The sequence below is a fragment of the Pseudomonas sp. 14P5.3.2 genome, from assembly GCF_057799175.1.
In genome coordinates this window covers 57672-110692 of the sequence record NZ_JBYOKU010000020.1, presented here as the reverse complement: position 1 = coordinate 110692, position 53021 = coordinate 57672, and the positions used below count along the sequence as shown (strand labels likewise).

The following is a 53021-nucleotide window of genomic DNA, read 5'->3' as shown; positions in this document are numbered from 1 at the left end:
GGTTTTGCATCTGCCCTGTTGATCATCGACAAATCCCCCGCTTTCCCGAGTCTGTATACTGCGCCCTCGTCTTGAACACTGAGGTCGCTGCATGCCATCCGTTATTTCCACCGACGTTCTGATTGTCGGCGCTGGTGTCGCCGGCCTCTGGCTGAATGCGCGTCTGCGCCGCCAGGGTTTTTCGACCGTGCTGGTGGAAAGCGCCAGCCTCGGCGGCGGGCAGAGTGTGAAGTCCCAGGGCATCATCCACGGCGGCGCCAAGTATGCGTTGCACGGTGCGCTGACCGGTGCCTCGGAAGCCATCGCCGACATGCCGCGCCGCTGGCGTGAAGCGCTGGCCGGCAACGGCGAGCTGGATCTGTCCGGCGTGCGCCTGCTGTCCGAAGCGCATTACCTGTGGTCGCCCGGCACCCTCGCCGGCAACCTCACCAGTTTCTTCGCGAGCAAAGCCGTGCGTGGCCGGGTCGATCAGGTCAAGGGCGAGCAACTGCCGCCGGCCCTGCAAGACAAACGCTTCAAGGGCAAGGTCTACCGCCTCGCCGAGTTGGTGGTCGACGTGCCAAGCCTGATTCAGCGCCTGGCCGATCTGGCCGGTGACGGTCTGCTCGCCGGACAAACCATCGAGCCGCTGCTGGAAGCGGGTGTACTGGTCGGCCTGAAGGTCGACGGCCGCGAGATTCGCGCCCAGCGCATCGTCCTCAGTGCCGGTGCCGGTACCGCCCGATTGCTGGAAGACCTGGGCCTGAGCCAACCGGCGATGCAACGTCGGCCGCTGCACATGATCATCGCCAAGGGCCCGAGCCTGAAGCCGCTGTACGCCCATTGCCTGGGCGGTGGCACCAAGCCGCGCATCACCGTCACCACTCACCCGGCTGCTGATGGCAACTGGGTCTGGTACCTGGGCGGCGACATTGCCGAAAGCGATGGCGTGGCCCGCGAGCCGGCCGAGCAGATCGCCACCGCGCAGAAAGAACTCGGCCAGTTGCTGCCATGGATCGACCTGAGCCAGGTGCAATGGGCGACCTTGCGCGTGGATCGCGCCGAGCCGCTGCAAACTGGCTTGAGCCGTCCGGACAACGCCTTCCTCGCCGAGCAGGGTCGCCTGCTGGTGGGCTGGCCGACCAAACTGGCACTGGCGCCAGACTTCGCCGACCGCGTTATTGCCTCACTGCAGCGCGACGGCATCCAGCCGCAACCGACCGAGCCGTTGCCGGCATTGCCAAAACCACCGATGGGCGTACCGGCCTGGGAGCAATTGTTGCCATGAGCATCGCGACCCTGCACGAACTGCATCGTCCACTGGGCAGCACCGGTCTGATGGTTTCACCGCTGGGCCTGGGCACGGTCAAGCTTGGCCGCGACCAGGGTGTGAAATACCCCAACGGCTTTCAGATCCCCGACGATGACGCGGCACGCATGCTGCTCAATCAGGCCAAAGGGCTGGGCATCAACCTGATCGACACCGCGCCGGCCTACGGGCGCAGCGAAGAACGCCTCGGCCCGCTGTTGCGCGGCCAACGGCAGGACTGGGTGATCGTCAGCAAGGTCGGCGAAGAGTTTGCCGACGGCCTGTCGCGCCATGACTTCAGCGCCGCACACACACGGATGTCGGTCGAGCGCAGCCTGCAACGTCTTGAAACCGATTTTATCGACCTGGTGCTGGTGCACTCCGACGGCAACGACATGGCCATCCTTGAGCACGAAGAGGTCTACGCCACCCTCGCCGCACTCAAGGCCGAGGGCAAGATTCGCGGCTTCGGCTTCTCCGGCAAAACGGTCGAGGGCGGCCTCAAGGCGCTGGAGCAAGGGGACTGCGCGATGGTCACCTACAATCTGAACGAACAGAACGAGAAGGCAGTCATTGACTATGCTGCTGCCCACGGCAAAGCCATTCTGGTGAAAAAAGCCCTGGCCAGCGGCCATGTGTGCCTGAGTCCGGGCGTGGATCCGGTGCGCGCCAGCTTCGAGTTGTTGTTCCAACAGCCCGGCGTGGCCAGTGCTATTGTCGGCACGATCAATCCGCTGCACCTCGCCCATAACGTTGCGACCGTTGCCCAGGTCCTTCGTGGTCACTGACGCCGCCCCGCGGCCTTAAGCAGGAGCCGACATGCCGCGCACGCTCATCAGAAAGAACCCGAGCAACTTCAAGACACTGCCGCTGTTCGTCGAGGCCACGCCCGAAGGCCTGACGTATCAGAGCGTCGGCATGCCGCTGAATTTCGCCCAGACCCTGCAACGGCGCAAACCGGTGAGCGTGGCGGATGCCGAGCGCTTCGCGGTGGAGCTGGCCAACCTCGGGGTCTCGGTGCGCCTGACCCTGCATTGGCAGAATCGCGATTACTGGGTGCTGGTGCGCCAGCGTCGGCAGGATCGTGGCGATGTGGTGCTCAAGCTGATTTCCGGTTACGTGCCCGCTCAAGAACTGAACATCCCGTTGCACACGGCGATTCAGGAAATCGCCGAAGAGTGTCTGCTGGAAACCCCGGAAGGCTGGCTCGGCGGACGCTTCAACGACACCTGGTTACCCGCGCCCTACTCGTCCGCCCTGCATTACCGCGAGGCCCTGCCGTTTCGCCTGACGCCGCAATCCGGTTCGGCGCGGCCGGTGCGCTGCGCCAATCTGCAATTGCTCGAACGGCCACGGGCCTACGTGCATCTGCCGACCGCATCGCTGCAACTGATCTATGACTTGCGCCTGGAGGTGCCCAAGGAAGTCAAATCCTTGAGCCTGTTTCACGTCGATGAGCGACTGGAAGGCGATCAGCTTGTCGCGCGACTGGACCGCAAGCGCCCCGATCTGTACCTGATGCCGTTGCAGGACGGCGAACCGCTGGCCGAGCTGTATACCTTGAAGAAAGGTCAGCTGTCTCCGGCAGGCACACGCGGTCTGTATCTGGCCGAAAGCTTCGCCAGACAGGATGGCTGGCTGGTGCGTGACGAGCGGATTCGCTGGAAGGACTGGTTACGCCAACAAGGCCTGACACCGCCGGAGAAACCCACGGGACTGGCGCGGTTGCGCGGCAAGGCCAGGCAATTGCTGAAGAAGATCGTACCGCGCAAGAAAGTCAGTTCCTGAAAAGCAAAAGATCGCCGCCTGCGGCAGCTCCTACAGGGAAACGCATTCCAATGTAGCAGCTGTCGCAGGCGGCGATCTTTTTAGCTTGAATCAGTTACCGCGGATTTTTTCCACGATCGCTGTGGTCGAGCTGTTTTCCACCAGACCCAGCACTTTCACCGTACCGCCGTAAGCCTTGACGATATCGGCGCCGACCACCTGGTCGATACCGTAATCACCGCCCTTGACCAGCACATCCGGCTTGACCTCGCGCAACAGGTTTTCCGGGGTGCCTTCCGGGAAGCTGATCACCCAGTCCACCGCACCGAGGCCGGCGAGTACCGCCATGCGCCGGTCGACACTGTTGATCGGGCGTCCCGGCCCTTTCAGACGGCTGACCGAGGCGTCATCGTTGATCGCCACGATCAGACGGTCGCCCTGAGCGCGCGCCTGTTCGAGGTAGGTCACGTGACCGGCATGCAGAATGTCGAAGCAGCCGTTGGTGAAGACGATGCGCTCGTTATGCGCACGGGCATCGGCCACTGCCAGCACCAGTTGCTCCAGCCCCAGAACACCACGCTCCGAACCTTCTTCACGCTGAATCGCGCGGCGCAGTTCCGGGGCGCTGATCGCTGCAGTACCGAGCTTGCCGACCACGATGCCGGCCGCCAGGTTGGCCAGCGCCACCGCGTGCGGCAATTCTTCACCGGCAGCAATCGCCGCCGCCAGGGTCGAAATCACTGTGTCGCCAGCACCGGTCACGTCGAACACTTCACGGGCGCGGGCCGGCAAGTGCAGCGCCGGATGCTCCGGGCGCAGCAGGGTCATGCCGTGTTCACCACGGGTGACCAGCAGCGCGCCGAGCTCGAGATCGTGCATCAGGGTCGCGCCCTTGCTCACCAGTTCGTGCTCATCGGCGCAACCGCCGACGATGGCTTCGAATTCGCTAAGGTTCGGCGTGATCAGACTGGCGCCACGGTAGATCGAAAAATCCTTGCCCTTGGGATCGGCCAGCACCGGAATGCCTTTGGCACGAGCCGCCTGAATCAAGGCCTGATGATTCTTCAGCGCGCCTTTGCCGTAGTCCGACAGCACCAGCACCTTGATGCCTTCGAGCAGATCATCGACCTGCGAGGCCAGGGCCAGCGCATCGGTGGCAAACGGTTCTTCGAAATCGATACGCAGCAATTGCTGGTGCCGGCTCATGACCCGCAGCTTGACGATGGTCGGCTGATGCGCAATGCGCTGGAACAGGGCACGCACACCCGCGCCTTTGAGACTGTTGCTCAGGCTGTCGGCGGCTTCGTCATCACCGGTCACACCGACCAGCGACGCCGGCGCGCCCAGCGCGGCAATGTTCAAGGCAACGTTGGCAGCACCGCCCGGGCGGTCTTCGATTTGCTCGACTTTTACAACCGGAACCGGTGCCTCAGGGGAAATCCGTGAGGTTCCACCATGCCAGTAACGGTCGAGCATGACATCGCCGACCACCAAGACTGGGGCTTGATCGAATCGCGGCATGGACAACTTCATGGAGCAACCCACATACAAAATGAACAGGGGCGCGATATTAACACAGGGTTGGCGCAGGCTTGAGTGCAGCCTGCAACAGGATGAAACAGCTATTTAATTTGCTTGTTTTTTGACCACAAGAGCAGCCAATTGCCGGCAGGCGGCGGATAACTCGATATCTTCGGTGTCGATTCGACACTCGGCGGCATGAGGGGCTTCGTAAGGGCTGTCGATCCCCGTGAAGTTCGAGATTCGCCCTTCGCGCGCGGCCCGGTACAGACCCTTCGGGTCGCGACGGGCACAGACGTCGAACGAAGTACTGACATGCACCTCGATAAAGTCCCCCTCGGCGAACAGTGCGCGTGCCGCTTCTCGCTCCGCGCGAAACGGCGAGATCGCCGCCACGATCACAACCAACCCGGCGTCGACCATCAAGCGCGCCACTTCTGCCATGCGGCGGATATTTTCCCGACGGCACGCATCACCCATCCCCAGATCCCGACACAAGCCGTTGCGCACGTTATCGCCGTCAAGCAAAAAGGTATGCAGCCCGAGCGGGTGCAAGGATAACTCCAGCGCATTGGCCAGCGTCGATTTTCCCGCACCGGACAAACCGGTCAGCCACAGGCAAAGGGGCCTTTGGCCCTTGAGCATGGCGCGAGCCTGGTTGGAGAGCGCCAGGCCATAGGGACTGATGGCCGAAGCCGACAGCGATGCATGCAATGCTTCATTCATAACCGAGCAACTCATAGTCACGCTGATAAGCCCGTCGAACCAGTCGCCGGGTCCGTAGAGAACAGAAGTCCCGGGCAGGCGTCGACTGACGCTGCCGGGAACAGTTGACGCGGGACAGTTGCCCGCCAATCCCCAATCGCTCGCAGACCAGTTGAAAGTCCCGCTCCAGGTGCTCCTGATAACCGACGAAATCCAGTGCCAGACGGCCCAGCGAATCAGTCAGGAAGTCCGTCTGTGCGGCGAAGTGCAATTGGCGGGTGATTGTTTCGGGATGTAGCCAGCGTGCAACAAAATCATCGAAATCCCGGTACTGCCTGACCAGTTGCTGTGCCTGCTGATCACGCCTGCCCAACTCGTTCCCGCGCAAAAAAGCGTAGGCCGAATAGGCGCGCTCCAGCGGATCTCGAACAAACGCGAATTTGAACGCAGCGGCAAACTGCTCGGGGAATTGCTCTTCGTACCAATACAACGGCAGGTGTCCTGGCCGCCAACCATCGAACATGGCTTCGCACACGCTGCTGCCAGCACATTTGGGGACATGGATAAACAGGCAGGAACGTTGCTCGAAAGCCTTTGGAAAAGTCAGGTTGGCCGACATCGACTTGTTTACCACTTGCCGATCGACCACCGACAAACGCGCGAGCAGAAAGGACCGTTGCGACTTGGGCAGCAGTTTCCACAAAAAGCGTTGGAGCATGAAAGTACCCGCGCGACGGGGATAGCCCCCTCGATGGAAGTCAAAGTTCGTTGAGGAACCTTAACAAGCGCGGTGCCCGGATTTATTCCGGTTTGGTCAAGAAGAGTAAAGTTCTGGATACATATGACTGAGGGAGCGAATCCGCCCCCTCAGGGCAAGGCCAGGAATCAGGCGATGTCTTCGGCCGGGGCATCGAGGCCCATGGCGTTGAGGCGCGCGTAGTAGCCGTTTTGCGCCAGCAACTGTTCATGGGTGCCGCGCTCGACGATGCGGCCCTGATCCATGACCAGAATCAGGTCGGCCTTCTCGATGGTCGACAGACGGTGGGCAATCACCAGTGTGGTGCGCCCCTTCATGACCTGATCCAGCGCAGCCTGAATGTGCCGTTCGGATTCAGTGTCGAGCGCCGAGGTGGCCTCGTCGAGAATCAGCACCGGTGCGTTCTTGAGCAGCGCACGGGCAATCGCCAGACGCTGACGCTGACCGCCGGAGAGCAGCACGCCGTTCTCGCCGACCTGGGTGTCGAGGCCTTCAGGCAACTGCGAGATGAAGTCCATCGCGTAGGCATCACGCGCAGCCTTCTCGATGTCCTCACGCGGCGCACCGGCCAGATCGCCATAGGCAATGTTGTTGGCCACGGTGTCGCTGAACAGGGTCACGTGCTGGGTCACCTGAGCGATATGCCGCCGCAGATTGAGCAACTTGTACTGTTCGATTTCTACACCATCGATCAGGATTTCGCCCTTGTCGTGGTGATAGAAACGTGGAATCAGGTTGGCCAGCGTCGACTTGCCGCTGCCCGAACGACCGACCAGCGCCACCATCTGCCCTGGCTGGACCGAGAAGCTGATGTCGTCGAGCACCTGACGTTCGGTGCCAGGATAGGTGAAGCTCAGATTGCGCACATCCAGGCGACCAGTGACCGAGTCGCGCTCGACGGTACCGGTATCGACTTCCGGCTCGACATCCAGTTGCTCGAAGATGCTCTCGGCACCGGCCACGCCTTTCTGGATGGTCGAGCTGACTTCGGACAATTGACGAATCGGCTTGGGCAACAGGCCTGCGAGGGTGATGTAGGCAACCATGTCACCGGCCGAAGCATCGCCGCGCAGATACAGCACGAGGAACATCAACACGGCCATCGCGGTGTAGATCACCAGTTGCAGCATCGGCGTGTAGATGGCACCGGTGCGGGTCATGCGCAGTTGCTTGTCGGTGTTGCTCTGGCTGGCCTTGAGGAAGCGTTTTTCCTCGTAGACTTCGCCGCCGAAGCTGCGGACCACACGATAACCCTGGATGGTTTCCGAGGCCACGTGCGTGACGTCACCCATCGCCAGCTGGATTTTCTTGCTCTGCTTGCGGAATTTCTTGCTCGCAGTGCGCACCATCACGGCGATCAGCGGCAGGATCGCCACCATCACCAGGGTCAGTTTCCAGTTCATGAACAGCAGCGAGGCAAACAGGAAGATCACCGTCATGCCTTCACGGATTACGACCTTGATCGCATCTGTTGCCGCCCCCGTGACCATGGTCACGTTGAAGGTAATGCGCGAAATCAGGTGGCCGGAGTTATGCTTGTCGAAATAGCGGTTCGGCAGCACCAGCAGATTGTTGAACAACTGCACGCGCAGATCGTGAACCAAGCCAAGAGAAACCTTGGCCAGAAAATAGTTGCCCAGATAAGATCCCAGACCCTGCCACGCCGCGATCAGAATGATCAGCAGCGGCACGGCCTGCAGCAGTTGCAGGTCACGCAGGTAAGGCACGCTTGGAAACAGTACCGCTTCAGGATTGGACAGACCGTCAACGAAATACTTGAGGATGTAGCCGAGCATCGGCTGGGTCGAAGCGAAAATCAGAAAACCGACGATGCTGATCAGAAACAGACTGATGTACGGCCGGACGTAGCCGAGCAGGCGGAAGTAGATTTTCAAGCTCGAAGGGCTTGCGGCGGGACTGGAGTCGGTCATATCACGCGAAAGTCGATAAAAAGGACGCTGACTTTAGCACAGCTTCTCAAGGGTTCTGGCAATCGGCGAAAGGCTGCTATTGTTAGTCATCTTTTTCAGCATCAAATAGCCATCACTCGAATGGTCGATCAACTTCAGGATTGAATCTCACAGCATGCAACTTCGCGGCTTCAGCACTACGTCCAATCGAGTTTTCGATTTCATTAGCCTGTGGATACTTCCCGCCGGTTACTTTCTGCTCTTGTGCGCGCTGTTTTTCCTGCCGGGACGAAGTCTGCATCACAAGCTTTTCTACGGGTTGTTCAGCATCCCGACATTAATAGCACTGTGCCTGCGTCCGCGCGAACTCAAGGAGTTGCTGCAAGAACCCATCATTGTTGCGCTTCTGTTGTTCATAGCCTGGGCCTTGTTGAGCCTTTGCTGGGGACCACACAACGAGCCGGTCGGTGGCATGCTCAAACCACCGCTGCATACCTTTTTACTGTTCGCCGGGTGTTACCTGCTGGTGCGTTACCGCGGCGACATACTCGCGCCGCTGATGTTTGCCGCGGCCCTGGTGGCCCTGATCGCCACGACTGGCTTTCTGTTCAAGTTCGCCCGCAGCTATGAACCGGGCATGCGCCTGATTGGCGGTGGCGCGTTCGACAATCCGCTGCTCAGTTCACACCTGTTCGGTTTTTTCAGCGCTTACTGGCTGAGCGTGACCATGACCTGCAAACGCCGCCGGATGATGTGGCTCAGCGTGCCAGCGATGGCGATCATGTTCATGGCGGTCATCGGCACCGGCTCAAGGACTCCGCTGGTGGCACTGACCATGGCGGCTCTGTGGCTGTGCTTCATCTGCTGGAACCGGCGCTCGCTGGGCCTGCTGATTGCTCTGGCACTCAGCGGCGTGGCAGTGGTCAGTCTGTTCTCGAAAATGATCATGGAACGTGGCGATTCGTACCGGCTGGAAATCTGGCAGAAGGTTCTGCACATGATTGCCGAACATCCATGGATCGGCCATAGCTACAGCGCTGACTTCAGTGTCGACCCTGGCATCGGCATCAACTTTCAAGAGCCACACAGTTTCGTCCTGGGTGTTCTTTATTACGTCGGCATTTTCGGCTTGCTGCCCTGGTTGTTCTTCCTCCTCTGGGGACTGGCGAGCAGTTGGCGTCAGCGGGTACAACCGCTGCTGATCGTAGCGTCGACCCTGTTGATATTCGGCATCGGTGCCGGGCTGACGGAAGGCGGCGGGATCATCTCGCGACCGAAGGAGCACTGGTTCCTGCTGTGGATCCCGCTGGCACTTATCGCCGCCCTGAGCATCAATCAGCGCGCACGGCGCCTGCTGACGATGCCCGTGCAAAAAATGTCGATGACTGACCTCGATCACCTGAGCGTCGACGCTCAGGTGATCGAGGAGGACGGCCTGGGCCCTAAAGTCCTGCGCCTGAGCGATGGCAGCTTTCTCAAGCTGTTCCGTCGCCGCCGCTGGTACACCTCCGGCAGCTTCAATCCGTACTCCGAACGCTTTGCCGTCAACAGCGAACAGTTGCGTCAGATGGGCATCCCCACTCCGCAGGTACTCAATCTGTATCGCCTCGACGACGGCAGCAGCGCCGTGCATTACGCGCCATTGCCAGGACACACCCTGCGCCAGGTGCTGCAGAGCATCACCGCGCCAGCGGTGCGTCAGGCCTTGGTGGAGCGCTTTGGCAAGTTCATGGCGCAACTGCACGAGAAGGGCGTGTACTTTCGTTCTCTGCACCTGGGCAATGTGCTGGTGCTGGAGGACGGTGAATTCGGCCTGATTGATCTGGCCGATCTGCGGGTCTACCCTACGCCGCTCAGTGTTTCACTGCGTCAGCGCAATTTGCGCCACATGCAGCGCTACACCGTCGACAAGCGCTGGCTGTTCGAAGACCACTTCGATGCGCTGCTTCAGGGGTACGCCACGATGGCGTCCAAATCCGCTGTTGATAATCTGCACAGGCAAGTGCTTGCCGGCAACGCTGATGCTCCGGCCCGGGTTCACTGATGAACGTAACCAATCCACTCATTGCGCTGGCCGCCTATCTGCTAGCCATCGTATCGGCCGCACTGTTGCTGCGCGCCGTTCCGAAGATCAGCCGCCACCTGCAGCACTCGGGCGAAAGCCGCTACGCGAGTATCGATGGACTGCGTGGCTATCTGGCGTTTGGTGTATTCGTGCACCACTCGATCATTACCTGGATTTTCCTGCGCACCGGGGTGTTCGACTTTCCGCCGAGCAACTTCTACTCGATGCTGGGTCAGGGCAGCGTCGCGCTGTTTTTCATGATCACCGGGTTCCTGTTCTGGAGCCGCCTGCTGGCTCAGGGGCGACAGCACGACTGGCAGGCGTTCGCGATCTCGCGGGTGTTCCGCTTGTACCCGCTGTACCTGCCACTGATGCTGATCGTATTCGTCACGGTGTTTTATCTGCAGAACTGGCAACTCAAGGAACCCGTCACCGAACTGCTCCAGCAGACTCTGGGATGGCTGACCTTCGACCGACCGAATATCAACCAGTATCCGCACTCCGGCATGCTGATATCCAATGTCACGTGGACGCTGGCCTACGAAGTGTTCTTCTACCTGGCGTTGCCGCTGGCGGCACTGGTCTTCATCTATCGTGGCAGCTGGCTGCAAGTGCTGCTGTGCCTGATCGGCATTTACGCGCTTTATCAGGTGGTCGGTTGGGAGCACTCGCTGAAGAAGCACTTTCTGGCGAGCTTCCTTGGCGGCATTGCGGCAGCGTATTGGGTGCGCCGACCACAGCTGGTGGCCTGGAGCCGCACCCGTTTGGCGAGCGTCATCGCCCTGCTGGCGCTGGTGATCGCCTTCACCGCGTTCAGCCGTGCGTTCAAGACCGCCCCGTTGTTCTTGCTGTCACTGTTCTTCGTGATCGTGGCGTCCGGCAATAATCTGTTCGGTGCACTGAAACCACGCAGCATCCGCTGGCTGGGTGAAATCAGCTACAGCACCTATCTACTGCACGGCTTCGTGCTTTGGCTGTTGGTGCAACGCCTGCCGCTGATGTTGCATGTGGATGCCCGCGAAGCCTGGGTCTATCTGCCGCTGCTCGCCGTCTGCACCTGCCTGCTGATTCTCATCAGCAGCACCACATTCCTCTACATCGAAATGCCGGGGATGGCCGCCGGCAAGAAACTTGTGCAGTGGTTGCGTCAGCGTCAGAAGGGTGACAAGGCTCTGGCCGAGAAAGCCGCTCGCTGAACACGAACGGCTAGCGGCTCAGTCTTTTTCGAGGGGTGAAAACAGCAATCGCCCCAGCCCCCGCCAGGTCTTCTTGTTCCACGCCTTGAACGGAATCTGCGCCAGCAGCTCGCGCGCCAGTTTGCGGTCGCGGTTGGCGGTCTTGAGGAACATCGAGTTCAGCGACTTGTAGCGCACTTCGTCGTACAGCGGATGATCACTGAACAACGCGTACGTGCGCAGGATGTTCTCGATCATGAAGCGATGGTTCTTGTACGAGTTGGTGGCGTGCTTGCGGTAGCGCGCCATCACCACGTTCAGGCCGTCGATGAAGTAACCGGCGCGGGTCACCTTCAGCTCGATGTACAGGTCTTCAAGACGAATCGTCGGATCGAACCCACCCACCTTGTCCAGCGCTTCGCGGCGGATCATCAGGGTCGGTGCCGGCGGATACGGCTTGCGCTCCAGGAACATGTCATCGAAATCGAGGCGCCGGAACGGCACATCACGGCGCTGGCGTTTTTCCGGGTAGAGGCTGCCATCGGCATGCATCAGTTCGATGTTGCCGGCGCAGATGCCGACCTCGGGTTTGCCATCCATGTACGCGACCTGGGTGGCGATACGCTCCGGGTACATGATGTCGTCGGAGCCGAACGGCACGATCAGGCTGCCCTTCGAACGGGCGATGGCGCCGTTTAGGGTGTTGGTCAGGCCCTGATTCTGCTGCACGCGAAAATCGAAGCCGTACTGCGCCTGCAACGCGTTGATCCGCTCGACGCTGTCATCCTTCGAGCCGTCATCGACCACCAGCAACTCGATGTTCTTGTAGCTCTGGTTGAGGACGCTGAGGATGCTTTCCTCAATGTACGGACCATGGTTGTACGAGGCGATGATCACGGTGACGAGAGCGTTGGCTTCGCTCATGACTCTTTCTTCGCTCAAGGCTTTCTCTACGCTCACGGCTGTTCCTTGCGGGCCTGTTCGAGGCCAGAGTCGATCAGGTCCAGGTATTCCTGACGGAACACCTCGATGTCGTGTTGTTCCTGCAGATAGCGGTAGGCCTGTTCGCCCTTGGCCTTGAGTTCATCGTCCGACAGCGCGAGATAGTTATCCAGCGCGGCGACCAGACTCGGTACATCCTTGGGCGTGATCGCCAGACCACCGGCACCTTCGATCAGCGGCAACATCGCCGGCACGTTCGAGGCAATCACCGGCAGGTGCCCGCTCATGCCTTCAAGCAACGCCAGGCCCAGACCTTCAGCCAGCGACGGCATGGTCCAGATGTCGAACGCACGCACGTATTGCAGAGCGTTTTCCTTGAAACCCAGCAGGTGCGCACGGCCGCTCAGGCCCAGTTGCTCGATCTCGGCCGCCAGCGGCGCTTGCAGGCGTCCGGCACCGATGATTGCCAGTTGAGTGTTCGGGTATTTGTCCTTCAGTGCGGCGAAGGCCTGCAACAGATAGGTGTGCCCCTTGACCGACACCAGCCGCCCCAATGCGCCGATCAATCGGACATTCGGGTCGAGCCCCAACAACTCGCGAGCTTTTTCGCGGCTGTGTTGCAAGCCCTCGGCCTGCTCGATATCAATCGCGTTGGTAATGGCGTAAGTGTTCTGGTCGGTGAAGCCGCAGTCGCAATCGAGCAGGTACTGTTTGACCGCCGGCGACACGCCGACGAAGCGCCAGTGCCGATCGATCAGACGCTGGGTCTGCCGACGCCGGTAGAAGCGATCGTATTCGCCGAAACCGTGGGAGATGCCAATGCACAGCGGCACCTTCAACCAGCGGTTGAGCGCGAGCATCATGTTCACTGGTTTGAAGCGATTGCAGATCACCACGTCGAACTTTTCCCGGCGACAGAACTTGTACAACTGCCACATCGCCCGCAGGCGCATGCCCTTGAGCGACTTGTCGGAAAACTCGAAGTACACCGAATGGTCGGCGCGGCTCACCGGCTCGCCCGGCCCCGGTTTGCCGCGCAGGAAAGCGGCGGTGATCTCATAGCGCTCGCTCGGCAATGCCTTGACGATCTGCTCGGCGAGGTCGGCAAAGTCATGGGCTTTGACGTTGTAGTCGGGTTGCAGCTGCAACACCTTGAACCGTTGACTCATGACTCTCCCCGCTGGACGCCTGTCTCACCGTGCTTCAGTAGCCAGAACAACTCCTGGCGCCTGACGGCTTTTCGAAAAAATTCGTTTTCGCCGTATACCGACGCGGCCCGACCGGCTAACACGCGCTGGATCACCCGGCGCAGGCGACGCTTGAACGGTGCCGGCGGCTGCAAGTCATGCATCATGCCCAGCGCCATGGCCTTGTCGCGTTGCAACTCGATGGACAGCGGCAGGCACAGCGGCTGCATCGGCACTGCCGAATCGAAGGCCGGCGGCAAAGCGATGCCCTGCCCGGTGCTGCCCATCGGCCAACGGTCGTTGTCATGCAGATGGTTGGCGTAGCCGAGCAGCGTCGGCTGCCAGTCGAGACCGTGCAGCGCCTGCAACACCGCTTGCTGGGCGCAGAGGTGATCGGGATGCGGATCGAGGGTCGGGTGCGGCAGCACGATCACCTCCGGACGTGCGCGCAGCAGCACTTCACGCAGGTCGGCCAGCAGGTTGTTCCAGGTCGGCGCGCCATCGGCATCGCCGGGCAAGGTGAACGGATTCAACTGGCGAAACAGTCGCGTGTCGCTCAAGTCCGCTTCGCGCGAAGCCACCACCTGATTCGGCGCAGCCTGCATCGCTGCCAGTTGCAGACAGAAGTAACCGAGCTGCACGCAGTGCTCCTGCGGTACACCGGCCCAACGCGGTACGGCGAGGCTGTCCCAGGCGCGCAACCGGCCCTTGAGCCGTGCCGCCTCGACCTTGCTCATGCCCATCTGTTGATAGTGTTCGGCTTCGATCTCGCCAGCGGTCAGGGTGACGATCCAGGCTTCGTCGGCCTGGCTGTACAAGCCATAAGCCGCCAGTTCGGCATCGTCGGCGTGCGGGGCAATCACCATCACCCGCTGACGGCGGTAATCCGGCTGCTCCAGCGCCCACAGCACCGGCTCGCCGAACACCCGGCAGAAGCGCCCGCGCACGCGCAACTGACCTTGCGCCAAGGCTTGGGCCTGACCGCTGAGGTTCAGGTAACGCAGGCCATTGACCCCGCGCTCGAAGGTTTGTGCATCAGGACGCGCCCCGCCAAGCAGTTCGACGCGTGGATCGAGAAAACGTCCCAGCCAAGTGCTTTTGACCTTTATCGCGAGGATCAACGTCGCGTCGTCGACCAGCATCACGCCCTCGTCCAGACGCAATTGCTCGCCGCTCAAATGCACCTTCGGCTGCGGTGTGAACGGCGGAAAGCTGTATTGGTAATCGTCTTTCGGCGAGTAGAACAGGTGATCGGCAAACCACGCCTCATGGGCGACCCAGCCAATTACCGCGAGCACCAGCGGCAACCACCACTTCACCAGCACGCCAAGCGCGATCAACACGACCAGGGCGATCAGCAAGGTGATGCGTTTATTGCGACGATGACGCTTGAGCAGTTGCTGTTTGCGGCTCATGGGCTGACTCATACGGTGAACACCGGCACAGGATTGCACCAGCGATCCTTGTATTCACGGTCGGCGCGACCGAAGGAAAACCGCAGTGGCTTGTCCAGTGCCCGCGCATGCTCCCAGGCGCTTTGCGTATTGAGAAAGCTCAACACGCTGCCCGGACTGAATTCGCGGGTCTCGGGGTCAACGCCGCCGTTGATGTATTCGACGCTGATCCACTCCGGCGCTTCGACGCGGTACACCAGTTGAATGGCGATCGGTGCATCGTTGAGGAAAATCACCGAGCCGATCAACAGTTCGCGCAGCAGCTCGATGACTTCGGCCATGCGCGCCGCACCGGTGGCCGGGAAGCCCCAGCGACGCTGGAACAGATCGCAGTAGATTGCGGCGAGTTCGACACTGGAAAATTCACTGACCGGACGCACCACACCACCCGCCTCTTCCAGCAGGCGCAGTTCGCGGCGCTGGTTGTAGCGAAACTTCTTCGACAGTTCTTCGGGGGTGCGGGCCATGGCCAGTTGCTCGGTCTGCAACTTCATGCCGCTGAAACGGCTTTCGTTGAGCGCCGACAGATAGCGTGCGCGATGGCGCAACGGCGCCTGGGCATCGGCGGCGGCGGGCAGGATCAGCTCGGCATTGCCGAGGTCGAACAGGCCTTTCTTGCCGTTACGCTTGAGCACGTCTTTGGACAGCGCCAGATCGCGGCCCCAGGTCGGGATCGCCGCTTTGACGTCACCGCCCTGCTCCCAGGCCAGATAGCGCACCGGGATGCCGGCCAGATCGGCCAGACGCTCGACCACCATAGGATGCGTCGCGACGCTGCCGCCAAAACGCTGCCAGGCGGTGGCATAGGTGGAGGCGTCAACGGGCGACCAGCCACGTTCGCGCCAGCCTTGAAATCGGTTGAGCATCAGCCCCTCGGTGCCAGATCGGTAACTTGCGGCAGACGCCAGAAGGTGTCGCGCACCGCACGGTCGGAGAAACGCTCACGCAGTCGATCGAGCATCAGCTCGGCACACTGCCGGCGCTGCTGATCATCCATACCGGCCAAATGTTGCAGGCCTTGTGCAAGGTGCTCGGCATCGCCCAGCGGGAACAGAATGCCCACACCTTCGACCACTTCCTTCGCCCCGCCACACGCAGTGGCGAGCAACGGTACGCCGGCGGCCATGGCCTCCAGCAGCACCATGCCGAACGGTTCGTGATCGGAGCTCAGCGCAAACACATCGAAGGCACGGAAGTAATTGCGCGCGTCCGGCACCTGACCGAGAAACAGCACGCGATCACCGATACCCAGCTCGCGGGCCAGTTCCTTGAGGTCCTGTTCCAGACGCCCCTTGCCGAGAATCACCAATTGACTGTTGCCCGGCAGACCGGGCAACGCCGCGGCAAAACCGTGCAGCAACGTCGCCTGATCCTTGTCCGGGTGCAGCCGCCCGACGTTGCCGACAATGAACGCATCCGCCGCCAGCCCGAGGGTCTCGCGCGCTTCGCGGGCCGATACCTGACTGGCCTGCAAGGCTTGCACATCGATGCGGTTGTACAGGGTCTGAATGCGAGTGGACGGCCATTTCGGCAGGCAACGACGCATGTCGTCGCGCACCGCATCGGACACGCCGAGCAGGCTCAGGCGCTTGCGGAAAATATGCGCGAACAGCTTGCGCGTGCCGCGTTTGTAATCGTCAAACGCGTGGTGCACGCCAATCACCGGCAGCGAAGTGCCAAGCAAGGCGATGTAGATCGGCTTGAAGCGATGGGCGATGCAGAAACTGAAATTGCGTGAAGCGGCGATCTTGCGCAGATCGCCGATGGCGCCCAGCTTCAGGCCACGAATGGCCTTGGAGCTGTATTCCATGAACAACACTTCATCGGAAGCACACGCGGCGGCCACCTCGCTATCGGCGGCCCCGGTCAGAAAGACCGTGGTCACCCGATAACCGGTGCCCGCGAACAGGCTGGCGTACTGCCGTGCGCAGTCGAGGAACGGCCCGTCATAGCCGTGACAGAACTGCAGCACATGGCGTTCAGCCGAGCGTGTCATAAGCGTTTGCGCCCTCTTTGACCACCAGAATATCTTCCATGATCAGATACTGTAGATCCGAACCGAAGAACATGTTCAGGGCGTCGGTCGGCGAGCAGATCATCGGTTCACCGCGACGGTTCAGCGAGGTGTTCAGCGACACGCCGTTGCCGGTGAGGTTTTCCAGCGCCTTCATCATGTCGTAGTAGCGCGGATTGTATTCGCGCTTCAGCACCTGGGCACGGGAAGTGCCGTCTTCGTGAACGACTTCCGGCACGCGGGTCTTCCACTCTTCCGCCACTTCGAAGGTGAAGGTCATGAACGGCGCCGGGTGATCGATCTTGATCATCTGTGGCGCAACGGTGTCGAGCATCGACGGGCAGAAAGGCCTCCAGCGCTCGCGGAACTTGATCTGGTGGTTGATGCGGTCAGCCACACCGGCCACGCTCGGGCAACCGATGATCGAACGACCACCGAGCGCACGCGGGCCGAACTCCATGCGGCCCTGGAACCAGGCCACCGGGTTGCCATCGACCATGATTTTGGCGATCTGCTCCGGCATGTTGTCGAGCTTGCGCCAGGTCGGCTTGTTCTCGTGACGGGCGCACGCGGCGATCACGTCTTCGTTGCTGTACGACGGGCCGAGGTAGACGTGTTCCATCTTCTCGACCGGCACGCCACGGGCGTGAGACACATAGGCCGCTGCGCCCACCGCGGTGCCGGCATCGCCGGACGCCGGTTGCACGAACAGTTCCTTGATGTCATCGCGGGCGATGATTTTCTGGTTCAGCTTGACGTTCAGCGCACAGCCACCGGCGAAAGCCAGTTTGCCGGTTTCCTTGAGCACGTCGCCCAGGTAGTAGTCGATCATCTGCAACGCCAGTTTCTCGAACAGCGCTTGCATGCTCGCGGCGTAGTGGATGTACGGCTCGTCGGCGATGTCGCCTTCGCGCTTCGGACCCAGCCACTCGATCAGCTTCGGCGAGAAGTAGAAGCCCTTGCCCTTCTCCTTGTAGCGACGCAGGCCGATCACGTTGGCGTAGTCGGTGTTGATCACCAGCTCGCCGTTCTCGAACGAGGCCAGGCGCGAGAAGTCGTATTTGCTGGCGTCGCCGTACGGCGCCATGCCCATGACCTTGAACTCGCCGTCGAGCATCTCGAAACCGAGGAACTCGGTGATCGCGCCGTACAGGCCGCCGAGGGAGTCCGGATCGAAGAATTCCTTGATCTTGTGGATCTTGCCGTTTTCGCCGTAACCGAAGAAGGTCGTGGCGTACTCGCCTTTGCCGTCGATACCAAGGATCGCGGTTTTCTCTTTGAAACCCGAGCAGTGGTAGGCGCTGGAAGCGTGAGCCAGGTGATGCTCGACCGGCTCGATCTTGATCTTCTTCGGATCAAAACCCAGCTGCTCCAGGCACCAGACGATCTTGTTGCGATAGCGCTTGTAGCGACGGTTGCCCATCAGGATCGCATCGAGGGCGCGATCCGGCGCGTACCAGTAGCGCTTGGCGTAGTGCCAGCGGGCCTTGCCGAACAGGCTGATCGGGGCGAACGGAATTGCCACCACGTCAACGTCGGACGGCTTGATACCGGCCTGTTCCAGGCAGAACTTCGCCGATTCGTAGGGCATGCGGTTCTTTGCATGCTTATCGCGGACGAAGCGCTCTTCTTCAGCCGCCGCCACCAGCTTGCCGTCGATGTACAAGGCGGCTGAAGGGTCATGGCTAAGGGCGCCGGACAGGCCAAGAATCGTCAATGCCACAGGGTCTAGCCTCTTTAGTCTGCATTCAGGCGCGATGCGCCTTGAAAATTGATGTGCCCTCGCACCGGGCGAGAGACAGCTAAAGGGCGGGATTATAGCGTAAACGTGGCGGGAATGACCCTGTGCGAATTGCCCCAGGTGAATCGGCCAGGTGAAACCTTGCTTTCACACTCAATAACCGCCCGCGCGCCAATAGATACCGAGACTGCCGTCACTGGCTTGACGGTAAATCGTATACGGCAACACCACCGTATCCAGCACCCCGGACAACGGCAGGTCCAGCAGCACGAACGGCACCAGGACGCCGGAGGGGTCTGGGGGCGCGTGGAGTACGCAGAAGTCGAACGCCAGACCGCTGTAGATTCGCGGAATCGATTGGCAGTAGGTTTTCTGTTTGCGCATGTCGCGGGCGACGTCGGCGTCCATTTGCATTACCGAGGCGGCGGTGCCGCAGCCGGATAAAAGCCATGCGCAGGTGCTCAGTGTTAAGGCGTTTTTGATGGTCAAGGTTTGCCCTCCGAAGTGGTCAGGGCAAGCTAGCATCGGGGCTGGAGCGGGCACAGTTCATGGCTTCTGGAGAAGCTGTAGGACAAGTCAGTGGAGTTTGTCCGTCATTGCTCAAGGGCAGTTTTTTGAGGTTTTAAAGCCTTATCGCGAGCAGGCTCACTCCTACAAGGGAATGCATTTCCATGTGGGAGTGAGCTTGCTGGCGAAGGCGGCTCAGGCCGCGCTGGAGATGTCCTTGGGCAACCGCTGATCGATCACCCGATACAACGCGCTGCTCTCGGGCCAGTTGCGCATGAACCGCGCCCGATCCCGCGCATAGGCCGGCGCGAAACTGCTGGCAGAGGTGTGCTGACACATTGAGTCCAGATCGATCAACGCCCAGCGATCCTCCTGCCAGAACAGGTTATGCCCCTTGAAGTCGCCATGACTGATGCGTTCGGCGAGCAACCGTGCGAACAGTTGATCCAGGGCCTGCAACTCGGACTCCGGCGCCGCACCGCTTTCAACATATGGCGCGAAGCGCTCGATGATGTCCGGGCCCGGCAGAAACTCGGTCACCAGGTAGGCACGGCTGCGCAGCCACAGAAAACGCCTTTCCAGCACCGCCAGCGGCTTCGGCGTAGCGATGCCGAGGAACGCCAGGCGATTGCCTTCGCGCCATGAATGCCAGGCGCGGCTCGGGCGCCAGAAACGCTTGAGCCAGTGCGCAAAGCCCTTGATGTTGTAGCGTTTGATCACCAGCGTGCGCCCGGCCACCTCGACCTTGCCGACGCTTGCCGCACCACCGGTCTTGTACAGATGCCCCTGATCAAGCAGCTCATCAGCCTGCTCCAGCACCGGCAGCATCGCCGCCTCTTCCTCGCGACGAATAGCCCGCAGGCCAAATGCTCCGCGCTGCACACTGAACAACGTGCACTCGCGGCCTACCTTGATCAGGTAATCCTTCAGGCGCCAGGCGCGCACCTTGGCGATCTGTTTCTGCAGGGCTTCCAGCGGCAACGCATGCTCGCTGTTGCTCAGCAGGTAATACACCAGCAATTCTTCGGTGAACGGCTCCAGTGACTTGGGCAACTGGGCGAAAAACACCCCGAGGTTTTCCAGCACTTTCTGCCGCGACAACGGCTGGCCCGCGGTCTCGGCGCAGATCCCGGCGCCATCGATCAAGTACAGCTGACTGCCATGGCGCAGCAGGTTGTCCAGGTGCAGGTCTTCCTGCCACAGGCCTTTGCCATGCAGTTGACCGATAGCGCCCAGCGCTTCGGCCAGAACCGCCGATTGCTCGTCCGCCAGCAGCGGCAGCGATTCGACTTGCTGCCAGGCATCACCGAGGCTTACGGCGCCTTCGAGGAATTCGAACAGCAGCCAGCCGCCCTCGCCGTCCTTCAGCCCATCGGCCAGCAGCAGCGGCGTGGTCAGGCCCTGTTCGGCGAGCAACTTGACGCCCGCCAGCTCGCGCTGAAAATGCCGTGCAGCCTTGCTGCCCACCAGCAATTTGGCCAGCACCGGCCGGCCGCGCCACACCCCGGCACCGACATAGCGCTGCCCGGGCAAAACCCGCAGCAGGCTCAGCAACTGCAAATCTGCAGGACCGGCGGCATCGGCCAGCGTGATCGTCAGCGGCAGACTCGGCGTGCGCCCGGCATTTTTCAGTTCGGACAACTGCATCAACGGGCCTCCTTGCGACTGCGCCGCGCGGTCAGTCGCGAAACCCAGCTGTCGACCAGAGAACTGTCCAGCGGCTGATCGAGATACGCCGCGAGCAACTCGCGCAGTTGCGCCTCGCTCCATTCAGGCGCACGACGCAGCAGCGGCTCAAGATCCTTGACCCGATCACGCATGCCGAACAGCAGTGGCCGGGTCTTTTCCAGGTCGATCAACTGCGCCCGATAGGCGCCGCCATCAGCCTGCAAAAAAATGTGTTTTGGATAAAAGCAGCCGTGCACCTGACGCACGCCGTGCAGGCGGCGCGCCAGTTGTCCGCAAGCCTTGAGAATCGCTGATTGCTGCACGCTGGTCAGTTCCGACCAGCGTTGCAATAGCGAGTCGAGATCGTCCCAGCCATCGAGGGCACGGGTCAGCAGGATCGCCTGAACATCGCCCTTGACCTTGCGCTCACCGAAAAACGCCGCTTGCAGCGCCGGAATCCCCAGCTTGTTGTAGCGGCTGATATTGCGGAACTCGCGGGCGAAACTCGGCTCGCCGAACGGCGCGTGCAAGGTGCGGGTCAGGTAGTTGCTCTGGCGCTTGAGGTAGTAAGCCTGCCCTTCCAGCTCCAGACGAAACACGCTGCTCCAGCCACCGCCATCGGTGTTGGGTTCGTCCACGGCTTCGAGCTGTTTGGCCCAGAGCGCGTCGAAAGTGCCGAGGCCATGACGCTCAAGCAGCGCCCGGTCTTCAGCGGCCAGGAAATCAGTCATTCACGTCCCTCGAAAAATCTCACCACGTGGCGAATCCGTTTCTTGTCGGCAGCATTGAGCCGATCACGTCCGCGGTATTGCAGGTAGAAACGCAGGCGCTGGGTATTCGACAGGTGATACTTGGCCACCTTGTCGAGGCAGGCCAGATCCTTGGTGATCCGGTATTTAAGCCAGAAGCCGCGCCAGAAATCGCCGTTCGGGCAGTCGATCAGAAACACCTGTTCCTGATCGTCGATCAGCAGGTTGCGCCACTTCAGGTCGTTGTGGGTAAAACGGTGATCGTGCATGGTCCTGGTGTAACCGGCCAGTTGCCGGCTGATGCCATCCACCCACAGGCGATCCTTGAGTTTCGGATCGTTGCGCTCGGCCAGCGCCGAGAGGTCTTCGGTGTGCGGCAGCTCGCGGGTGATCATCGCGCCACGGGCATAGGCCGCGCCACGTCGCTCCAGGCCCCAGGCCACCACTTCGGCGGTGGGAATGCCCCACTTGGCGAAGCGCTTGAGGTTCTGCCACTCCATCTTCACCCGTGGCTTGCCCAGGTAACGGCGCAAGCCTTTGCCGGCGCCGACGTAGCGTTTGACGTAGTAGTTGACGCCGTTGCGTTGCACGCGAATGACTTCGGACAGCGGATCACGGGTCAGGCGCTCGCCCTGCAGGGCAAACACCGCTTCGAGGCTGCCGAAATCTTCAGTCAGTTCGCCGTATTGCGGTTCAAGCGTCCAACCCGCCATCAGAGCGCATCCCCGTAACGCTGTTTGCGCGCATAGAGCTTGTTGGCCTTGCCTTCGAGCCAGCTCAGCAACGGCGCTTCTTCCGCCAGGATCTGCCGCAGCGGTTGCTGGAAGTAGCCTTTGAGGAAGCGCAGCTTGTCACGACGGGTCAGGCTGATGTCCAGTGCCGAAAAATACAGCGCGGCCAAATCCTTGTTGCGCCAGCGCTGAGTAATTCTGGGGCGGGTCTGGGCGCGGTGCAGATCGATCACCGAGAGTTTGAAATCATCCGGGGTGATCGGCTTGTCGGTGTGCAGCAGAAAGTGGCAGATGTAGCAGTCGCGGTGGTTGACCCCGGCGCGGTGCATCATGCCGGTCATGCGTGCCACTTCAGCGATCAGCGCGCGCTTGAGTTTCGGCTGCGGCGGGTTCTTGACCCAATCGATGCTGAAATCTTCGAGGCTGATGGTCGGCGCCAGTTCTTCGGTGACGATGAACGAATGCTGATCCGCCGGGTTGCTGCCCTTCTCGCCGTAAGCCACGGCGGTCATGGTCGGCACTCCGACTTCCTGCAGACGCTGGATTGCCTGCCACTCCTGACCCGCGCCGAGCACCGGCAGCTTGGCGGTCAGCAGGTTCTTGAAGATCTCGCCCCAGCCGATGCCCCGGTGGATCTTGACGAAAAATCCGTTGCCGTCGACTTCCGTGCGCAGCGTGCGGCGAGCTTCCAGCTCGCGGTAGACCTCGCCCTGCAAGCCTTCGACTTCGGCGAACGGGTCGCGCCCGGCCCAAAGGCTCTTGAACGGTTCAGCCAGCATCAACTTCATTTAAGCGTGCTCCGCCAGAATCACATCGGCCGCGTGCTGCGGCATGCTGTAGAGGTCGGCCGTCTCGGCGAAGGCCAGACCATTGCGGCTCCAGGCCGCGCGTGCAGAGGCGTCGCCCAACATCTCAGTCAGGTATTGCGTCAGTTGCGCCTGATCGAACGGCTCGTCCAGTACTCGCCCGGCATCTGCCTCGGCAATGTAATGGGCGTAACCGCAGACCGCGCTGACCAGCGCCGGCAAACCGGCGACCAGCGCTTCGAGCAGCACCGTACCGGTGTTTTCGTTGTACGCCGGGTGGATCAACAGGTCGGCGCCGAGCAGGAACCGCGGAATATCGCTGCGGCCCTTGAGGAACGTCACGTTGTCGCCCAGGCCCAAAGTGGCACTCTGCATCTGGAACAATTTGGGGTCATCCTGGCCGATTACAAACAGCCGGGTGCGCTTCTTCAGCTCGGCGGGCAGTGCGGCCAGCGCCTTGAGGCTGCGATCGACGCCCTTGGTCTTGAACCCGGAGCCGATCTGCACCAGCAGCAATTCGTCGTCCGTGAGGTTGAATTCGGCGCGGAAACCGGCGCGAATCTCGTCGGCATCCGCCGGTCGACGACGATCCTGGGCGATGCCCGGCGGCAGCAGGTGGAAGCGTTCAAGCGGCGTGCCGTAGTGCTTGATGAACAGCGGCTGCTGCACTTCGGAAATCATCAACACTTCGGTTTTCGCATCTTTGGCGAACACCGCGCGCTCGTACTCGGCGAAGTGCCGGTAGCGGCCCCAGCGGCGGTACAGCGAATGGCGCAGATTTTGCGCCTTGTCTTCGAAGCAGCCGTCGGCGGCGTAGTAGACGTCCAGCCCCGGCATCTTGTTGAAGCCGATCAGGCGGTCCACCGGACGCTTGGCCAGATCCGCCTCCATCCACGCGCTGAGTTTCTCGTTGCGCCGATGGTTGAAGAACGCCTTGACCGGCGCCACCAGCACTTCGAAACCCGGCGGCACGTCACCTTCCCAGATCAGGGTGTAGACACGAATCTGGTGGCCGCGCTTCTGGCATTCGAGGGCGATGCGCATGAAGTCGCGCTGCAAGCCTCCGAACGGAAAATATTTGTACAGGACAAAAGCCAATTGCATCAGCGCAGCTCCTCAGCCATTAACAACGTGCTCAGTCGGCTGGCGACACGCTCGGGATTCAGACGCGTGAAGCACAGGGGCTGCTCGCGTTTCAGGTCAAACTGACGGGCATCCTGCGCGGTCGGTTGATACGTACATTTCTTTTGCAGGCAAGGGGCGCAGGGGAAATCACTGGCCATGTGAATCTGCACCTTGCCGTAGGCGCCGGTCAGGCCCGGATTGGTCGGGCCGAACAGCGAAATCGTTGGCACATCCAGCGCGGCTGCGAGGTGACCGAGACCGGTGTCCACCGCCACGCAGGCCTGGGCGCCGGCCAGCACTTTGCCGACCCCGGCCAGATTCAGCTTTGGCAACACTTCGGCGTGCTTGAAGCCAGCGGCGATGCGCTCGGCGCGGGCCTTCTCCAGCGGGTTGCCCCACGGCAGTTTGACCCCGACGCCCAGATAGCCGACGCGTTCGGTCAGCTCGCGCCAGTAGGCTTCCGGCCAGTGCTTGGTGTCCCACGTGGTGCCGTGCAGGAACACCACGAAGGCGCTCTTGCGCGGCAATTCCACCAGTCGCTCGACGTTGAGGCCGTAATCGCCCAGACCTTTGGGCAGGTCATAACCGAGGGCGATAGCGAACAACTGGCGCACCCGCTCAACGGCATGCTGCCCACGGGCCACCGCCAGTTTGCGGTCGTAGAAACGTGCGGCGATCGGCTCGCGCGCCGAGCCTTTGTCGAGGCCGGCCACCGGGGCTTTGACGTAGCGCGTCAGCCAGGCACTTTTCAGCAGGCCCTGAGCGTCGATCACCAGATCGTATTTATGGGCGCGCACGCTTTGCTTGAAGCGCTTCCACTCGCCGCTCTTGATCGTCTGCCAGAGGTTCTTGCGCCAGCGGCGGATCGCCACCGGAATCACCTTGCCGACGGCCGGGTGCCAGGTCGGAATCTCGGCGAAGCCCTCTTCCACCACCCAGTCGAACTTGATCCCGGGAATGGCCCGGGCTGCGTCGGTCAGCGCCGGCAACGCGTGAATCACGTCGCCCAGCGATGAAGTCTTGATCAGCAATACCCGCAACTTAATGAACCTCGACCACGGAGCCCTGCAGTTTCTGCAAGGCATCGTTGACCGCGTCCGGCATCAGCTGGCGCAGGCAGTTGTAATGGCCGAACCGGCAGGTACGGTCGAAGCACGGGCTGCAATCGAGACCCAACCGAACGATTTCGACATGCTCGGCCAGCGGTGGGGTGAAACCCGGCGAAGTCGAGCCGTAGACCGCCACCAGTGGACGGTTCAGTGCTGCCGCTACGTGCATCAGGCCGGAGTCGTTGGACACCACCGAATCGGCGCAGGACAGCAGGTCGATGGCCTCGGCCAGCGAGGTGCCGCCGCTGAGGTTGACCGACTCTTCACGCAGGCCGGGAATCAGCCGTGCGCGGATGTCTTCGCCCACCGCGTGGTCGTTTTTCGAGCCGAACAGCCACACCTGCCAGCCTTCGCGAATCCGCGCTTCGGCGACCTTGGCGTAATGCTCGGACGGCCAGCGCTTGGATTCGCCGAACTCGGCGCCCGGGCACAGGGCCAACACCGGGCGGTCGAGGGTCAGGCCGAATTTGGCCAGCGCCGCTTCGCGGGTCACCGGATCGATTTGCAGGCTCGGACGCGGATAAGGTTTCGGCAGCTCGGCGTTCGGCTCGTAAGCCAGGGCCATGAAGCGCTCGATCATCAGCGGATAACGTTCTTTATCCAGCGTGCGCACGTCATTGAGCAGGCCGTAACGGAATTCGCCACGCCAGCCGGTGCGCTGCTTGATGCCGGCAAAAAACGGCACCAGCGCCGACTTCAGCGAGTTCGGCAGCAGGATCGCCTGATCGTACTGACCGGCCAGGGACTTGCCGATCCGCCGGCGTGTGGCCAATTCCAGCACGCCATGGCCGAGCGGAAAGCTCAAGGCCTTGCGCACTTCGGGCATGCGCTCAAGGATCGGCCGGCTCCACTCGGGGGCCAGCACGTCGATTTCGCATTGCGGGTGGCGCTGCTTGAGACACTGAAACAGTGTCTGCGCCATCACCATGTCACCGACCCAACTGGGCCCAACGATCAGAATATTCATGTGGTTTCCATAAACGAACCGGGGAGGCATTTACGCCTCCCCGCCTCGAGAATTCTACAAACACTGTAGATCTGCTGTGGGAGCGGGCTTGCTCGCGAAAGGGTCTTCACATCCAACATTATTGTCGTCTGATACTCCGCTATCGCGAGCAGGCTCGCTCCCACAGGGTTTCGCATCCGGCCCTGCATCTGCCATTCAACGCAGATCCACTGTGGGAGCGGGCTTGCTCGCGAAGGGGCCGTCACATCCTGCATCGGTGGTGACTGACACTGCGCTTTCGCGAGCAAGCCCGCTCCCACAGGGGCCATCAGGTGTTTCAAATATCCGGTTTCAGCTTAGCCCCAACTCTTTCCAGATCCGCAATACCTGCCGGCGCTCCTCGACAAACTGGTCGCCTGCAATCACCCCGCCATCCTTCTGCAAGGCCTGTCGGTGAGCGGCGGAGCGGTAGGCTTTATAGGCCTCACGCAGCAGGCTGGCATCTTCGGCAGGCATCAGCCCTTCGTGCTCCAGCTCTTCCAGAATGCGGATGTTATCGGTCCAGCGCAGCAATGGCGGGTGGCTGTGCGACCACGCCAGGGCCGCGTATTGCACCATAAATTCAATATCGACGATACCTCCGGCGTCCTGCTTGAGGTCGAACGGCGCTGTGGCCTCGAAGGCATTTGCCGCCGTGCCGGCCGCTGTGCTCTTGCTGCCGAGGTTATCGCGCATCTTGGCGCGCATCTCGCTGACTTCCTGCTGCAGCTTCGCCAGATCCCGCGCCTTGCCCAAAACCTGCGCGCGGACTTTCTCGAAGGCCTGACCGACATCCTGACTGCCGACCAGCACCCGCGCCCGCACCAGCGCCTGATGTTCCCAGGTCCAGGCTTCATTTTCCTGATAGCGCTCGAAAGCACCGAGCGAACTGACCAACAGCCCCGACGCGCCGGACGGCCGCAAACGCATGTCCACTTCATACAGCTGACCGGAGTTGGTCTGCGCCGTCAGCAAGTGAATGATCCGCTGCCCCAGCCGGGTGAAGAACTGCGCGCCATCGATTGGCTTCGGCCCATCGGTTTCCGCCTGCGGATCGCCGTCATGGATGAACACCAGATCCAGATCCGAACCATGCCCCAGTTCCAGCCCGCCGACTTTCCCGTAACCGACAATGATGAAGCCGGGATCGCACAGGGTGCCATCAGTGCGCAGCGGCGTGCCGTACTTGGCCACCGTCTGACGCCAGGCCAACGCCAGCACTTGCTCAAGAATCGCCTCGGCCAGCCAGGTCAGGTAATCGCTGACTTTCATCAACGGCAGACTGCCGGCGATTTCCGAGGCAGCGACGCGCAAGCGGTGCGCCAGTTTGAAGTGACGCAGGGCTTCCATCTGCTGTTCGAGGTCATCTTCGGGGATCCGCGTCAGGCGCTCGCGCAACTCGGCGGCCAGTTCCGGCGCCAAGGGCGGCTTGAACAGCCGGCCTTCATTGAGTAATTCGTCGAGCAGCAGCGGGAAACGGGTGATCTGTTCGGCGATCCACGGGCTGGCCGCGCACAGCGTCAGCAAGCGTCGCAGGGCACCGGGGTTTTCCGTGAGCAACACCAGATAGGCCGAACGTCGGGCGACCGCTTCGACCAACGGCAGCACCCGCTCCAGCACCAGATCCGGGTTGTCATGCTCCACCGCCTGGGCCAGCAGGCGCGGGATAAACGCATCAAGACGCTCGCGACCCAGCCGCTGCATCGCGCGCAATTGCGGACTGCCACGCAGGCTCGCCAGCGCTTTCAGGGCCTTGGTCGCATCGGCGAAACCGCCCTCTTCGAGCTGCCGGCAAGCGGCCTCTTCATCCTGCGCCTCTTCCCACAGCGGCAACCACTCACCGCCGACCACCACTTCGCAGTCGGCGCCCTCTTCTTCATCGGGATCGGCGATCACCTGCGCGAAGTGCCAGGCCACGCGACCGCGCCAGAACATCAGTTTTTCGTGGAAAGCTGCCCAATCGGCAAAACCGAGCATGAACGCGATCCGCGCCTGATCCTGAGCGCCGTCCGGCAACATCTGGGTCTGGCGGTCGGCAATCGCCTGGATCGCGTGTTCGGTGTAGCGCAGGAATTCATAGCCTTCGCGCAGTTCGCCGATCACCGCCGGCGGCAGGTAACCCTGCCCTTCCAGCGTGCTCAGCACCTTTAATAGAGGACGCTGTTGCAGGCTCAAATCGCGCCCGCCGTGGATCAACTGAAAGGCCTGAGCGATGAACTCGACTTCACGAATACCGCCGGAGCCGAGCTTGATGTTGTCGGCCATGCCCTTGCGCCGCACTTCCTGCTGGATCAGCTGCTTCATGGTGCGCAGCGCTTCGATCGCCGAGAAATCCAGATAACGCCGGTAGACGAACGGCCGCAGCATATCGAGCAACTGCGCGCCGGCCGCTTGATCGCCGGCCACCACCCGCGCCTTGATCATCGCGTAGCGTTCCCAGTCGCGGCCCTGATCCTGGTAATACTGCTCCAGCGCATTGAAGCTCAGCACCAGCGCGCCGGACGAACCGTACGGGCGCAGGCGCATGTCGACGCGGAACACGAACCCGTCAACCGTCATCGGGTCGAGGGCCTTGATCAGGCGCTGGCCGAGACGGATGAAGAATTCCTGATTATCCAGCGCGCGTTTCACGCCGACGGTTTCGCCGCCCTCGGGGTAGGCGAAGATCAGGTCGATGTCCGACGACAGGTTCAGCTCGACCGCGCCGAGCTTGCCCATGCCGAGGATGACCATCTGCTGCGGCAGACCGCTGCGCCGACCGGTCGGCGTACCGAACTGCTGGCAATGGCGGCTGTACAGCCATTGATAAGCCTGGTCGATGGTGGCGTCGGCCATGTCCGACAGGTCGCGGCAGGTCTGTACCAGATCAGCCTGGCGGTTCAGGTCACGCCAGATGATCCGCACTTGATGGCGGGCACGCTGGCGACGCAGGACGCGACCGAGTTCGTCTTCGCTTTGCGCGGCAGCCACCGCTGCGGCAATCTGCGCGCAGAGTTCACCCGGCGCGAACGGTCGGTCGAGTTCGCCGGACTGCACCAGCGACAGCAACATCAAAGGGTCACGAACGCTCTGTTCAATGACGAAATCGCTGGCGGCACTGACGCGGGCGAATTGCGCCCAGCGTTCCGGCGTCCAGTTGGAGAAGCCGTGATCGTCTTCCAGCGCGGCGACGGCCGTACGGAACGACTGCTCGGATCGAGTGACCAACGGCAGGAGAATGGCGGGCAGTTCGGCAAGCACAGGCAGGGTCATGGTCTATCCTTGATCGGCGTGTAAATGGCCGCTTGTAGTGTTTGATGAAAACCCGCTACGCGAAGGACTGTCGAACAAAAGTTAGAAATAGCTGAAATTTCTTCTTCTTTGGCATCCAGCATCAAACTTTCACCTTTTTCGGATGGTAATCGACCAACCTTAACGATTATTCTCACAACGCAGTCGGAGGCCACAAGCCTTTCCTCTGTAGTTTTACTACTCGTCTATACAGGCGAAAGGCTGAAATGCTCAAAGATTTGTAGTAAAACTACACGCCGCCGGAACAACCTGTCGGCAATCCAAGAATTTTAAATCGTCTGCCCACAAGGCCAGTCGCAAACTCAGGCAACCGATTCTGGAAGCCTTTCCGCCCTGGAGCAAGCCATGCAAGACCTCGATCCCGTCGAAACCCAGGAATGGCTGGACGCCCTGGAATCGGTTCTCGACAAAGAAGGCGAAGACCGTGCTCACTATCTGATGACCCGTATGGGTGAACTGGCGACCCGCAGCGGTTCGCAGCTCCCTTACGCCATCACCACGCCTTACCGCAACACCATCCCGGTAACCCACGAAGCACGCATGCCTGGCGACCTGTTCATGGAACGCCGCATTCGCTCGCTGGTGCGCTGGAACGCGATGGCCATGGTAATGCGTACGAACCTGAAAGATTCTGACCTGGGTGGTCACATCTCCAGCTTCGCTTCCAGCGCGACCCTGTATGACATCGGCTTCAACTACTTCTTCCAGGCCCCGACCGACGAACACGGCGGCGACCTGATCTACTTCCAGGGCCACACCTCGCCAGGCGTTTACGCCCGTGCGTTCATGGAAGGCCGCATCACCGAAGACCAGATGAACAACTTCCGCCAGGAAGTCGACGGTCAGGGCCTGTCGTCCTATCCGCACCCTTGGCTGATGCCTGACTTCTGGCAGTTCCCGACCGTATCCATGGGTCTGGGTCCGATCCAGGCGATCTACCAGGCACGCTTCATGAAGTACCTGGAACACCGCGGTTTCATCCAGCCGGGCAAACAGAAAGTCTGGTGCTTCCTGGGCGACGGCGAGTGCGACGAGCCGGAATCCCTGGGCGCGATCTCCCTGGCCGGCCGCGAGAAGCTGGACAACCTGATCTTCGTCATCAACTGCAACCTGCAGCGCCTCGACGGCCCGGTTCGCGGCAACGGCAAGATCATCCAGGAACTCGAAGGCGTGTTCCGCGGTGCTCAGTGGAACGTGACCAAAGTCATCTGGGGCCGTTTCTGGGACCCACTGCTGGCCAAGGACGTCGACGGCATCCTGCAACGTCGCATGGACGAAGTCATCGACGGCGAGTACCAGAACTACAAAGCCAAAGACGGCGCGTTCGTTCGCGAGCACTTCTTCAACACGCCTGAACTCAAGGCGATGGTTGCCGATCTGTCCGACGACGAGATCTGGAAACTCAACCGTGGCGGCCACGACCCGTACAAGGTCTATGCGGCGTACCACGAAGCGGTCAACCACAAAGAACAACCAACCGTCATCCTGGCCAAGACCATCAAGGGTTATGGCACCGGTGCCGGCGAAGCGAAAAACACTGCGCACAACACCAAGAAAGTCGACGTCGACAGCCTGAAGTTGTTCCGCGACCGCTTCGACATCCCGGTCAAGGACGAAGAGCTGGAGAACCTGCCGTTCTTCAAGCCAGAGCCAAACAGCGCCGAAGCCCGCTACCTGAGCGAGCGCCGTGCTGCACTGGGCGGTTTCGTACCGCAGCGCCGCGCGCAGAGCTTCAGCGTACCGACGCCGGACCTGGACACCCTGAAAGCCATCCTCGATGGTTCGGGCGACCGTGAAATTTCCACCACCATGGCTTTCGTGCGGATCCTCGCGCAACTGGTCAAGGACAAGGAAATCGGCCCGCGCATCGTGCCGATCATCCCGGACGAAGCCCGTACCTTCGGTATGGAAGGCATGTTCCGTCAGCTGGGCATCTACTCCTCCGTCGGCCAGCTCTACGAGCCAGTCGATAAAGACCAGGTGATGTTCTACAAGGAAGACCAGAAAGGTCAGATCCTTGAAGAAGGCATCAACGAAGCGGGCGCCATGAGTTCCTTCATCGCCGCCGGTACTTCGTACTCCAGCCACAACCAGCCGATGCTGCCGTTCTACATCTTCTACTCGATGTTCGGCTTCCAGCGTATCGGTGACCTGGCCTGGGCCGCCGGCGACAGCCGTACCCGTGGCTTCCTGATCGGCGGCACCGCCGGCCGTACCACCCTGAACGGTGAAGGCCTGCAGCACGAAGACGGTCACAGCCACCTGCTGGCCGCGACCATCCCGAACTGCCGCACCTACGATCCAACCTACGGCTACGAGCTGGCGGTGATCATTCAGGACGGCATGAAGAAGATGACCGAAGAGCAACAGGACATCTTCTACTACATCACCGTGATGAACGAGTCGTACCAGCAGCCAGCCATGCCGGCCGGTGCCGAAGAAGGCATCAAGAAAGGCATGTACCTGCTCGAAGAAGACACCCGCGATGCGGCGCATCACGTACAGCTGATGGGCTCCGGCACCATCCTGCGTGAAGTGCGTGAAGCGGCGAAGATTCTGCGTGAAGAGTTCAACATCGGCGCTGACGTATGGAGCGTCACCAGCTTCAACGAACTGCGTCGCGACGGCCTGGCCGTAGAGCGCAGCAACCGTCTGAAGCCTGGCCAGAAGCCTAAGCAGAGCTACGTTGAAGAGTGCCTGAGCGGCCGTAAGGGTCCGGTCATCGCTTCTACCGACTACATGAAGCTGTTCGCCGAGCAGATCCGTCAGTGGGTACCGTCCAAGGAATTCAAAGTCCTGGGCACCGACGGTTTCGGCCGCAGCGACAGCCGCAAGAAACTGCGTCATTTCTTCGAAGTCGACCGTCATTTCGTGGTGTTGGCAGCCCTGGAAGCACTGGCTGACCGTGGTGATATCGAACCTAAAGTCGTGGCTGAGGCCATCGTCAAGTTCGGCATCGACCCGGAAAAACGCAACCCACTGGACTGCTGAGGAGACATTTTGTGAGCGAACTCATTCGCGTACCTGACATCGGCAGCGGTGAAGGTGAAGTAATTGAACTGTTTGTGAAGGTCGGCGACCGTATCGAAGCCGACCAGAGCATCCTGACCCTGGAATCGGACAAGGCCAGCATGGAAGTGCCGGCCCCGAAAGCCGGCGTCATCAAAAGCCTGAAAGTGAAGCTGGGCGACCGTCTGAAAGAAGGCGACGAACTGCTCGAGCTGGAAGTCGAGGGCGCCGCTGCTGCGGCCCCTGCGCCTGCTGCTGCCCCGGCTGCAAAAGCTGAAGCCAAACCGGCTGCCGCCCCTGCTGCTGCCGCGCCAGCCGCTGCGCCTGCTGCCGCTTCGGTGCAGCAAGTGCACGTGCCGGACATCGGTTCGTCGGGCAAGGCCCAGATCATCGAGATCCAGGTCAAGGTCGGCGACAAGGTCGAGGCTGATCAATCGCTGATCACCCTCGAATCCGACAAGGCGAGCATGGAAATCCCGTCGCCTGCCGCAGGCGTGGTCAAGGCCATCAGCGTCAAGCTCAATGACGAAGTCGGCACTGGCGACCTGATCCTCGACCTTGAAGTGGCGGGTGCTGCGGCCCCTGCTGCGGCCGCTCCGGCTCAGGCTGCTGCGCCAGCCGCTGCTGCTGCGCCTGCTCCGGCTGCCGCCCCGGCTGCTCCAGTGGCTGACAGCGTTCAGGACATCCACGTTCCGGACATTGGTTCGGCCGGCAAGGCCAAGATCATCGAAGTCCTGGTCAAGGCTGGTGACAGCGTTGAAGCCGACCAGTCGCTGATCACTCTCGAATCCGACAAGGCAAGCATGGAAATCCCATCGCCTGCCGCTGGCGTGGTGGAAAGCATTTCCATCAAGCTGGACGACGAAGTCGGCACCGGCGACCTGATCCTCAAGCTGAAAGTCAAAGGCGCGGCCCCTGCTGCTGCCCCGGCTCCAGCTGCCGCTGCTGCAAGTGCTCCGGCACCTGCCGCTGCTGCTCCGGCTGCCGCTGCACCTGCGGCTGCCGCTCCGGCTGCTGCTCCGGCCAAGCCTGGTGCCAAAGTTCACGCCGGCCCGGCCGTGCGTCAACTGGCCCGTGAGTTCGGCGTCGAGCTGAGCGCTGTAGGCGCCAGCGGTCCGCACGGTCGCATCCTCAAGGAAGACGTGCAGGTTTACGTCAAGGCGATGATGCAGAAGGCCAAAGAAGCGCCGGCTGCTGGCGGCGCAACCGGTGGCGCGGGCATCCCGCCGATCCCGGTCGTGGACTTCAGCCGCTTCGGTGAAATCGAAGAAGTGCCGATGACCCGCCTGATGCAGGTCGGCGCTGCCAACCTGCACCGCAGCTGGCTGAACGTGCCGCACGTGACGCAATTCGACTCGGCGGATATCACCGAGCTGGAAGCGTTCCGCGTTGCGCAGAAAGCCGTCGCAGAGAAGGCCGGCGTCAAGCTGACCATCCTGCCGCTGCTGCTCAAGACCTGTGCGCACCTGCTCAAGGAACTGCCGGACTTCAACAGTTCGCTGGCGCCAAGCGGCAAGGCGATCATTCGCAAGAAGTACGTCAACATCGGTTTCGCGGTCGACACTCCAGATGGCCTGCTGGTACCGGTCATCAAGAACGTCGACCAGAAGAGCCTGCTGCAACTGGCTGCAGAAGCTGCTTCGCTGGCTGAAAAAGCCCGCACCAAGAAGCTCTCTTCGGACGAGATGCAAGGCGCCTGCTTCACCATTTCCAGCCTCGGCCACATTGGCGGCACCGGCTTCACGCCGATCGTCAACGCGCCGGAAGTGGCGATCCTCGGTGTTTCCAAGGCAACCATCCAGCCAGTCTGGGACGGCAAAGCCTTCCAGCCGAAACTGATGCTGCCACTGTCGCTGTCCTACGATCACCGTGTGATCAACGGCGCCGCTGCTGCACGCTTCACCCAGCGTCTGGGCAGCCTGTTGGGCGACATCCGCACCATCCTGCTGTAAAGCGTTCGGCCCTCCGGCAACGGAGGGCCGATTGCGTTTCACGTTTTCGAGCGCCACACGCTCGTACCTCAACCCCGTCAGTTTGACGGGGCTTTTTTTGCCCAGAGAAAAGTACAGCGCCTCTTCCTACAAGTTCGGTTTACTTGAACTACGAACGCAGTCCACTTCGCCTCGATATTTTTCGTCGACCGCCAACTAATCTTTGCCTCCCGATCAAATAAGCAACTTCCTGCGTTATTTATCAAAACCAGACTTACTCGAATGGATTCGAATATGTTCAAACCAACTATCGGCCCGATTATCGGCCACACCACAACTAATCATGCCCGCATTTTCATGCGCGCAGACAATCAAGGCAACGCACCGGTATTTGCCGCCATTCGCCATCGGACTGCAGGAACACAACAGTGGTCAGCAGGCACTTTCGCCGAACCCAGCGCACTGCGCGACATGACCGAAGTGTTCACCCTCAATAACTTGAGCAGCGACACCGAATATGAATACCAGACCGGCTGGTTCAGCCCGATGAATCCGGTACATACCGTGGACAGTGTCGCCGAACTGCCGCTGCAGTGGCCCCGGGAAATCTATCGATTACGCACCCGCTCCAGCAAAGCCCTGCAGCCAAGGGCCTATATCGTCGGCTCCTGCCGTTACTTGCGCATGACCGCCGGCATCCCGTCGCTGCCGCACCTGGGTGACCGGATCTTTGCTTCCATCAACCAGCTGATCGAAGGCGCGCAACCACCGATCAGTGCCACGTTAATGACGGGCGATCAGATTTATGTCGACGACCTCAATCTGTTCGCACCCGATCGTGAATATAAGGAAATCCTCAGCAAGTACCGTGCGGCATTCTCTCAACCCAACATTCAGCGTTTGATGTCTTGCACATCGACTTACATGATCCTGGATGATCACGAAATCGAAGACAACTGGCCGGCGAACGCCAGCAAGTCAGATCAAGTGTTATATCGCAATGCCATGGCCGCCTATGAAATCTATCAAGCCAGCCACGGCCCTGCGCATGAACTTACAACTAACAAAGAGGTGAATCGCGTAAAGCTCGAGCACTACTGGTATCAATTCAGTGACGGTGACATCGAATGGTTCGTGACGGACAGCCGCACTCGACGCAACTTGTCAGCCGATGATCGCCGCATACTGGATGAGGCGCAGGAACAGGCGCTGCTCAAGTGGCTGATCAACAGCCCGGCGCGAGTGAAATTCGTGGTGACCAGCGTGATGTTTTACCCGGATCGCAAACTGCATGGTGACGATGCCTGGAAAGCCTTCCCGGAGCAGCGCTTGCGGCTGCTGGAAACCATCCGCACCCGACGCATCAAGAATGTCGTGTTTGTCTCGGGCGACGTGCATGGCTCACTGACCTCGCGCCTGACCCACAGCGAAGACCCGGACTTCGAAGTGCACACCATCGTTTCCTCGCCGTTTTGCAACAGCAAGCTGCTGCCCTATGCCAAGGCGTCGACGTTCATCCTCGATCAACCGCTGGCGCGCACGGCAGCAGGCGATTATCAACATGAATTGACCAGCACAGTGGTCAGCGAAGACAACTTCGCCCATGTGGTGGTTGAGGCCGGAAAAATTCAGGTCAATTACCATGATCGCGACGGCAAACGCCTGCAATCGATCGAAATCAACCTGCGCTGAAGCCCTGAACAAAATGCCGTTCCCGCGCGCGAAGCGCTCTGGAACGGCACTCGCGGCGCACATCCGTATTACTTTTTGCCGCGCGCTGGAGAAATGCCCTGCGCGGCCGACATATTCTTATAGCACTTGGCCTTCATCTCTCTTGTCAGTCGGTGCCGCAATGATGCAACCTTGCCGCAGGCAACAGTAAAGAGGGCGCGAGCCCGGCGCGTTCAGCATATTTCCAAGCGAGTTCCTTCATGAAGAGCCAACCCGATGCCGCCAGCCGTATGGCGGTCGAGGTAGTGACGCAGCTGCCTGTGCCCTCGCGGCTCGGCATGCTGCGTTTCGAGCGCTTGAATGAAGCGAGCTGGGCGATGCTGTTTCTCGACCCCAACTGCGAACGCCAGTTCGGCCAGCCGGCCGTCGAATTGTGTGCGTTGGTCGGCTCGCCTTACGCCAGCCTGATGGAACCCGAAGCGCGCTATCAGCTGCACGACACCATTCAGCAACAACTGCGCGACAGCCCGCATTATCTGGTGCGCTACACCCTGCACACCGCCGCTGGTGCGCTGAGCATCCTTGAGCTGGGCGAGGCCTATAAGCAGCACAATCGGCACTTGCTGCGCGGTTATCTGCTGGCGGTCGATGATGTGTTCGACGGCGCGCCAGCGGTGCCCTGCGTCGACCTCGAAACCCAGAATTCGCGCCTGCAGATCGCTTTGGAACTGAACCAGCGCGCCCAGCAGGAACAACTGCAGCACCTGGAGCGGGTACGCGCCCAGCAGGATCTGATTCTGCTGCTGGCTCGCCAGCGCTACAGCAGCCACAACTCGCTGCAGGAAGCCGCCGAGCTGATCACCCGCAGCGCCTGTGATATCTATGAGATCGACTGTGCCAGCCTGTGGAACCTCGAAGGCAGCCTGCTGGTGCCGATTTCGGCGTATCACCGCGCGACGCAGGAATACATCCTGCCGGAGGTGATCGACATCAGCGGCTTCCCCGACTACATGGAAGCCCTGCACGGCAGCCGCGCCATCGACGCGCACAATGCGATGCGCGACCCGCGTACCCGCGAGATGGCCGAAGCCCTGCGCCCGCGCGACGTCAACGCCATGCTCGACGCCAGCATCCGGGTCGATGGCCAAGTGGTCGGCGTGCTCTGTCTGGAGCAGACCGGCGTCACCCGCGCCTGGCAGTCCGACGAAATCGCCTTTGCCGGTGAACTGGCCGACCAGTTTGCCCAGGTCATCAACAACCATAACCGGCGTACCGCCACCAGCGCTCTGCACCTGTTCCAGCGCGCAGTCGAACAAAGTGCCAACGCCTTTCTGCTGGTCAATTGCGACGGCGTGGTCGAGTACGTCAACCCGAGCTTCACCGCGATCACCCAGTACTCCACCGAAGAAGTTCACGGCCAGCGCCTGTCGGAGCTGCCGGCGCTGGAAAACCTCAGTGAACTGCTGTTCGACGCGCCCTCGGCGCTGGCCAAGAGCAACAGCTGGCAGGGCGAATTCAAGAGCCGGCGCAAGAACCTCGAACCGTACTGGGGCCAGTTGTCGATCTCCAAAGTGTATGGCGACAACCGCGAACTGACGCACTACATCGGCATCTACGAAGACATTACCCAGACCAAACTGGCGCAGCAGCGCATCGAACGTCTGGCGTACACCGACAACCTGACCAACCTCGGCAACCGCCCGGCGTTTATCCGCAATCTGGATGAACGCTTCGCCCGCGATAGCGATACCCCGATCAGCCTGTTGCTGGTGGACATCGACAACTTCAAGCGGATCAACGACAGCCTCGGTCACCAGACCGGCGACAAGTTGCTGATCAGCCTCGCCCGGCGCTTGCGCAACAGCCTGAGCCCGAGCGGCAGCCTCGCGCGGTTCGCCAGTAACGAATTTGCGGTGCTGCTCGACGACACCGACCTCGCCACCGGCCAGCAGATCGCCAACCAGTTGCTGGCGACCCTCGACAAGCCGATGTTCGTCGACAACCAGTTGATCAGCGTCACCGGCTCCGTGGGCCTGGCCTGCGCGCCGCTGCATGGCCGCGATCCGCAAACCCTGATGCGCAACGCCGGCCTCGCCCTGCACAAGGCCAAGGCCAATGGCAAACACCAGGTTCAGGTGTTCACCGAAGCGCTGAACGCCGAAGCCAGTTACAAACTGTTCGTCGAGAACAACCTGCGCCGCGCCCTGACCCAGAACGAGCTAGACGTGTTCTACCAGCCCAAACTGTGCCTGCGCAGCGGTCGCCTGCTGGGCATGGAAGCGCTGCTGCGCTGGAATCACCCGGAGCGCGGCATGATCCGCCCGGACCAGTTCATCAGCGTCGCCGAAGAAACCGGCCTGATCATCCCGATCGGCAAGTGGATCGCCCGCCAGGCCTGCCGCATGAGCAAGGCACTGACCGCCGCTGGCCTGGGCAATCTGCAAGTGGCGATCAACCTCTCGCCGAAACAGTTCTCCGATCCGGATCTGGTCGCGTCCATCGCCAACATCCTCAAGGAAGAAGCGCTGCCGGCCAATCTGCTCGAACTGGAGCTGACCGAAGGCCTGTTGCTGGAAGCCACCGAAGACACTCACTTGCAGCTCGATCAGCTCAAGCGTCTGGGCCTGACCCTGGCCATGGACGACTTCGGCACCGGTTACTCGTCGCTCAGCTACCTGAAGAAATTCCCGATCGACATCATCAAGATCGATCGCAGCTTCATCCACGAAATCCCCGACAACCAGGACGACATGGAAATCACCTCCGCGGTGATCGCCATGGCCCACAACCTGAAGCTCAAAGTCGTGGCCGAAGGCATCGAGACCGCCGAACAACTGGCGTTCCTGCGTCGCCACCGCTGCGACGTCGGCCAAGGCTACCTGTTCGACCGGCCGATCCCCGGCGGTGAGCTGATTCAGGCGCTCAAGCGCTACCCGCGCGGCCCACTCTGCCTCTAGCCCCCACCGATACCCCTGTCGATGAATTCCACTTGTGGGAGCGGGCTTGCTCGCGAATGCAGTTTGTCAGGCAATGTTGATGTCGACTGACACACCGCATTCGCGAGCAAGCCCGCTCCCACATTTGAATAGTGCGAAATCCGGCATCATTCGGCACACTGACGGTCTGACTTTTTACATCCCATCCTGACTGAGAGGAACGATCATGGTTCTGCGCTCGGAAATTCTGGTGAACAAAAACGTGCTACCGACCAAAGAACAAGCGCTGCCCGGCCGCGAAACCGCGATGACCCTGCCTGAAAAGCATTTCGTCTTCGAAGAAACTCCCTTGCTCGGCCCATTCTTTCAGGACGTCGACTTTGCGATCTTCGGTCTGGGTTGCTTCTGGGGGGCGGAGCGCCGCTTCTGGCAGCGCGAAGGCGTGGTCAGCACCGTGGTTGGCTACGCCGGCGGCTACACGCCGAACCCGACCTACGAAGAAGTCTGCTCGGGCCTGACCGGCCACGCCGAAGTGGTACTGGTGGTGTATGACAAGGCCAAAGTCAGCTACGAAGAGCTGCTGGCGATGTTCTGGGAACTGCATAACCCGACGCAGGGCATGCGTCAGGGCAACGACATCGGCACCCAGTACCGCTCGGTGATCTACGCGACCTCGCCCGAGCAACTGGACGCGGCGCTGAAGAGCAAAGCGGTGTATCAGGCTGAACTGTCGAAGGCTGGCCTGGGCGAAATCAGCACCGAGATCGAGCAGGCGCCGACCGTGTACTTCGCCGAGGCGTATCACCAGCAATATCTGGCGAAGAACCCTGAGGGCTATTGCGGGATTGGCGGCACCGGCGTGTGCATGCCACCGAGCCTGGCGGGTAACTAAACCCCAAAGCATCGCGGGCAAGCCCGCTCCCACAGGTTTAGCGCCGACTTCAAAATGGCGCAGTACTTTGTGGGAGCGGGCTTGCCCGCGAAGGCGTCCGTTCAGACACCGCTAAAACAGTTGATCAGCTTTCAGCAATCAACCAATCCATCTGCCACCCACCCTGAGTCTGCCCAAGCTTCTTCGACAACCACGGCAGCAGCTCACGCAATTCTTCCTCCAGCCCCCACGGCGGATTGGCAATCGCCATCCCCGAGCCGTTGAGGCTGTTCGGCGTATCCAGCGGATGCACCAGCAGTTCCACACGCAGCAACTTCGGCGCGCCGGTACCGGCCAGATCCTGATAGAAACGGCGCAACGCACGCTGATCCTTCACCGGATACCAGATCGCCGCCACGGTTTGGCGCATCCGGCCAATCGCTTCTTTCAGCGACGCCGCACACTTTTGCATCTCGTCGAGCTGTTCGAACGGCGGATCAATCAACATCACCGCGCGTTTCTCCTGCACCGGCAACATCGCCCGCGCCACATGCCAGCCCTCGCCCAGATGCACCTTGACCCGACGGTCGCCGGCCATGTTCTCTTTGAGCTGCACGCCATCTTCCGGGTGCTTCTCGTTGAGCATCACCCGATCCTGCGGCCGGGTCAGACGCCGCGCCAGCTCCGGCGAACCCGGGTAGTAGCGCAACTGGCCATCCGGGTTCATCTCGTGCAGCACCTTCATGTAGTCGGCGGTCAGCGCCGGCAGATCCGGCTGATCCCACAAACGCGCGATGCCTTCCAGGTACTCGCCGGTACGGTTGGCCTGATCACCCTGCAGGTCATACAGACCGATGCCGGCGTGCGTATCGAGATAGGCAAACGGCTGCTCCTTGCGCGACATCAGCGCGATGAGGCGGGTCAAGGTCAGGTGTTTGAACACATCGGCGTGATTGCCGGCATGGAAGGCGTGACGATAATTCATGGCTGCTCCTGCGAAGGGCCGTGAAGTTTACCTTTTACCGGGCGGCAAGTCAGGGGTTGGCGGCCGAGCGGCCTCTCACACGTTAAGAATCGGACCCAATATCCGTGGCGAGGGGATTTATCCCCGATGGGCTGCGCAGCAGCCCCCTATTCCGTCAACACGTTGTATTTGATGCTCCGCGATGACAGGTCTTGGGGCCGCTTCGCTGCCCATCGGAGATAAATCCCCTCGCCACAGGTCTGATATCTCGCTCAACTGGCAGTTAATAGCCGACAGGAAATCAAACCCATGCGTCACCTACTTGTTTTCTCTCTGTGCCTGATCAGCTCAATGCACGCCGTGGCGGGCGAAAACCACATTGCGCAGGCTCGCCAAATGCTCAAGAACTACGGTCTGAGCCAATGCATCCTGGAGCCATTCAACGAACGCTCCGCACTCGAAAAAGATATCGAACTGTCCGCCGATGCCTATTCGTTCATGGGCAACGGCATGCACGCCATCCGGCAGAATGAAGACACGCTGCAAGTCCTCCACGACCAGTACAAAGCAACTCGAGACTATGTATTCGCAGCCTATGAAAAGACACCTTCGAACAGCAAACACTCGAGCAGAAAAGTCGTTTTTTATGGATGCCTGGCGGTCTACAACTCCGAGGCGTTCGACAGCTTTATCAAAACTCAGGATGCGTATATCGCAGATTGAGTCAAAGTCCAAAGATCGCAGCCTTTGTGGCGAGGGAGCTTGCTCCCGCCGGGTTGCGAAGCGACCCAAGACCTCAATCCGGATTCTGTCTGACACCGCGACTACCTGGTTACGGCTGCTACGCAGCCGAGCGGGAGCAAGCTCCCTCGCCACAAAAACTGTCTCAGGCTTACAGGGATAGGTTGCCGAGACGTTTGCCGATGACATCCAGCACATCGCAACCGTCACGCAGTGGAATGGCGCAGAGCATGGCGAAGTCGCTGAGGATGATCGAGTCGCACTCGACCGAGCCGCGCATGCACATGTTTTCCAGCACCTGGATCACGGCGCGGATGCGGTAGTTGGCGGCGTCCATAAGGATGTCGAGGGGGACGTGGGTATCGACGAACAGGGTGGGCATGTCGCTGCAGTTGCCGGTCAGGGCCATGAAGCGGTTGTCGGGATGGGGGATGATTTTTTCGTAGGGTGGGTCGGGTTTAAGCATCGTCATATTTTCTACCATGGATGTGAAAATGAACTGCCTCGCTCCTTCCTACGGGATCGGGTGGCAGCTGTGAACGGGAGTAGGAACCGACCCATGGAATTCGGCCACGCCAAAGCGTGCCCCGCACACAGCCGCCGCTAAAGATATTGCTGGCACAAGTTACATGTCGCAATTAAATCAACAGCGCTGATGCACCATAGGTAACGGGTTCCTACACCCTGTCACCACTCTCGCGGTGACAACGAAAAGACTATCCCTGCTACCCAACGCCCACCAGTTCATGAAATCCGCCGCAACTCGCGGGAAATTTCCGAAGCCTTCGCCCAGAAATTTCACTCTGCTTCGTCTTGCAAATACGCCAATAACGCCGATTGCGACGATTCTTCCGACGCTGAAACCTGAAAAAACTGCCGAACCTTGCAGCGCAACACAGCCTCGGGAAACGCCTCATGCAGCGCCGGATGCTCCTCGCTCAGCCACTGCAGCGCATTGCCGATCCGTACTGCATTCCCTGCTGAAGCCAGTACAGACTCAGGCACCTTCCACCAGGGAAACACCCGCCCCGAAACCTGCGCCCTGCCCCCGATATCCACGGCCTGTCCATTGATCAAGCCGCGCGAGATCACCGGTATCAACTGCGCAGATTGCACTTCGTCGGACTGCAGGATCGGCAACAAAAACCGCCCATCCCAGAAGCGAAAAAACACCGCTTTGCCGTCCGGCATCAGCACCTGAGTCAGGCTGCAAAAATGCTCGACCAGCACTTCCAGGCTCGCGGAAGAAACCGCCAGCCACCCCCAGTCGCGAGACTCGGTAGAGGCTACCCAATCGAGAAACTCACTGTCCGCCGCGACAATTCCCACGAAGGGCATCACCGTATCCCACTCGGCATAAATCGTGTCCGCCCAGATCGGGTTGGGTCCGACCAACGGAGGCCTGGCGTCGCTGGCGTTACTCAAGACCGCGAACAGTTGTTCCGAAGATTTCAGCGGTTCACGCGCCAGCCACGCTGAAGGCGTGAGGCACTCAGGCAGCACAGACACCGTCCTTGCAGCGTTCGCACTCTTCGCAGAATGGCGCATCACCTTTGAAGCTCATGATTTGTGCGGCGGTGAGCATGGCCGCCGGTGCCGCTGCAAGTTTTGCCGGCAGCCCCGGCACACTCGGTGCCGCGCTCATCGCGGCCATCGGCGCGCCACCGACCTGGATGGGTACGCTACTGAAAATCCCGCCGGGGCCGATGCTGATCCACTGCCCGCCCGCCTGAATCGTCGCGCTCGCGCCGCCGTCGATCACCACTTGCTGGCCGGCGCTGAGGTGGACTTGTCCGCTGGCACTGGTGGCCTGATTGCTCACGCGAATATGCCGGTCGCCGACCACCGTCAGGTGATCATCCTGTTTCACTTCGGTCTGGCGCTGACCGTGGGTAATGCGCTGCTCGTCAGCCTTGAGTTCATGGCTGGCAAGTCCGGTGACGACGATGCTGCGCTGGTTGTCGACCTGAACCTGTTGGTCGTGCAGTACATGCTGAGTCCAGTTGCGCTGGGCGCGCAGGTAGATTTCTTCGGCGCCCTTTTTGTCCTCGATGCGCAGCTCGTTGTAACCGCCGCCACCGGGGCTGCTCTGGCTGCGGAAGATGCTGCGGGTCTGGTCGGCGGGCAAGTCCAGCGGCAGCGGAGTTGCCGCGTTTGGCAGGCAACCCATCACCAACGGTTTGTCGGCATCAGCGTCGATGAAACCGACCAGCACTTCCATGCCGACCCTTGGGATCAGCACGCTGCCGTAATGGTCATGCGCCCAACCCGTGGCGACGCGCAGCCAGCAACTGGAATGCTCGTTGAGCTCGCCGTCACGATCCCAGGCCAGTTGCACCTTGACCCGGCCGTACTCGTCGCAGTGGATTTCCGTGTCTTGCGGCCCGGTGACCACGGCCGGTTGATAGCCGGGCATGCGCGGTTTTTCCGGCCCCAACGCCGGGCGAAAGAATACCTCCCACGGCGTGGCAAGAAAGGTATTACGGTAACCCTGGAATGTTTCCCCATCGCTGGTCACCGATTCCTCCAGCACTTGCGGCTGTCGGCCGTGGTGCTCGATGGCGGTGAGCAGCCACAGGTCATTCCAGTCCTGGCGCGGATGCTCGCTCAGTTGCAGGAAATGTCCGCAAACCAGTGCGAATACGTCGCTGATGCCCTCAGCCTGACGGTAGTCGGCGACATGCCTTTCCAGCGTACGTTGCGCCAGTTGCCTGCCGGTTTCTCGATCGTTGAATTGGCCGGGAAAGTGATAGTCCTCGAGCACCGGGCGCTGCTCACTGTCGCTGCGGCTTTGCAGTTGCAGTCGCGGCTTTTCGAAGTTGTAGTCGCGCCGGGTGACCACGCTGGTGCGAGTCTCCACCCGGACGTTGAAGCGCTTGATGGCCGGCGCCGCCGACGCCATGCCGCTGCCCGGCAAATACAGCGTCGGCTCGGCCAGGCGCGGGAACACCGTTTGATCGTCGCCGAACACCAACACGTGGCCTTCGGGACTGTGCTGAAAGTGGTAATGAATACCGACCTCGGCACACAGCCGCTGAATGAACGCCAGATCGCTCTCGGCGTACTGCACACAATATTCACGCACCGGGTAATCGCTGCCGAGGCGGAACTCGAAGGCATCGCGCAGGATTGCGTGATCCTTGAGGATCTGCGCGACGATCTGCGGAACCGTCTGATGCTGAAAAATCCGCTGGTTGATGCGGTGACCGAGGTAGGTCAGACGCGGCACCAGGCTCAGGTGATAGCGCGTCAGACGTTTCCCGGAATCGCCCTGCCCGACCCGATAAATCTGACCGTGAATACCACTGCCATCGGCATCGAAGCCAAGAAACGCCGGACAGTGCAGCAGGCTTTCGAGATCCAGATCGGGGCGCTCACTGACCAGCTCCAGCTCGAAACGAAAGGGTTGGCTGATGGCTTCCTTGCCCGTGAACTCAAGGACTTTGAGGTCATGCTGGGCGCCTTCGAGGGTCAACGTAAAACGCGGTTGATTGGCAGGCGCGAACATCCGATGTCTCTCTGCAGAATGAGGGCGGGCGATTCTGCATGAGGGGCAAGGGGTGTTGGTTGGGTGACGGGAAAATCAGATTTTCCCTACTTTTTCTGGCGAAAAAGCCTTCGCAAATCGGTGTATCCGACTACAGACAACCCTCTCAAAATCACCACCGAACAACTGTGGGAGCGGGCTTGCTCGCGAAAGGGCCGTGCCAGTCGACATTGATTTCATTTGACCCACCGCATTCGCGAGCAAGCCCGCTCCCACAGGGGATCTATGCTGAGTCAGGGATATTGCAGGCAAAAAAAACGGCCCGCCTCCTTGTAGGACGCGGGCCGTTTTCCTGTGAGCCGCAGCTCAGTGCATCACTTGTTCAGGTGGAAATCCTTTTCCGCGGCCTGGAAGCGCTGCACCATGCCAGCGGTCGGCGCGCCGAGCTTGCTGACGATGTAGATCGCCAGGCTGGCGAAGATGAAGCCCGGGATGATTTCGTACAGTCCCATCACCTCGAAATGCTTCCACACCACCACGGTGATGGCGCCGACCAGAATGCCGGCCAGCGCGCCGTTGCGGGTCATGTCTTTCCAGATCACCGAGATCAGCACCACTGGACCGAAAGCGGCACCGAAACCGGCCCAGGCGTAGGACACCAGGCCCAGCACGCGGTTTTCCGGGTTGGCGGCCATGGCGATAGCAATCAGCGCCACCAGCAACACCATCGCGCGGCCGACCCAGACCAGTTCAACCTGGGAAGCGGATTTGCGCAGGAAGGTTTTGTAGAAGTCTTCGGTGAGGGCGCTCGAGCACACCAGCAACTGGCAGCTCAAGGTGCTCATCACAGCCGCGAGAATCGCCGACAGCAAGACACCGGCCACCCACGGGTTGAAGAGGATTTTCGCCAGTTCGATGAACACCCGCTCGTGGTTCTCGGTCACGGGACCGGCCACTTCCGGGTGCGCCGAGAAGTAGGCGATGCCGAAGAAGCCCACGGCGACGGTGCCGCCCAGGCACAGGATCATCCAGGTCATGGAGATGCGACGGGCGTTGGCAATCGACTTCACCGAGTCAGCCGCCATGAAACGCGCAAGGATGTGCGGCTGACCGAAGTAACCCAGACCCCAGCCCATCAGCGAGATGATGCCGATGAAGGTGGTGCCCTTGAGCATGTCGAAGTTGCTTGGATCCTGGGCTTCGATGGCCAGGAACGTGGTATCGACGCCGCCGGTGGCCAGCAGCACGATGATCGGCGTCAGCAGCAGCGCGAAAATCATCAACGTGGCTTGTACGGTATCGGTCCAGCTCACCGCGAGGAAACCGCCGACGAAGGTGTAGGCAATCGTCGCCGCAGCACCGGCCCACAGCGCCGTCTCGTAGGACATGCCGAAGGTGCTTTCGAACAGACGGGCGCCGGCCACGATGCCGGAAGCGCAGTAAATGGTGAAGAACACCAGAATTACTACCGCCGAGATGATGCGCAGCAGGCCGCTCTTGTCTTCAAAACGGCTGGAGAAGTAGTCCGGCAGGGTCAGCGCATCGCCGTTGTGCTCGGTCTGCACGCGCAGACGGCCGGCGACAAACAGCCAGTTCAGGTAGGCGCCGACGATCAGGCCGATGGCGATCCAGCTTTCCGACAGACCGGACATGTAGATGGCACCCGGCAGGCCCATCAGCAACCAGCCGCTCATGTCGGAAGCACCGGCGGACAGAGCCGTCACGACGCTGCCCAGGCTGCGGCCGCCAAGAATGTAGTCAGAGAGGTTGTTGGTGGAGCGATAGGCCATGAAGCCGATCAGCACCATTGCTGCGATATAGATCACGAACGTGATCAGTGTTGGATTGCTTACGCTCATTAAGTTACGCCCTGGCTTTGTTTTTATGTTGCAGCGGTGATTGATCGTCCACAAACGACGACGTTTGGCAGACGAAACGGGATCCCGCGCATTTAGGACTGATGTTTCCCCAGGAAAGCCACCAGCCGATGCACCGGGTATTCCCGGTTGCACCTTGGGCGCGAATGCTATGCAACAAAGCAAAAAAGGTGCAACCAGTTTCTGGCAATTAAGTTGCACCCAGTCGGATATGCCGATAAATACGCGGTTTTTGCTCCCTTTTAGCGCAGTCCAGGCGCTTCGCTAGAAGCAAAAGCACCAAGCCAGAGCGGCACTTCAGTACCAGAAAATAATTCCTGACGAAGCGTTTATTTTTCCGACAAAAAAGGGTTGCACCCGGTTGCACCTCTTCCGGCGCACGGCTAATCTTGCCGCCAGCTGATGCCACGCAACTGTGGCAACCATGAGGATAAAAATATGGCTACCACCACCCTTGGGGTCAAACTCGATGACCCGACCCGCGAGCGCCTGAAGGCTGCCGCGACCTCGATTGATCGCACCCCGCACTGGCTGATCAAGCAGGCAATTTTCAATTACCTGGAAAAACTCGAGGGTGGTGCAACCCTGACCGAGCTGAACGGTTTGACCACCAAGGACGCCGACGACGCCGGTGAAGTCCAGAACGATCACGCCCACCAGTGCTTCCTCGAATTCGCTGAAAGCATCCTGCCGCAATCGGTACTGCGCGCTTCGATCACCGCCGCTTACCGTCGCCCGGAGCCGGAAGTGGTGCCGATGCTGATCGAGCAGGCGCGCCTGCCGGCACCGATGGCCGAAGCCACCAACAAACTCGCCGCGTCGATTGCGGAAAAACTGCGTAACCAGAAAAGTGCCGGCGGTCGTGCAGGCATTGTTCAGGGCCTGCTGCAGGAGTTTTCCCTGTCGTCCCAGGAAGGCGTGGCCCTGATGTGCCTGGCCGAAGCGCTGCTGCGCATCCCGGACAAGGGCACTCGCGATGCACTGATCCGCGACAAGATCAGCACCGGCAACTGGCAGCCGCACCTGGGCAACAGCCCGTCGTTGTTCGTCAACGCCGCGACCTGGGGTCTGCTGCTGACCGGCAAACTGGTATCGACCCACAACGAAGCCGGCCTGACTTCGTCGCTGAGCCGGATCATCGGCAAGAGCGGCGAGCCGATGATCCGCAAAGGCGTCGACATGGCCATGCGCCTGATGGGCGAGCAGTTCGTCACCGGCGAAACCATCGCCGAAGCACTGGCCAACGCGAGCAAGTTCGAAGCCAAGGGCTTCCGTTACTCCTATGACATGCTCGGTGAAGCGGCGCTGACCGAACACGACGCGCAGAAGTACCTGGCGTCGTACGAACAAGCCATCCACTCGATCGGCAAAGCCTCCCACGGTCGTGGGATTTATGAAGGCCCGGGCATTTCCATCAAGCTCTCGGCCCTGCACCCGCGTTACAGCCGTGCACAGTACGAGCGCGTGATGGATGAGCTGTACCCGCGCCTGCTGTCGCTGACCCTGCTCGCCAAGCAATACGACATCGGCCTGAACATCGACGCCGAAGAAGCCGACCGCCTGGAGCTGTCGCTGGATCTGCTCGAGCGCCTGTGCTTCGAGCCGCAACTGACCGGCTGGAACGGCATCGGTTTCGTGATTCAGGCTTATCAGAAGCGTTGCCCGTACGTGATCGACTACGTGATCGATCTGGCCCGCCGCAGCCGTCATCGTCTGATGATCCGTCTGGTAAAAGGCGCGTACTGGGACAGCGAAATCAAGCGCGCCCAGGTCGAAGGCCTGGAAGGCTATCCGGTCTACACCCGCAAGGTATACACCGACGTTTCCTACATTGCCTGCGCCCGCAAACTGTTGGCGGTGCCGGAAGTCATCTACCCGCAGTTCGCCACGCACAACGCCCACACCCTGTCGGCGATTTATCACATTGCCGGTCAGAACTATTACCCGGGCCAGTACGAATTCCAGTGCCTGCACGGCATGGGCGAACCGCTTTACGAGCAAGTTGTCGGCAAAGTGTCCGAAGGCAAGCTGAACCGTCCGTGCCGCGTGTACGCACCGGTCGGTACTCACGAAACCCTGCTGGCGTACCTGGTACGACGTCTGCTGGAAAACGGCGCCAACACTTCGTTCGTCAACCGCATCGCCGACCAGTCGATTTCGATTCAGGATCTGGTGGCCGATCCGGTGGCCCAGATCGAGCAGATGGCGACCGTGGAAGGTGGTTTCGGTCTGCCGCACCCACGCATTCCGCTGCCGCGTGACCTGTATGGCTCCGAGCGTGCCAACTCCAGCGGCATCGACATGGCCAACGAACATCGTCTGGCCTCGCTGTCCTGCGCCCTGCTCGCCACCGCGCACAACGACTGGAAAGCCGCGCCGATGCTCGGTTGCGCTTCCAGCAACGAAGCGCCGGCACCGGTGCTGAACCCGGCAGATCACCGCGATGTGGTCGGTCACGTGCAGGAAGCCACCGTCGAAGATGTCAACAACGCGATCCAGTGCGCCCTTAACGCCGCACCGATCTGGCAGGCCACCCCGCCGGCCGAGCGCGCGGCGATTCTGGAGCGTGCCGCTGACTTGATGGAAGGCGAGATCCAGCCACTGATGGGCCTGCTGGCCCGTGAAGCCGGCAAGACCTTCGCCAACGCCATCGCCGAAGTCCGCGAAGCGGTCGACTTCCTGCGTTACTACGCAGTGCAGGCGCGCAACGATTTCAGCAATGACGCCCACCGCCCATTGGGCCCGGTGGTGTGCATCAGCCCGTGGAACTTCCCGCTGGCCATCTTCAGTGGTCAGGTCGCTGCCGCACTGGCCGCCGGTAACCCGGTCCTGGCCAAACCGGCAGAGCAGACTCCGCTGGTCGCCGCGCAAGCCGTGCGCCTGCTGCTGGAAGCCGGGATTCCCGAAGGCGTGCTGCAACTGCTGCCGGGTCGCGGTGAAACCGTCGGTGCCGGTCTGGTCGGTGATGAGCGCGTCAAAGGCGTGATGTTCACCGGCTCCACCGAAGTTGCGCGCCTGCTGCAACGCAATATCGCGGGTCGCCTCGACAGCCAGGGCCGTCCGATTCCGCTGATCGCCGAAACCGGCGGGCAGAACGCGATGATCGTCGACTCCTCGGCACTGACCGAACAAGTGGTGATCGACGTGGTGTCCTCGGCTTTCGACAGCGCCGGTCAGCGTTGCTCGGCCCTGCGCGTACTGTGCCTGCAGGAAGATTCCGCCGACCGCGTCATCGAAATGCTCAAGGGCGCGATGGCTGAAAGCCGTCTCGGCAACCCTGAGCGTCTGTCCGTGGACATTGGCCCGGTGATCGACGCCGAAGCCAAGGCCGGTATCGACAAGCACATCCAGGCCATGCGCGATAAAGGTCGCAGCGTGTACCAGGTGGCTATCGCCGACAGCGAAGAAGTCAAACGCGGCACCTTCGTCATGCCGACCCTGATCGAACTGGAAAGCTTCGACGAGCTGCAACGCGAGATCTTCGGCCCGGTGCTGCACGTGGTGCGCTACAAGCGCAAGGACATCGACCAGTTGATCGGCCAGATCAATGCCTCCGGTTATGGCCTGACCCTCGGCGTGCACACCCGCATCGACGAGACCATCGCCAAGGTGATCGACAACGTCAACGCCGGTAACGTCTACGTCAACCGCAACATCGTCGGTGCCGTGGTCGGCGTGCAGCCATTCGGCGGCGAAGGCCTGTCTGGGACTGGCCCGAAAGCCGGTGGTCCGCTGTACCTGTACCGCTTGCTGTCGACCCGTCCTACTGACGCGATCGAACAATCCTTCGCTCGCGGTGATGCAGCCGTCGCCCCGGACGTGCGTCTGCGTGATGCCATGAGCAAACCGCTGAACGCCTTCAAGGCCTGGGCCGAGAGCAACCAGTACGCCGAACTGAGCACCCTGTGCGTGCAGTACGCCGCGCAATCGCAAAGCGGCATCACCCGCGTGCTGGCCGGCCCGACCGGCGAGAAGAACAGCTACGCGATCCTGCCGCGTGAACACGTGCTGTGCCTGGCGGACGTCGAAGGCGATCTGCTGACCCAACTGGCGGCGGTATTGGCTGTCGGCGGTTCGGCGGTATGGCCGGAGTCCGACATCAGCAAGGCCCTGTTCGCACGCCTGCCGAAGGAAGTTCAGGCGCGGATCAAACGGGTTGCCGACTGGCACAAGGATGAAGTGGTGTTTGATGCCGTGCTGCATCACGGCCATTCCGACCAGTTGCGTGGTGTCTGCCAGCAGATTGCCAAACGTGCCGGTGCGATCGTTGGCGTTCAGGGCTTGTCCCAGGGCGAGACCAACATCGCACTGGAGCGTCTGGTGATCGAGCGGGCGTTGAGCGTCAACACCGCGGCGGCGGGGGGTAATGCGAGCTTGATGACTATCGGTTAAACCCGAGAAGTCAGGCAACCGCGATGGTTGCCTGACAATCAAATCCCAATGTGGGAGCGGGCTTGCTCGCGAAGGCGTTGTGTCAGTCGACATCTCCAGTGACTGATCCACCGCATTCGCGAGCAAGCCCGCTCCCACAGTTGTTTTGGGGTGTTTGTTAAGTCGGTGCTCGGCCCTGACATCACCGCCATCAATCATCGTATTCAGCCTTTATCAGCAAGCCTAGACTCGGCCCAACCCCAATTTTCAGGTAGGCCGCCATGTCCGAGACGCTGCTCAGTTCCCGTAATCTGGCTTTCGAGCTGTACGAAGTCCTCGATGCCGAGGGCCTGACCCGGCGTGAGCGCTTCGCCGAACACAACCGCGAGACCTTTGACGCGGCCATCGGCACCGCGCGCAGCATTGCCGAGAAATACTTCGCGCCGCACAACCGCAAGGGCGACGAGAACGAGCCGCGCTACGAGAACGGTCAGGCGATTCTGATCCCGGAAGTGAAACCGGCGGTGGACGCGTTCCTCGAGGCGGGTTTCCTCAATGCCGCGCGAAGCTTCGAAGCCGGCGGCATGCAACTGCCGACGCTACTGTCGCAAGCCTGCTTTGCCCACTTTCAATCAGCGAACGCGGCGACCACTTCCTACCCGTTCCTGACCATGGGCGCGGCCAACCTGATCGAAAGTTTTGGCAGCGACGAGCAGAAACAGCGTTTCCTGCAACCGATGATCGACGGCCGCTTCTTCGGCACCATGGCCCTGACCGAACCGCACGCCGGCTCGTCGCTGTCGGATATTCGTACCCGCGCCGAGCCGGCATCCGACGGCACTTATCGGCTCAAGGGCAACAAGATCTTCATTTCCGGCGGCGATCACCCGCTGTCGGAAAACATCGTGCACATGGTGCTGGCCAAGCTGCCGGATGCGCCTGCGGGCGTTAAAGGCATTTCGCTGTTCATCGTGCCGAAGTTTCTGGTCAACGATGACGGCAGCCTCGGCCAGCGCAACGATGTGCTGCTGGCCGGGTTGTTCCACAAGATGGGCTGGCGCGGCACCACTTCCACCGCGCTGAACTTCGGCGATAACGGCGAGTGTGTCGGCTATCTGGTAGGCAAGCCGCACCATGGCTTGAGCTACATGTTCCAGATGATGAACGAGGCGCGGATTGGCGTCGGCATGGGTGCGGTGATGCTCGGCTACGCCGGTTACCTGTACTCGCTGGAATACGCCCGGGAACGCCCGCAGGGTCGGGTGCCGGACAGCAAGGATCCGAGCACCGCGCCGGTAGCGATCATTCAGCACGCGGACGTCAGACGCATGCTGCTGACGCAAAAATCCTACGTCGAAGGGGCCTTTGACCTCGGTCTGTACGCGGCGCGGCTGTTCGATGACACCACCACGCTGGAAACCGAAGCAGAGCGCAAACAGGCCCACGAGCTGCTGGACTTGCTGACGCCGATCGTCAAATCCTGGCCGTCGGAGTTCTGCCTGAAGGCCAACGAACTGGCGATCCAGATTCTCGGCGGTCACGGTTACACCCGCGAATACCCGGTGGAACAGTACTACCGCGACAACCGCCTGAACCCGATCCACGAAGGCACCCACGGCATTCAGTCGCTGGACTTGCTCGGGCGCAAACTGGCGCAGAACGGCGG

At 61.0% G+C, this 53021-nt stretch carries 38 protein-coding genes (1 of these 38 only partly in view); 13 read left to right on the top strand and 25 right to left on the bottom strand.

The features are described from left to right. Positions 1-91 precede the first annotated feature (91 nt). The 3 genes from AC27VU_RS17600 to AC27VU_RS17590 are packed head-to-tail and all read left to right on the top strand — an operon-like array spanning position 92 to position 3076. On the top strand, positions 92-1267 hold the full coding sequence (locus AC27VU_RS17600) for an NAD(P)/FAD-dependent oxidoreductase (RefSeq protein ID WP_003221048.1): 1176 nt from the start codon (positions 92-94) through the stop codon (positions 1265-1267). Continuing rightward, positions 1264-2076: an aldo/keto reductase gene (locus tag AC27VU_RS17595; RefSeq protein ID WP_098966906.1), complete on the top strand. Its 813-nt coding sequence runs from the start codon at positions 1264-1266 to the stop codon at positions 2074-2076. The genes AC27VU_RS17600 and AC27VU_RS17595 overlap by 4 nt, the downstream gene beginning before the upstream one ends. 31 nt (positions 2077-2107) lie before the next feature. Continuing rightward, complete coding sequence (locus AC27VU_RS17590) at positions 2108-3076, top strand: hypothetical protein (protein WP_003221044.1); 969 nt, start codon at positions 2108-2110, stop codon at positions 3074-3076. Positions 3077-3166: 90 nt separating this feature from the next. On the opposite strand, the gene hldE is transcribed toward AC27VU_RS17590, so the two are convergent. The 4 genes from hldE to msbA form a co-directional block, all read right to left on the bottom strand. Continuing rightward, positions 3167-4588, bottom strand: coding sequence for a bifunctional D-glycero-beta-D-manno-heptose-7-phosphate kinase/D-glycero-beta-D-manno-heptose 1-phosphate adenylyltransferase HldE (gene hldE / locus AC27VU_RS17585; protein WP_003221042.1), 1422 nt, complete (start codon positions 4586-4588; stop codon positions 3167-3169). 93 nt (positions 4589-4681) lie between these two features. Beyond that, a complete protein-coding gene (gene cysC, locus AC27VU_RS17580; protein WP_400508137.1) occupies positions 4682-5302 on the bottom strand; it encodes an adenylyl-sulfate kinase in 621 nt (206 codons plus the stop codon). Then, positions 5295-5999 (bottom strand): sulfotransferase family 2 domain-containing protein, encoded by a 705-nt coding sequence (locus tag AC27VU_RS17575; RefSeq protein WP_201135958.1) that lies wholly within the window; start codon positions 5997-5999, stop codon positions 5295-5297. The genes cysC and AC27VU_RS17575 overlap by 8 nt, the downstream gene beginning before the upstream one ends. A gap of 167 nt (positions 6000-6166) precedes the next feature. After that, entirely contained in the window at positions 6167-7969 is a 1803-nt protein-coding gene (msbA, locus tag AC27VU_RS17570; protein ID WP_003221037.1) for a lipid A export permease/ATP-binding protein MsbA, read from the bottom strand. A gap of 154 nt (positions 7970-8123) precedes the next feature. Between msbA and AC27VU_RS17565 the strand changes: the two genes are divergently transcribed. Further along, on the top strand, positions 8124-9992 hold the full coding sequence (locus AC27VU_RS17565; protein ID WP_003221035.1) for a bifunctional O-antigen ligase/aminoglycoside phosphotransferase family protein: 1869 nt from the start codon (positions 8124-8126) through the stop codon (positions 9990-9992). Beyond that, positions 9992-11209 (top strand): acyltransferase family protein, encoded by a 1218-nt coding sequence (locus AC27VU_RS17560; RefSeq protein WP_003221033.1) that lies wholly within the window; start codon positions 9992-9994, stop codon positions 11207-11209. Before AC27VU_RS17565 ends, AC27VU_RS17560 begins: the two co-directional genes overlap by 1 nt. Positions 11210-11227: 18 nt before the next feature. On the opposite strand, the gene AC27VU_RS17555 is transcribed toward AC27VU_RS17560, so the two are convergent. The 16 genes from AC27VU_RS17555 to AC27VU_RS17480 form a co-directional block, all read right to left on the bottom strand. Further along, on the bottom strand, positions 11228-12112 hold the full coding sequence (locus AC27VU_RS17555; RefSeq protein WP_201137056.1) for a glycosyltransferase: 885 nt from the start codon (positions 12110-12112) through the stop codon (positions 11228-11230). Positions 12113-12144: 32 nt separating this feature from the next. Beyond that, on the bottom strand, positions 12145-13299 hold the full coding sequence (locus AC27VU_RS17550) for a glycosyltransferase family 4 protein (protein ID WP_139053520.1): 1155 nt from the start codon (positions 13297-13299) through the stop codon (positions 12145-12147). Beyond that, positions 13296-14732, bottom strand: coding sequence for a PIG-L deacetylase family protein (locus AC27VU_RS17545; RefSeq protein WP_488724547.1), 1437 nt, complete (start codon positions 14730-14732; stop codon positions 13296-13298). The genes AC27VU_RS17550 and AC27VU_RS17545 overlap by 4 nt, the downstream gene beginning before the upstream one ends. Positions 14733-14740: 8 nt before the next feature. Beyond that, the gene (locus AC27VU_RS17540; protein WP_488724546.1) at positions 14741-15637 is read right to left on the bottom strand and encodes an antimicrobial resistance protein Mig-14; all 897 of its coding nucleotides are present in this window, start codon (positions 15635-15637) and stop codon (positions 14741-14743) included. Next, the gene (locus AC27VU_RS17535; RefSeq protein ID WP_201135963.1) at positions 15637-16767 is read right to left on the bottom strand and encodes a glycosyltransferase; all 1131 of its coding nucleotides are present in this window, start codon (positions 16765-16767) and stop codon (positions 15637-15639) included. The genes AC27VU_RS17540 and AC27VU_RS17535 overlap by 1 nt, the downstream gene beginning before the upstream one ends. Then, positions 16751-18508, bottom strand: coding sequence for a carbamoyltransferase family protein (locus AC27VU_RS17530; RefSeq protein WP_003221021.1), 1758 nt, complete (start codon positions 18506-18508; stop codon positions 16751-16753). Before AC27VU_RS17530 ends, AC27VU_RS17535 begins: the two co-directional genes overlap by 17 nt. 171 nt (positions 18509-18679) lie before the next feature. Then, positions 18680-19015 (bottom strand): YceK/YidQ family lipoprotein, encoded by a 336-nt coding sequence (locus AC27VU_RS17525; protein WP_103521884.1) that lies wholly within the window; start codon positions 19013-19015, stop codon positions 18680-18682. A gap of 213 nt (positions 19016-19228) precedes the next feature. Next, entirely contained in the window at positions 19229-20680 is a 1452-nt protein-coding gene (locus tag AC27VU_RS17520) for a lipopolysaccharide kinase InaA family protein (RefSeq protein ID WP_488724545.1), read from the bottom strand. Next, complete coding sequence (locus AC27VU_RS17515; RefSeq protein ID WP_488724544.1) at positions 20680-21432, bottom strand: lipopolysaccharide kinase InaA family protein; 753 nt, start codon at positions 21430-21432, stop codon at positions 20680-20682. Before AC27VU_RS17515 ends, AC27VU_RS17520 begins: the two co-directional genes overlap by 1 nt. After that, on the bottom strand, positions 21429-22163 hold the full coding sequence (locus tag AC27VU_RS17510; RefSeq protein WP_003221011.1) for a lipopolysaccharide kinase InaA family protein: 735 nt from the start codon (positions 22161-22163) through the stop codon (positions 21429-21431). The genes AC27VU_RS17515 and AC27VU_RS17510 overlap by 4 nt, the downstream gene beginning before the upstream one ends. After that, entirely contained in the window at positions 22163-22969 is an 807-nt protein-coding gene (gene rfaP / locus AC27VU_RS17505) for a lipopolysaccharide core heptose(I) kinase RfaP (protein WP_488724543.1), read from the bottom strand. Before rfaP ends, AC27VU_RS17510 begins: the two co-directional genes overlap by 1 nt. Further along, positions 22970-24091: a glycosyltransferase family 4 protein gene (locus AC27VU_RS17500; protein ID WP_488724542.1), complete on the bottom strand. Its 1122-nt coding sequence runs from the start codon at positions 24089-24091 to the stop codon at positions 22970-22972. Then, positions 24091-25152 carry a lipopolysaccharide heptosyltransferase I gene (gene waaC / locus AC27VU_RS17495; RefSeq protein ID WP_103485549.1) on the bottom strand — a complete coding sequence of 354 codons (1062 nt, stop codon included), beginning with the start codon at positions 25150-25152 and terminating at the stop codon, positions 24091-24093. The genes AC27VU_RS17500 and waaC overlap by 1 nt, the downstream gene beginning before the upstream one ends. A 1-nt stretch (position 25153) precedes the next feature. After that, positions 25154-26188 (bottom strand): lipopolysaccharide heptosyltransferase II, encoded by a 1035-nt coding sequence (waaF, locus tag AC27VU_RS17490; RefSeq protein ID WP_488724541.1) that lies wholly within the window; start codon positions 26186-26188, stop codon positions 25154-25156. 330 nt (positions 26189-26518) lie between these two features. Then, entirely contained in the window at positions 26519-29458 is a 2940-nt protein-coding gene (gene glnE / locus AC27VU_RS17485; protein WP_488724540.1) for a bifunctional [glutamate--ammonia ligase]-adenylyl-L-tyrosine phosphorylase/[glutamate--ammonia-ligase] adenylyltransferase, read from the bottom strand. Next, the gene (locus AC27VU_RS17480) at positions 29455-29580 is read right to left on the bottom strand and encodes a hypothetical protein (protein ID WP_256198919.1); all 126 of its coding nucleotides are present in this window, start codon (positions 29578-29580) and stop codon (positions 29455-29457) included. The genes glnE and AC27VU_RS17480 overlap by 4 nt, the downstream gene beginning before the upstream one ends. A gap of 262 nt (positions 29581-29842) precedes the next feature. Between AC27VU_RS17480 and aceE the strand changes: the two genes are divergently transcribed. The 5 genes from aceE (at position 29843) to msrA (ending at position 39936) form a co-directional block, all read left to right on the top strand. Then, entirely contained in the window at positions 29843-32488 is a 2646-nt protein-coding gene (gene aceE / locus AC27VU_RS17475) for a pyruvate dehydrogenase (acetyl-transferring), homodimeric type (RefSeq protein WP_003220999.1), read from the top strand. A gap of 11 nt (positions 32489-32499) precedes the next feature. Next, complete coding sequence (gene aceF / locus AC27VU_RS17470) at positions 32500-34458, top strand: dihydrolipoyllysine-residue acetyltransferase (protein ID WP_488724539.1); 1959 nt, start codon at positions 32500-32502, stop codon at positions 34456-34458. Positions 34459-34731: 273 nt separating this feature from the next. Next, positions 34732-36129 (top strand): alkaline phosphatase D family protein, encoded by a 1398-nt coding sequence (locus AC27VU_RS17465; RefSeq protein ID WP_488724538.1) that lies wholly within the window; start codon positions 34732-34734, stop codon positions 36127-36129. Between the two features lie 239 nt (positions 36130-36368). After that, on the top strand, positions 36369-39065 hold the full coding sequence (locus AC27VU_RS17460) for a putative bifunctional diguanylate cyclase/phosphodiesterase (RefSeq protein WP_003220992.1): 2697 nt from the start codon (positions 36369-36371) through the stop codon (positions 39063-39065). 205 nt (positions 39066-39270) lie between these two features. Continuing rightward, positions 39271-39936, top strand: a complete 666-nt coding sequence (gene msrA, locus AC27VU_RS17455) for a peptide-methionine (S)-S-oxide reductase MsrA (protein ID WP_003220990.1) — start codon at positions 39271-39273, stop codon at positions 39934-39936. A gap of 124 nt (positions 39937-40060) precedes the next feature. On the opposite strand, the gene AC27VU_RS17450 is transcribed toward msrA, so the two are convergent. Beyond that, on the bottom strand, positions 40061-40900 hold the full coding sequence (locus AC27VU_RS17450; RefSeq protein WP_003220988.1) for a 23S rRNA (adenine(2030)-N(6))-methyltransferase RlmJ: 840 nt from the start codon (positions 40898-40900) through the stop codon (positions 40061-40063). Positions 40901-41188: 288 nt separating this feature from the next. On the opposite strand from AC27VU_RS17450, the gene AC27VU_RS17445 reads away from it, so the two are divergent. Beyond that, positions 41189-41602 (top strand): T6SS amidase immunity protein Tai4 family protein, encoded by a 414-nt coding sequence (locus tag AC27VU_RS17445; protein ID WP_488724537.1) that lies wholly within the window; start codon positions 41189-41191, stop codon positions 41600-41602. 169 nt (positions 41603-41771) lie between these two features. On the opposite strand, the gene AC27VU_RS17440 is transcribed toward AC27VU_RS17445, so the two are convergent. From AC27VU_RS17440 to putP, 4 genes are all read right to left on the bottom strand, one after another. Further along, positions 41772-42092: a hypothetical protein gene (locus AC27VU_RS17440; protein ID WP_488724536.1), complete on the bottom strand. Its 321-nt coding sequence runs from the start codon at positions 42090-42092 to the stop codon at positions 41772-41774. 326 nt (positions 42093-42418) lie between these two features. Next, positions 42419-43123 (bottom strand): DUF4123 domain-containing protein, encoded by a 705-nt coding sequence (locus tag AC27VU_RS17435; protein ID WP_488724549.1) that lies wholly within the window; start codon positions 43121-43123, stop codon positions 42419-42421. Further along, complete coding sequence (locus tag AC27VU_RS17430) at positions 43113-45128, bottom strand: type VI secretion system Vgr family protein (protein WP_488724535.1); 2016 nt, start codon at positions 45126-45128, stop codon at positions 43113-43115. The genes AC27VU_RS17435 and AC27VU_RS17430 overlap by 11 nt, the downstream gene beginning before the upstream one ends. Before the next feature lie 353 nt (positions 45129-45481). Next, entirely contained in the window at positions 45482-46966 is a 1485-nt protein-coding gene (putP, locus tag AC27VU_RS17425; RefSeq protein ID WP_258678044.1) for a sodium/proline symporter PutP, read from the bottom strand. A gap of 456 nt (positions 46967-47422) precedes the next feature. Between putP and putA the strand changes: the two genes are divergently transcribed. Next, positions 47423-51376 carry a trifunctional transcriptional regulator/proline dehydrogenase/L-glutamate gamma-semialdehyde dehydrogenase gene (putA, locus tag AC27VU_RS17420; protein WP_488724534.1) on the top strand — a complete coding sequence of 1318 codons (3954 nt, stop codon included), beginning with the start codon at positions 47423-47425 and terminating at the stop codon, positions 51374-51376. A gap of 260 nt (positions 51377-51636) precedes the next feature. After that, positions 51637-53021: the 5' portion of an acyl-CoA dehydrogenase gene (locus AC27VU_RS17415; RefSeq protein ID WP_488724533.1), read on the top strand. It continues 418 nt past the right edge of the window; the window shows 1385 of its 1803 coding nt (coding positions 1-1385); it begins with the start codon at positions 51637-51639; its stop codon lies off the right edge, out of view.

Coding starts and splice junctions, on each gene's coding strand:
- AC27VU_RS17600 (WP_003221048.1), top strand. CDS start 92: ATGCCATCCGTTATTTCCACCGACGTTCTGATTGTCGGCGCTGGTGTC.
- AC27VU_RS17595 (WP_098966906.1), top strand. CDS start 1,264: ATGAGCATCGCGACCCTGCACGAACTGCATCGTCCACTGGGCAGCACC.
- AC27VU_RS17590 (WP_003221044.1), top strand. CDS start 2,108: ATGCCGCGCACGCTCATCAGAAAGAACCCGAGCAACTTCAAGACACTG.
- hldE (WP_003221042.1), bottom strand. CDS start 4,588: ATGAAGTTGTCCATGCCGCGATTCGATCAAGCCCCAGTCTTGGTGGTC.
- cysC (WP_400508137.1), bottom strand. CDS start 5,302: ATGAATGAAGCATTGCATGCATCGCTGTCGGCTTCGGCCATCAGTCCC.
- AC27VU_RS17575 (WP_201135958.1), bottom strand. CDS start 5,999: ATGCTCCAACGCTTTTTGTGGAAACTGCTGCCCAAGTCGCAACGGTCC.
- msbA (WP_003221037.1), bottom strand. CDS start 7,969: ATGACCGACTCCAGTCCCGCCGCAAGCCCTTCGAGCTTGAAAATCTAC.
- AC27VU_RS17565 (WP_003221035.1), top strand. CDS start 8,124: ATGCAACTTCGCGGCTTCAGCACTACGTCCAATCGAGTTTTCGATTTC.
- AC27VU_RS17560 (WP_003221033.1), top strand. CDS start 9,992: ATGAACGTAACCAATCCACTCATTGCGCTGGCCGCCTATCTGCTAGCC.
- AC27VU_RS17555 (WP_201137056.1), bottom strand. CDS start 12,112: ATGAGCGAAGCCAACGCTCTCGTCACCGTGATCATCGCCTCGTACAAC.
- AC27VU_RS17550 (WP_139053520.1), bottom strand. CDS start 13,299: ATGAGTCAACGGTTCAAGGTGTTGCAGCTGCAACCCGACTACAACGTC.
- AC27VU_RS17545 (WP_488724547.1), bottom strand. CDS start 14,732: ATGAGCCGCAAACAGCAACTGCTCAAGCGTCATCGTCGCAATAAACGC.
- AC27VU_RS17540 (WP_488724546.1), bottom strand. CDS start 15,637: ATGCTCAACCGATTTCAAGGCTGGCGCGAACGTGGCTGGTCGCCCGTT.
- AC27VU_RS17535 (WP_201135963.1), bottom strand. CDS start 16,767: ATGACACGCTCGGCTGAACGCCATGTGCTGCAGTTCTGTCACGGCTAT.
- AC27VU_RS17520 (WP_488724545.1), bottom strand. CDS start 20,680: ATGCAGTTGTCCGAACTGAAAAATGCCGGGCGCACGCCGAGTCTGCCG.
- AC27VU_RS17515 (WP_488724544.1), bottom strand. CDS start 21,432: ATGACTGATTTCCTGGCCGCTGAAGACCGGGCGCTGCTTGAGCGTCAT.
- AC27VU_RS17510 (WP_003221011.1), bottom strand. CDS start 22,163: ATGGCGGGTTGGACGCTTGAACCGCAATACGGCGAACTGACTGAAGAT.
- rfaP (WP_488724543.1), bottom strand. CDS start 22,969: ATGAAGTTGATGCTGGCTGAACCGTTCAAGAGCCTTTGGGCCGGGCGC.
- AC27VU_RS17500 (WP_488724542.1), bottom strand. CDS start 24,091: ATGCAATTGGCTTTTGTCCTGTACAAATATTTTCCGTTCGGAGGCTTG.
- waaF (WP_488724541.1), bottom strand. CDS start 26,188: ATGAATATTCTGATCGTTGGGCCCAGTTGGGTCGGTGACATGGTGATG.
- glnE (WP_488724540.1), bottom strand. CDS start 29,458: ATGACCCTGCCTGTGCTTGCCGAACTGCCCGCCATTCTCCTGCCGTTG.
- AC27VU_RS17480 (WP_256198919.1), bottom strand. CDS start 29,580: ATGCTGGATGCCAAAGAAGAAGAAATTTCAGCTATTTCTAACTTTTGT.
- aceE (WP_003220999.1), top strand. CDS start 29,843: ATGCAAGACCTCGATCCCGTCGAAACCCAGGAATGGCTGGACGCCCTG.
- AC27VU_RS17465 (WP_488724538.1), top strand. CDS start 34,732: ATGTTCAAACCAACTATCGGCCCGATTATCGGCCACACCACAACTAAT.
- AC27VU_RS17460 (WP_003220992.1), top strand. CDS start 36,369: ATGAAGAGCCAACCCGATGCCGCCAGCCGTATGGCGGTCGAGGTAGTG.
- msrA (WP_003220990.1), top strand. CDS start 39,271: ATGGTTCTGCGCTCGGAAATTCTGGTGAACAAAAACGTGCTACCGACC.
- AC27VU_RS17450 (WP_003220988.1), bottom strand. CDS start 40,900: ATGAATTATCGTCACGCCTTCCATGCCGGCAATCACGCCGATGTGTTC.
- AC27VU_RS17445 (WP_488724537.1), top strand. CDS start 41,189: ATGCGTCACCTACTTGTTTTCTCTCTGTGCCTGATCAGCTCAATGCAC.
- AC27VU_RS17440 (WP_488724536.1), bottom strand. CDS start 42,092: ATGACGATGCTTAAACCCGACCCACCCTACGAAAAAATCATCCCCCAT.
- AC27VU_RS17430 (WP_488724535.1), bottom strand. CDS start 45,128: ATGTTCGCGCCTGCCAATCAACCGCGTTTTACGTTGACCCTCGAAGGC.
- putP (WP_258678044.1), bottom strand. CDS start 46,966: ATGAGCGTAAGCAATCCAACACTGATCACGTTCGTGATCTATATCGCA.
- putA (WP_488724534.1), top strand. CDS start 47,423: ATGGCTACCACCACCCTTGGGGTCAAACTCGATGACCCGACCCGCGAG.